Below are 51,958 nucleotides of genomic sequence, written 5' to 3'. Positions count from 1 at the left end.
CTGCTCCTCGTATTCCTTTGCCGGGATATCAACCTCAGCGACATAAAAAAGGCCGTCGCCGGTTCCCATGGTCAGGTCTCCGTCTGCGTCCATACAGATATCTTTGTGCACTGGCCAGTCTTTCTGGTACTTGTTGCACTTAATTGTCAGCATGTCGTCAAAACACAAATTGTAGCCTTTTTCTGTGTACGGGATTTTCTCCCCCGCGTTCTTTTCAATAACCTTTACACTCATGCGTACATACCTCCTCTAACTTTGTATTTAATCTTTACACTCTTAGCGCTTCCCTCGAATTTCAGTTTGAAGCCGTTCAGCTGCTTGTCATATACGATCACATCCCCAACCTGGCCACCTGTTACCTCTACGACCTCAATATCAAGGTCATAGTTCATGGTTTTGCGGACCGTCTTTAATGCAACCGTGCTGCCGCTGTTATTAAAGCCGAAAAATACCTTGTTGGTATTGTTCAGGGTAACGGTGCCGGTCTCTGCCGAAAACTCAGCGTCGTGGTGATCCAGCCGCTCGTCAACCTCCTTTTCTCGTGCCTCAACATAGTGCATTTGATACTGCATAAAAATTGCAGCGGCCACATGGGCGTCATGGATTCCGTTTTCCATATGGTTGAAATTGGTTGCGCTCTGCGGGGTTCCCTGCTGCATCACGGTACCTGGGGACGGCTCATGTTCTACTGTGCCGTCAGAGTTCTGCGTCTCTTTGTACCGGTATGGGTACTGGACAACCTCGTCTTTCCATGGTGTCATACCATACATAGGTCTTTGCCTCCTCTCTTATACCTCTGTAATTTCAATAGTAAAACGGTAAAACACACCCTCTTGCGTGCTCTTTCGAGTAATGTTCTCCGTTTTTGTCAGCCACAACTTGCCGCTGCGGTTGTACAGCTGCACCTCTGCGATTTTTACGGTGCCGCTCATGGTGGGATCTATTGTAAAATCAATAGCCACCTTGCCCGTGCTGTCCACGTAAATGTCTGTAATTTCCGCCCTGTAATAGCTGCTGTTAATCTTATACATGGCGTGGGAAACTGTCTTTTTCACATGGTCCTTAAAGCCGTTCATGGCGTCTGCTGTCAGCATGTGCTCCTCCTTTCTTAGAGCCGTGTAGCTCCGCAAATTTTATACACAATACCGGCGGATTCTCCGGTAATGCGAGCATTTACTCCTGGGGCGGTCATTTCTCCGATTGTGCTTACATCCGGATAGGTTCCTGCCCGTTTCTCTTCTCCTGGCGTCGGGTATGTGAACGCCTGGCCTGTTGCTTGTGGCGCAACGTCAACCTCTAAAGGCTGCAGTGCTCCTGGCCGGTTCACATCCGGCCGGGTTCCGGCTATAATGTGCCGGAAAGAAAAATTCATACCTGCGGGCCGCACTTGCAGGCGAACAGGTGTTTCAAAAACAATCCTCACATGCTTCTGGGACTGCTTAACCTTGTAAATTTCTTCTGCAACAGCGGCCAGGTCAACATTGCTGCTGCCTGGCCGGATAATAACTTCGTATGTGTGCGGTGCTACGTTTTCATAGATTTCAACCTCCCGCCCGGAAATTTCTGCAACCAGGGCTGCAATACGGTACGGATTCATAGGGCGTTTTGTGTTGCGCTTCTGCACAATCGGGCGCCGTCTTTCTTCTAGGCTCTTGCCCTCGTTTCCTGTGATTCCGTAACGTTCTTCCCACCAGGGGAGTGACCAGGTTGCTGTTTCCGGAAATGCCTGGTTTTTCATATCTTCCACTGTCTCGCGTGCAAGTTCCATGGATGCCGCCATGACCTGGAAAATCCATTTGCCAACATAGGAGCGGTCATAGATCGGGCTTATCATGCTCAGCATGTCTTTTGCAGTTTCCCTTGTAGGGAAGTTTTCCAGATCCATCACTCAGCCCCCTTTGCTTCAACATTTTCTGTATACGGATATTCGTCATTTTCAATGCGAATATTGTCCGTGCTGCCATTGATCAGCAGGTCTGTAAAGTCCTCGACGCCTGGCGTTTCGGTCAGCAATGCGTGCACTTTTATGTACTTCACTGCTCCATCATCCGCCACGGTTTTATAATAGCTTTCCAACTGCTTTTTAAATCCGGATATAACGGTGCTCAGTTCAAACCCATCTGCCACCGTAACCGTAAAGGAATACGATATGTTTACCAGGTCCGGCGCTGCTACCGTCAGGATTGTGTTTGGCGGCGCCAGTCGGTCTGCGGGGTTGTCTGGAGCCATAATATAATTGTAAACTGCATCCAGCAGGGTCTTGTTCGCACCCTCGCCGTTCTGGTCAAGGCATACAATTTTTACTGTTTCCGGCCCGTTCCATTCCGGGATAACAATCGCGTCCCCGATTCCGTCTACTGCCTTAGCCCACCGTTTATAATCGGCATTGTTGCCTATATAACTGGTTTCCTCCGAGGCGTCTGCTTCCAGGATTCTTTCTCTTAAATCGTCGTCACTTTCTTCCTCGGTTCCTCCGGTGGCTTTTTCTTTGTTCGTAACCGTCTGGATTCCCTCAACTGGTTCCGACATTAAAACAATAGCGCCGGCATTTACGTTTGACTGCTTTCCGTCAAGTAACGCACGCACCAGCACGGTACCTTTTCCCTCTTCGTTCAATATGCAGCTTTCAACTGCCGCAAATTCAATGGACGGCTGATCGTTCTTGGCTTCTGTCGCAAAAACAGTGCCGGCCGGTACTATGGTGCCCGGTTCGCCTGTCAGTGTCAGCACCGCTTCTGCATAAGTGGACGCTTTTCTCTTTGTCTGTGATCCAGCTGCCAGGTAGTCCAAAAAGCTGCCACTGCTCCACTGTGGGAACATCAGTTTTATTGCTTCCGGAATATAAAACTGCAATAGCTCTGCTGCGATCAGTGCTGTGGGCCTTGTAAAATCCCACGGGAAGCCGCCCTCAGTCTTGTCAATGTCATTCGGAAGCTCGTCCATCATTCTTGCGTGGATCGTGTCCGCGTCACAATCCTCCAAAAATTCAGGTACAATAAAATCACTTGCCAACTCTCTCACCTCCTTACAGCTGTATGCTCAGTGTTTCATCTTCCTCCCACGGGTACCCTTTTACTGTAAAACTGCAGTATGTTTCGTCTCCCTCATGGGTAAACTCAAAGTCTCGGACGTACTCGGTTGCCGGATGCACCAGCAGCGCCTCTGTGATCGTCCTTTCAATTTCGCTTTCACGGGATTCCCTGTCCGGTATCTCGGCCAGTTCGTCAAACTCCGTGCCTATATCGTCACTGTATGCCAGGCAGCTCAGCCGCTCCGTGCTGGCAACTTTCAGGCACCACTGCATATATGCCTCCCTGCCTGCGCTGGTGATCATCCTGCCTGCTCCATCCCGTAAAAAATCGCCCGTTTCAAAATCAAAATAAACGGACGGATAATATCTTTCATCATATTCCGGGTTGTCTGGTATCTCAGGCAAGTCAAACACCGGAAAAAGCTGATTTTCTGCCATATTTGCCTCCTAACTTACCACATCAATAACAACCGCCTCATTTTGCACCCAGGCAACCAGAACGCGGTCCCCCGGCTTGATCTGCGGTGGTTTGGCCGTATGCGTATGACTTCCGTTGCCTCCCTCATGTCCTCCATGGGAACCTCCGGAAATCGTGTACGCCAGGCCTCCCACAAGCCTGCACACATGGTATTCACTGCGCGGTATCGGTATGGGGAAAGTATTTGTTAAAAGGCTCATGTCCTTGTTAATGCTGCCAAAATCCAGCACCAGGTCACGCTCTGCCTTTCCGGCCACTTTCTCTGCTCGGTTTGATATCACGCGGGCCAGTTTGCTCAGGCCTGGACTGCCTTTATTCTCTGCCATATCTGTCTCCTATCAATCAAAGCTGCCATCATCAACCCAACCATAAACATGCGTTTCAGACCAATTCTCATATACCAGGTGCCACGGGTGCGCTTTTCCGCTGCCGTTTGCGATTGTAATCTTCGCGCGGCCTGCTGATACGTTGTAGCCCTTGGCTCCAGGATAAGAGCTAATATAGTGCTTGCCGCCGTGGAAGTTCACAACGTCGCCCACTTTATAGGTCTTTTTCTTCGTTTCCGTTTTCTTCTTGGCTGTCGTATCTGCTTTTTCTACCTGCATAGTCATTTTCCCGCTGTCAGCGTCGTGCTGCACGCTCTTGACAATGTAAAAGCCATTCAGCGCACCGACCGCCAGGTGTACCATGTCGCCCTTGCGTACCGGCGGGGTGTCGGGTGCTTGCACGGTTGCTGTTTCTTTCGGTTTCCCGTTTTCGTCCAGCATGTCCTGTGCCGTTTCCTGGGCTTCCGACAGGTTATCACTGCTGGCATGGTTTACAATTCGTTGGAAGATTCCGTACTCCGTTTTTCCGTTCTTGACTGCCTCAACCTTTGGCAATCCGTCTGTTTTTTCAGAGGATACAATCTTCACACGGGTAACAAGGTTTGCAATGCTTACTTTGTGCTTGCTGGACACGCTGTTGTTGCCCTCAAAGTGATAAATATCTTTGTTGCCTCCTACGGCCACAATAGAAACTTTGTTCTCTGTGCTCCGCACAATCGCCTTGCCTCCGCCTTTTTTCTTGGCTTCGTCCAGGATCCCGCGCACCACGTCACCCAGGTATGAATTTTTATACAAAATCTTTGAGTGACTTACATCCGGGCCGCTGTAGCTGCTCAGGGTAATGCCCCAGCTCTTGAAAACTTCTGTCAGTGCGCTCTTGGTGCCCTTTCCGGCAGCAAAATAAATGTTGTCCTGGGACCGCTGCATACTGTACAGGTTGTCATAAGCAACCACGTTGAAAACCTCGTCAGCTTTCGTTGTGCTGCGCTCACATTCTGTTACATTTCCCATGGCCACAATACCCTTGCCGCTGCCCCAGTACGCTTTTATTGCCACCACGCACCCGATCTTTATCAGGGAGGACAGTCTGGAGCCGTTATACTTGGCGTTGTATAACTCAAAGGTTATTTTCATGGCCAGTTCGTCCTCTTCCTCCTCCCATCCCAGGCCCTCAACCGCCTGGGTAATGTTCAGCTGCACTTTCTTTTCCGTGATCGCAATCACGTCATAGTGCACTTTGCTTACTTCGATCACTCAGCTGCACCTCCCTTACTTGGCCGGTATGGTCAGCTTTTGGCCTGGGTATATCAGATTCGGATTCTTTATCTTGTCCCTGTTCAGGTTGTAAATTTCCGTGTATCTGGAGCCTTTACCCAGCAGACGCTGTGCAATCCTCCATAAACAATCCCCGGATTTTACCGTGTAGGTGGTCGTCTTTTTGCCTGTTTTTGGCTGCGTCTTTTTGGGCGACGGTCTGGTTGGCGTCTTTATTTTCAACTCGCTGGTGGTATAGATATTTATCTCTCTGGCAATAATCAGCTTAATGTCATAGAAAAAATCTCCGGAACCACCTTTGTATTTCCCTTTAAAGCTGGAAACATAAACGCTGTAATTTATGCAGGTACCAGTGCACAAAAGCGTGCACTTTGTACCTTTGTCCCGGTACTTTTCCAGGTTCTTGATCAGTGTGTCGGGCTTGGTATACTTTCTTACCAGTCTGTTTTTCTTCCGCACTGCCCCTGGAAACATCCCGGACCATGAAATTTCTTTCGTTCCTTGTCCGCGGGGGAGCTTTACGTCCCCCAGCGAAATAATGCTGTACGTCATAAACTTGGCGTCAGCGCCCATTGTTATAGTCTCCGGCAGCATAGGAAACTGTATTCTGCTGCCGCCGGACGGTGTCAGGTAAATATCCATATCCCTATGCCTCCTGTACAAGCGGCATGTTTGCAAAAATCTTGCTCATGCGCTCTGCGATCTCGTCTCCCAGGTCGTCTGCCATTTCGCGGATCCGGTTCTTCATAACTTCAAAAACCTTTTCCTCGTCCATGTTTCCGCCCTCGATCTTAATAACCGGACTCATGTCCACGTTAATCTCAAAGTTGTTATTGCCCTGCTGTCCCTGCACTGCTGCATTGACAGAAACGGCTTTCTTGCCCTCGGATTCCTCTTCGCTACTATCCCCCGACATTTCCTGGCCGGTTACGCTCCACACGCTCTTGCTTTCGTCCTGCGGCTGTGCCTGCAACGGTAAAATGGTATTGCTGGCCAGTTCTTCGCCGCCAGGTCCTACAATTCCGCCGTTTGCGTGAGCTGCAATTTCTCCGTTGCTGTCCAGCACGCCCAGGTCCTCGCCTGCCCGCTGCCACAACGCAATGCCGCGGCCGCGTCTGCCCGGTACCGTCGGGATAACATACTCTTTGCCCTCTTCTCCTAACCAGGATAATTCTGCGCCATGCAGACCCACCTCTCCACCGTTCGCGTGTCCGGCAATGGATACGGAAACCGTTGATCCGCTGCTGTGCGTGCTCAGTGAAGCACTTGGGTTCGTGATATGGTAATCAACTGTTACATTTACAGAAGCCCTTGCAGAATAAGGGGAGTTAAAAGCTGCTTGCAGCTCACTTCCTACCTGGCTGTAAACTGCTGCTATATTGTCGCTGGCTTTCTCGATTGTCACATCCGTGCTGCCATTGGTCTGCATAGTGTTGGAAAATGTATTATCAAGTTCCGCCTGTGCAGATGTGGCTGCCGGCGTTGCATCCGTGCTGCCTGCTTCTACGGTTAAATTGGTGGTCATTGTGGTGTCTGTGGTGCTGGTTTCGCCGCTCAGGGCTGCCTGTGCAGCCTGTTCCACTGGCGTTGTGTCCGTGGATCCGGCTGTCGTGGTCACGTTTACCTGCTTCTCAACAGTCGTGTCCTCACTGCCGCTTGCCGCGCTCTGCTCCACTGCTGCCTCAATGCCACTTGTGTCTACCTGTACCAGATCGGACGGTATAGTTACCGTTGCCCCGGATTGTACCTGTATGCCGGCGCCGCTCAGGGTTCCGGTTTCCATTCCCAGGGCGGCCTCTATCTGCGCCATGGCTGTCTCAGAATCAACCTCAACGTTTGCCAGGTCCACCTTTACGCCGTCAGCAGTAACAGAAAACTCTGCGCCCTCTGCAGTCAGTGCGGACATAGCCTGGTCAATAGCTGTTTTGGCTGCGTCTCCGTCAACCTCTGCAGTCAGGTTATCCATGGAAATTTTCAGCTCGTCGCCTGCGTGGATAATATACGGGCTTTCAATGCCGTTTTCCTCAGCTATTGTCTGCCAGTCAATTCCCAGGGCGTTGCCGATTTCCCATAAGCAATCCCCAGCCTTTACCTTGATGGTTGCGCCCTCTGCGGTCACGTCCTCGGTTTCGGCCAGGTCGCCCAGCTTTTCGTTTAAACTGGAAACCCATGCGTCTTTGTCAATGTCCACGCCGTCAACTTCCGCTTTCAGATCTCCCAGTTCCACCGGTTCGTCTGTAACCGAAGCTGTTGCACGCTTCCAGGCTGCGGAAAATTCCTCGCCCAGCTGCCCGTTGGCATCCATCTGGCTTACTGCATCAATCAGGGCTTTGTCCCCGGAATCTGCAATGCTCTTGGCGTATACGTCCCAGGCTGCGCTTGTGTCGCCGGAAGCAGCACCGATGGCCATAGTCTCGTTAAACTTGTCCATGATCTGTTTTGGCACATCCTGGCCAACCTTTACATATTCGTCCACCAGGCTGCGCATGGAGTCTGCATCTGGTTTCATGGCTTCCCACACCTTTTCAAGTGCGTTCTGGTCGCCGCTCTGTAAGAATTTCCAACCGCCACCCTGCTGTGCGTAATCTGCACCGAACATGTTCAAGTGATCATACAGGCTCTGCATGTCTTGGTTGTTCAGGTAATTCTTTAAATAATCAACCTCATTTCCCATACTTTTCTTTGTCTTTCCCTGGTTTGTTGCGATCAGGTCGCCATAAGTGCCGCCCAGGGTGTTGTTTTCAAAGTCCAGACTAGTCATGAGGTCATTTGCCTTTTGGTTTCTAATTGCCTGGCTGGCCAGGTCTTTGTAATGCTCATTCTGCCGCTTTGTAATTCGTCCAGAAGCCTCCGCGGCATTTAAGTAGGAGTAAAACTCCGTTGCCAGCGCCTGGGTTTCCTCTGCTGCGGTTTCACGCTGATCAGACAAGGCCTCCACTACCGAAGTAAAGGAGTCAGCTGTCAACTCTTTGCCGCTCAGGCTGCCGTATTCCTGGTTGATCCAGTCAAGCTGCGCCTGCGCTTCCGCCTGCTTCCATTTGCTGGTTATGCTGTTCATTTTATCCTGTAAAGCTGCCACTGCCTGCGCTTCGTCAACGTCAATAATGCCGTCCTGCAGCGCTTCCTCCACGGCCGTTTTCAGGTCATTGGATAGGTTGGTCAGTTCCAGGTGGTCTGCTCGCGCCCATTCCTCAATACTGCTTGCCAGGCTTTCGCCCTCCTCAGTACCTCCCAGGAATGTCTGCACGCTTATATGGGCCGCAAATGTCCGGCTTTCAAGCTCGGAAATTTTGCTTTCCACAAAGGTTGTTACATTGTCCTTATAGGACTGCTGCTCGTCAGCGGTCAGCTCAATGCCGACGCTGCTTTTCCATGTCAGTGCCTGGTTTGCTTGCAGTGCTTCCTCTGCTTTCTTTCTCAGTTCGTCGGCGTTCTTAAATTCATTGATCGCCATCTCAACATTTACCAGGTACTTTGCATTTAAGATTCCGGAAGCTGCTTCCTCTGCCTGCTTCGCGCTCAGCTCAATACTGCCAAAATGGTTCGCCAGGCTGTTGCTGATCTGCTTCTCGTTATAGTTATCTATGGCTACACCGATAGCAACCACGGCTGCTGTAATTGCTGCCGCTGCAATACCGACCTTTCCAGCCATAGGAATCATGGACCCCAGGTCGCTCACAAAGGCGCCAACCGTCGGAGCCGTCTGTGCTGCCAAACCTATGTTTTTAATGGCTCCGCCAATAGGGGACAAGGCTTTCACTATACTGCCCGCTCCGCCAATCAGGGATGTTGCTCCCTTGGCGATCAGTCCAGCGCTCAGCCATGAAGTCAGACCGGCCTGTTCGCCGCCCGGCATAATCTTTGCAGCTTCTCCAAACAGGCTACTCAGCCCTTTTGACAACAGGTGCTTGCCCTTACTGCCGGCCCATTTTGTAAATGGCTCTGCGATCAGTGTGTCCCATGCAATATCAACCTTTCCAAACAGGTCTGCGTTCTGCCATTCCTGGGAGTTGGTCATACCGCTCACGGTTCTCTTGATTCCCTCAGCTTTGCCGTCAACAAAGTCCATCAAATTTGTAAGTGCTGCTGTTGCTGCCGGTGTTGCGTCTGTAATCGCGTCCACAACTCCACGGATGTACGGTGTCAGCCTCTTGCCGAAACTGTTCTGTACGCCCTCAACAGCGGACTGCATAAGTGTCATGGAACCCTCTAGGTTATCCAGCATAGTGTCTGACATGTCCTGCGCTGCTCCGTCCGCATTATAAATTGCGTTGCTCAGCTTGTTATAATCCTCCTCGGAAGCATTGATGATCGCCAACATGCCGGCCATGGCCTCTTTTCCGAAAATAGTGGAAGCTGCTGCTGTCTGTTCAGTCTCAGAAAGTCCTCCCAGGCTGCCGCGCAAGTTATCCATAACACCTTTCAGGGTTTTCATGTTTCCAGAGCTATCTGTTAGGCTTATACCATACTCTTTCATAGCCGTTGCCATGCTGTCAGTAGGTGCTGCCATATTTGCCAGGGAAGTCTTTAAGGCTGTACCGGCCATACTTCCCTTGATGGAACTATTGGCCATAAGTCCCAGTGCCAGGGATGTATCTTCAACGCTGTACTTCATTGCTCCCGCCACTGGCGCAACGTATTTGAACGATTCTCCCAACATACCAACGTTTGTGTTTGCGCTGGCGCTGGCTTTTGCCAGTACATCCGCAAAATGTCCGGAATCGCTTGCCTTTAGACCGAATGCCGTGAGCGCGTCGGTTACAATATCGGAAGTGGATCCCAGGTTCTCGCCGCTGGCTGCTGCCAGGTTCATAATACCGGAAATACCGGAGATCATCTGTTTCGGCTGCCAGCCCGCCATTGCCATGTAATTAAATGCCTCAGCTGCCTCTGTCGCTGTAAACTTGGTCGTTGCTCCCATTTCCTGGGCTTTTGCTGTCAGGTCCTCAAACGCCTGCCCTGTTGCTCCGGAAATAGCCCCGACCTGGCTCATCATGCTTTCAAAGTTTTTGTAAGTGTTTACCGTATCGCCCAGACCTACACTGATACCCAGTGCCGCGCCTGCCTGTGTCAGCGGGTTCTTTGCAGCGTTTATTATTGCCGTCAGAGGTGCCGTTGCTGCATCCACAACGCTCACTGTTGCTGTCCAGACGCTACCGTCCCAGGCTGCTGCTTTATCCCGCACGCTATCAATAACCGGGCTTGCGTTGTCGTCCGCTCCCAGCTGTGCGGATCCGGAACTTCCAGAAAAATTCTCAACAGCGTCCTCCGCTGCTCTTACGATCGGAGTGGCGTTATCATCCGCCCCCAGCTCCGCTGTGGCGCTCATGCCGTCCAGCATTTCCGTGGCATCCTCCGCCGCTCGTATTGCCTGGGTGGCGTTGTCGTCTGCTGTTAGCTCTACGGTTGCCACATCCCCATCCAGGGACGCCAGCGCGTCGCCCGCGTCCCTTATCTCCATGGTGGCGCTATCGTCCGCGCTTAGCCCCACAACCGCCTCATTGCCATTCAAGGCGGTCAGCGAGTCGCCCACGTCGTCAATAATTCCGGTTGCGTTATTGTCTGCTCCCACTTCAACGTCCGAGGCGGTGCCGTCCAGGGCTGCTGCCTGGTCTGTCACGTCGCTCAATGTCTCTGTGGCTGCATTATTCACTCCTACGTCAACGCTTGGGCTTACGCCGTCCAGGGATTCTGCCTGGTCAGATACCCGGCTCAGTCCCTGGCTTGCGTTGTCGTCTAGCTCAATGTCAATATTGTGTGCTCTTTCCAACCGATCAAGGCGGCGCTGTGTGCGGTCCCACGCACGTTCAAACGCCGTCAGGTTTCTTGTGGCCGACTGCACACCAGCACCGGTGCGGTCAACCGCTTCTATCGGAATTTCAATAGTTAATGTTTCGGCCACTTTTACTCACCGCCCTCCTCAGTGCCGTCTCTTGCTTTCTGCTCAGCTATCAGCTGTATTTTCATACTTTCCAGCATGAGCACCTGCGCCCAGTCTGGTTTGCTCAAAAACTCGTCAAACGGGATATGATGCCGTTGGAAAATAATGTGCATAAGCGTTGTTTTGCCGCCGGCTTCGATTAGTTTTTTGCTACATCCTCCATAGTCGGCTGATATCCGGAAATCTCGTCAAGTTTGGCCAGGATCTCGTCTTTCTCGCCGGATTTCAAAACCACCTCAACCAGGTCAATACCGTTCAGCACGTTCAGGTTCTTCCATGCGTCACGGTTATCCCAAATCTTGTCACGATCTTCCTCAACGGTTGCCTCATAGATCAGCTGTGCGCGGTATCTGGCAGCGTCAACACTCTCTGCCACTCTTGTACCCAGCTGCTTGTTGCGCTTGTAGTTTGTGTTATCTTTCTTGCACTGCACATATTCATTTTCACCCATCGGGCGGATACGGAAAGACAGCACAACAGCGCCGTTTCTCTTAATTTCAATCGGTACTGCTTCCTCTGCGTCTGTCTTGTATGCGGCGGCTGCCATAAGTCCGCCCAGGATGTCATTTTCGTACTTTCTCACTGTTGCTTTCTTCTCGTCCTCAGTCATTTCAACAGCTGCCTCATTTTCTAAATTCACATTCTTAGTTGCCATGTTCTCAAATCCTCCTGGTTTATTTTAAAAATGCCGCGAGGCTATTCCCCGCGGCTCTGTCTGTGTAGTTATATGGTTTTAGGCTCTCAGCTTGCCCTGCTGGTTTACTGCACCGTTTACGAACAGGCTCCACTGTCTCTTAATCAGATCGCCTACTGTTACGTTCTGCAGGTCAATATTTCCGGACGGTACACAATCGTTGTATACCAGTCTTTCCTCAGAACCGTTGCGGCCCTTGATAACGCCCTGGAAGTTCCAGGACGGCATTTCTCCGGACTTCATTCCGGCCAGCAGATCAGTTATAAACTCGCCGTCCTCTACCACGATTTCGGTAAAAGTAAGTGTCTGGCCATAGCTGGTAAAAATCTCATGTTCCTGCGGGTCGCCCAGCGGCTGGAACTTGGTATTTGTTACATTTACCTGTGCCTGGTATGTTTCCATAGTGGCCAGCAGTTTGCCCTTGGCGTTGTACAGTGCGCCGTTTTTTCCGGTCAGCACTTTCTTGGCGTTAGCAACCGCCTGTGTGTTAATAATACTCATTGTCCTTTATCTCCTTTCTTTACTCAGAATCTTCCTCAGCTGCAAAACGGAAGCGGAATGTCAGGTAAATAGTTTCAATGCTGTCAAGGTCGTCAACAGCAATAATGAACCATGCAGAGTCTCCCTGCGCCGGATTTCCCTCGTCCTCAATTACGGTACCGGATAACAGCTTCTTTTCTCCCACCATTGCGTCAATAACGCGCTGTGCGGCTGCAATAACAGCTGCGCGGCCGTCGGGATCGTTGTCCACCTGGCCGATCAGGACCTCTGTAGTCTGCTCAACACGGTCCATAAGTTCGAAACGCTCTTTCACGCGGCGGATTTTCTTCCAACCTGCATCCTGGTCTTTGCTCAGGGTTACAAGAGTGTTGATCGCCTTTTCAATCCATACCTGCTTGCTCTTGCTGGTGGACAGCACAAGGCAACCGGATTTCAGGGCTTTCTTAATGGTTCCGCTGTTCAGGGTTTCTTTCAGGCCTGCTGCTCCGCTGATCACGGTATGAGTCAGGGAAGCATTTGCAGCACCGGCGCAAATCAGACCGCCGATTCTTGCCGCCAGCATATAACCCTCATACTCAACGCCGTCTGTGCCGATGTACGGATTCAGTACATAGTGGATTTTTTCGTCATTGAATGCCGCTGCGTGCTGCATACGGGTTTCAATCTCCACGGAGCTAGGCTCTGCCACGGTCGCCATGGTATATGCTCCCTCCTGGAACACTCTGGCAACGTGAGTTGCAATCAGTGTGTGGACTGCTGCGTCGTTGGTGTCAACGATGATCATGTCTCTCACTTCTGCCTCGCTTGCGTTTGCAGCTTCTCCGTATGCTGCGGTGTTTACTGTCGGGTTTGTACCAACAGTAAAGGCTTTCTGTGTAACATCTGCCAGAGTGCCGTTTCCTGGAGCTTTCTTTGTAGCTTTCACGTACTTGCTGTTTGCAAATGCGGCCACAATTCCGTCAACCTCTGTTTTTCCGGCTGCAAAGGTTACTTTTTCAAGGGCTTTTGTTCCCTCATAGATGGTTGCCTCTTTTGCTGCTTCATCATCCAGGGAAGCCTTTACGGTAATGGTAAATGCTCTGTTTCCCGGATAAAGTGCTGTAAGCACAACAGCATCAACAGCAGCGCTGGTTGTGGTATCTTTCAGAGTAATTGTTGCCGGTGTTCCGCCAGTTCCAACACGTACCACAACGCACTCCTCCATGCCTCCGGCCATAAATGCTGTGATAGCATCATATCCGGAACCCGCACCGATAACGTTGGAAACATCAGTGCTCTGGTCAATCGTGACCGGTGTGTTTAATACTCCCCAGTTACCTGTTACAAGTGCGCAACCGACGCCGGATCTGGCTCCGGCTGCTTCTACTCCGCCCGCGTTCTCATAGCGCTTGTATACGCCAGGGCGTTCTTTCTTTTCTCCTACAACAAAAAATCCGCTCATTAGTTTTTAACCTCCTTGTTGGCAAATTTCTTTACAAGCTCCTCAGCTTCCGCTTTGGTCGCTTCTTTCTTTCCGGCTACTGCAAAAGCAGCGCGCACAATGTCCGGGCTGTATTTGCCCTCAAACACTTTTGCAGCTGCTCTGGCGTATTCCTCGGCAGTGTAGACCGGTGCTGTGAGCTTCTCAGCCGCCTCATTTTCGACTTTTACGGCCTCAGCCCTGGAATTGTCCGCCTGTGCCTGTTCAGCCGTTTCTGTGGCTTCTGTGGGCTTCTTGGTTGTTGCCATTTCTTCGTCCTCCTTATTTGTTGAAATAGGTTTCTTTCAGTGGGTGGGAATACCCACTGAAATTCTCAGTTGCGTACTGCCCTTTGATGGTTATCTGCCCCCTGGTCAGGTAGTCGGCGGCATTATCAACCGCCAATTCATCAAAAAGCAGCGGTGCACCGTCCAGGAGGATAATTTCTCCCAGTCTGGCCAGGGTGTCGTATAGATACCGTGTCCAGCTGTTCCTTGCCTCCGGCGTTGGTGCGATCACATGTATGGCCATGCTGCACTCCATCCATGTGAGTGCGCATGTCTGGCGTTTCTTTTTCGTCCCGGAAATGCGCACATAAATAGCCGGGTGGAAGTCACTCGGCTCATAAAAACTTTCAATATGGTCTTTGTTGATCACAAGGGCGTCTGTTTCCCAGCGTTTCAAAAATTCCTGCATTGCAAGTGCCGGATCCGGTGCCTGTGTGATCTGCTGTGGGAATGCAATCAGCAAAAATGTAAGCGAACACCCGTTTACTAGGGTGTTAGGGTTCTGGCTGTCATTCACTTCAAACAGCTCCGTTCTGGCCCAGGTAATACAATAGGCTCCATCATCCGCCTGCATTACCACGTCGCAAAGCGCTATACGCACCAGCGGCGCCAACTCCTCCGGTGGCTTGCCTGTGTCGTCACTGTATACGTTCACGCTTACCATGCCGCTGCTGTGCCGTTCCGGGTCTGCTGTCATGTCTACCAGGTAATCAGCGCGGGGGTACTGGCTCACTCCCCACCCCTGGGCTTTGTCGTCCGGTGCTTTCTGTAAAAACATCGCCGGAACGCCCTCATACTTTGCCAGGCTCTCTGCCAGTTCTTTCTCCTGGACAAGCCTGGTGTAGATCAGTTCTTCCAGGGTCATGCTGTCGCGCTGTCGCTTTCATTCTCTGCGGGTACAATGTTCTGTACGGCCTGCATGTCCTCCGTCCAGGTTCCCTGCCATTCCCCGCCGGCCACTTCACTTGCCAGTATTACAAAGTGGTTTGAAACATTCCCTATGCCAGTGTGGTAAAGCACAACGAGCTCATTGCTGGTTATCCCAACAACAAGCCCGTTTTTGTACTCGTCCCATGTTTTATGCTTTGCCCTTATCAGATCGCCCTTGTGCACCTGCTCACTGTCAAAAACAGGTGCCGCTCTGTCTTTTATCAATGCCATGTTGGCACCTCCTTACACGTTGTACGGTGCTCCGAAAATGCTTTTGATTTCGGGTTCCGCTTTCTGTTTAATCTTTTCCACGTATGGCCTTGCCGCCATTTTGCTTGTGCCATGTTCCAGGTACCCTGCATAATGGGTATCTGTCTCAATGGCCACTTTCACGGATAAAGCCCCGCCGGAGGATCCTGCCACCGGTCTGAAGCTGCTCCGCAACTTTCCACTGCGTACTGCTGGCGGTTCGCCTGGTGCAGACGCCGTGTAACTGCTCTTTTTAAATGATTTCTTGTAGCTCCTGCCGCCTCGCTGCCCTCTCAGCACTTGCAGCTCCGCATTTTTCAGCGCCCTGCTGCCTCTTGCGGCTCTGGATTTCATTTCCTGGCCGATAGCGGTCACTTTTTTTGCTACTTCAACGCTTATATCAGGCACGCTCATACGTCTGCCCTCTCTTCCACGTAATAGATGGTATACAGCCCCAGCTGCCCCGGTTCGTCAACGCCCTGCACATAAAACTTGCGGTTTCCGCATGTCAGCTGGTCCGTTTCCGCTGCTTTCGGGTGTCCCCGGTCCACAATCGTGTGTGTGATCGGGTGCTGTATCTGTTCCCATCTGGCTTTTTCCTGCGGTGTTGCCTGGGCCAGAACGGCATGTATCATGGCACTGTCGTTGCTTTCATATTTTTTTACAGGGCGGCCTTTCCCATCTATGCCGCTGGTGCATTTTGCGACAAGAAAATCCTTGTACAAATTACCTGGTCTTAAATAAAAGATCGCGCTCGCCCCCTCCTGTTTTTGCATACGCATTGTCGTGCATACCGCCATAAAAATAATGACCTCCGTCTGTTCCCGATTCCGGAGAAGCCTTTCCGGCCGTTGGTACCGTGTCAGCTCCGCACTCTTTTTTCAGCTGTTCGTACTGCTTCCGCCAAAATTCTGCGCGGCTCTGCATTTCCAACTTTAACGGTCCGACCGTCGTGTTCACTTCCATGCCGAACCGGCGCATTATGCTTTCCAGCACGGCCAGCTTGGCACGTTTCCACGTCTTTCTTGCCGCAATGATGGCCTCGTATTCTTCGTTGCACAAAGCGCTGGTTTCCTGCTCGCCCTCGACCATGGTGTCGCCTATTTCGAAGCGCATACGGTCAACGCCAGGCTCTCCTATCTTCTCCGGATTATAGGTATACGTCTTTTTCTTCATGCGGCTTTACCTTACCTTTCTGCAGGTTCCAGGGCCTCTGCCTGGCTCTTGGCAGCTTTCTTTACAGTGTTGCGGGAATCAGCAGCGTGTAACACAATCAAAACGTTTTCGTTTGTCACGTCCTTGACTGCCTTTGCCGCCTCTTCCGCGTTCATCTGCATAATAGAAAAAATATGCTGCACGTCTCCCTCTGTCAGCGGCACACCCATAACCTGGGCGGTGTCTCCGTCAGATTCCTGCACTACCGGGATGGAAAATGTAACCTCTTCCCCCGTTTCCACCTGCACCAGCTCAGCAACAGGAAGCTCAGTGCCTCCTGTTACCTCAGCAATGCAACCAGCGCGTACCAGTGCACGCTCTCTGGACGGGAGGATGTGTCCATCCTGGATCAGCTCTCCCGGCTTGTAATCGTTGCCGAGTAGTGTGATCGGCTTTACGCATACATAGCTCATAACATCCTCCTTTCAGGCATTACACACAATCAGTAAAGTATGTTGCCAGATCGTCGGCTGTCTTTCTCATGTCGGTGCTCATAAGTCCCTCAATGAACTCGCTGTGTGTTCCGTTCTCTCCCTCGTACTGATCCATAGCAGTATAGGAACCATTTCCCAGCATATCCCAGGTAAAAATATAGCCAGCGGACGGCTCGTCTACCTGCGGGGTGTTGGTTGCATAGCACATCAGGGCGGCGTTGCTGTCACAAATAAACTGCATGTTTGCCTCTTCTCCCTGTTTTGCCACGTTGTAGGTGGATTCCAGTACCTTAACCCGCTCAAATCCCAGTACCTGGGCCAGAACCTGCTGTGTTACGATAGCCGGGTTTGCAGTGGATCCGGTGTACTTCACACGCTCAACAATGTCCGGGTGCTCTTTCAGTGCCAGGTATGCGTCATAGCCCAGGGCTAAACGGTTAGGCTGGCGGCGGCCTCTGCGCTTAATATCGCGGCGGCGCTCGTCAAAGAAGTGTACCGGATCAAAGTTGGCATCATTAAATTTCAGGAACTTCTTACCAGTCGGGTTGCTGTCTGTTCCCTGCCATTCGTCTCCCCATACTCCACTGTGGAAAAATCCCTTTGCGAAAAGGATATCAAGGTGCAGGCTCATCTGCTCGTTAGCAAAACGAACCTTGGCGCGGCGTGGATCCTGTACGCCCGGCGCATGGCTGCGCTGGTAGTTCAGTGCTGCGATCTGGTCAATGCCGACAATAACCTGGTCAACCTTGCAGCCATACTGGTTTTCTCCTGTTCCCATGATGGCCGGATTAACTTTTCCGAATGCCGGTTTGCGGGCTACGTTGTCCCTCGCAAGATCTCCCTTGTCGAATGTGTAGTAAAATCCGGAGCTAGTAGCTACCGGGCAAATCGGGAAAATGGACGGTGCCACCCAGTCGCCAGGCTGTGCGAAATATGCCTGGGACATATTAGTCAGGTACTGGTTTGGCTTCCATCCTTTTGCAATTTCTGCCGCAATCCCTGCGTTAGTGCTCATTACATTTCTGCTCATAGTCTTTTATTCCTCCTGTTTATTATTCTGCTGGCTTGTAGCCTGCTTTTACGATCTGTACAGCAATGCGCTGGCCTGCTTTTGTTGCTTCTTCCAGCGCAATGCCAACGATAAAGGACTTTGCTGTTGCCTTTACTGCCTTGCCGCCTGCTCCGACTGCCAGCTCGTCGCCGTATGCTACGGCTGCGCCAGCTGTCCATGCGCCAATATCCTTGATCTGCACGTCCAGGTCGTCCCCTGCTGTTACTTTGTCGTCGCATCCAGGCAATACAATACCGATGGCGTTCTTGCCTGCTGTTGCCACTTTTCCGTCAGCGCCAACTGCTAAAAAAGCCGGTGCCGGAATCTCTTCCCCGGCCTTTACCACAATTACTGCACTGTCATTGATAACTGTTCCGTAATAGCTCATGATCTCTGCCTCCTTATCGTCTTGTTGCCTCATACTCATGTACAAGGTCAGGGTTCTGTACACATGCAGCGTCAATGGATTCTGCATAGCTCAGGGTGGCGTTGCTCTTGCGGATTTCCTCCGCTTTCTTTTCGATCTGGCTCCATGCGTCAGTGCCTCCTGTGGCTCCTACGCCTCTTTTGCCAACCTCTCCGAAGAGTCCAGATTTTTCTACCGCTGCCACTGCTCCGTCAAGTACGCCGATCATGTCGTCGTATGCAGTGCCGCCTGCTGCCTGCAGTGCCTTTAATGTCGGGACCAGTTCTTCCGGTTTCTTGCCGATGATCTCGTACTTCTTCGCAACGTTGTAAAGTTTTTCCTCCTGCGCTGCGTCTGCCTGCTTTCTCAGTGCGATCAGTTCAGCTGCCACTAACGGGTGCAGGCCCTTGTAAATATCTTCGCCAGCTGCCTGCTGTCCTGTTGCTCCCTGTGCGCCCTCAGCGGCCGCTCCTGGGGTTTCTACTACTCCGGTGCCCGCTGCCTTGCCTACGCCCTCCGGCGCTGCTCCTGCGCCTGCTCCTGCGCCCTCAGCTCCATCCTCAACACCATAGCGCTTTTTAAGTTCTTCAAACGCCATGCGGTCTGTTGCTGTCATGTTTGCCTCGTTGAATTTCATGTCAGTTTCTCCTCCTATAAATTTCTTTGTTTTGGTTTTTCCGTTATCTTCCGGCGGTGTCTCCCCGCCCTCCTGTTCAGGATCCTCTGTTTCCGGCGGCTGCGGTTTGCCTGTCGCCTTTTCAATCATCCCTCCCAGGCGGTCAACGGTTTCCTGCATGTGCTCTACGCTCACGGCACCAGCTGTTTTTACAATCTGTGCCGTTTTACCTGCGCCCCAGGAAGTAACCAGGCCCTTGATGGCCACGTCAAACTCGTCAATGCTCTGGTTCATCAGTGCGGCCTTGTCCGTTACTTCTTCGTCCCGGATAATGCTGCACAAGCTGTTTTCCAGTGCAAAACACACATCCCAAATTTCATCAGTAATGTGGCGGAGCTTGCGTTCTTCCATCTTGTCATTGAATGTATCTGCTTTTTCAATGTCGGCCACTGCGCTGTCAATGTCTGCCTGGTCCAGCTTCAACGCCTTGCCAATGGCAGAAAAGAACTTGTGCAGGCCGCTTTTTGCTGGTGCCTGTTCCGGATTCTGGCCCGTCGGCTGTTCTTCCGGTTTCCCGCCGTTTCTCTTATACAGGGCAACGTGCGCGTGCTGGTTTGCGCCAGCATCCACCAGGCTAACCTCTGTTACTTCCAGGTCTTTCAACTTTGTCTTTGCCACTTTGACCGTGTCCTCCTCTCTAAATTTTTATAAACAAAAAACGCCAGTTTCCCGGTGTTCCTGCTTATCACTCTGCTGCGGCTCCGTCGTCGTCCTCAACTTCTTCCCGGATCGCGGTGCCGCCAATGGAGAACATGCTGTATTCTCCACTTTTCACTTTCTCCCATACGTCATCATCAGTGACGCGGAAGCCAATCCACCAACCAACCGGCAAGGTACCGGCGGCCAGTCCCATTGCTGTCTGCTTTTCCTCAGTCAGCACAACGCTTTCCACCATGACTGCGGTGCCCGTTCTTTCGTGCATTTCCCCGCCGTCTCGATACAGCTCTGCAAATTTATAGGCTGCGGCTTCCAGGGTTTCCGGGTCGATCATGTCCTCCTGCAGGTCAACAACCTCATTGCCGCCCACATCCACGGACACGTTGGCCCACCCAAATACAAGCCGCTTGTCCTCGTCTACTTTCTGAACCTTAAAGCGCCCCTTTTTCTCAACCGGCTGCGCCCGGCTCTTAATAATGTCACTGAAAGTCTGCATTTTCTCCTCCTTTTAGGCATGAAAAAAGCGCCTGGGTTCTTCCAGACGCTCTGCGTTAAATGGCATTTCTGCACATTATTGTTGATTTTCTGCACGTTTTCCGCGTTTTTGTCACGCTTTACGCTCAAAAATGTACGTTTTTGATTTTAAGTGTCCGTGCGGTGTCCTTTTCGCCTGTTCTCTTCCATCTCCCAGGCTCCAATTTCTGCCACGCGGCTGTTTGGCCAGTTCTTCCGGTACCAGAAATGCAGATCTGCTGTATTCTGGCAGCACTCAGCAATGTCCTTGCCCTGCGCGATCCACTTCCAGGTTTCTTTCCGGAATGTCTTAATATCCAGTGCAGAAAATTTATAGGTGCCGCCTCTGGCACCCATTACACTGTCATTACATTCAAACTCAAAATAGTCCCCGGTGTCCTTGATCACTTTTCCGGTCAAGGCCCATATACCGGAATCAGGTACCGCAAAATGCAGGCGCCCGTCCCGTGGATCCACAATAGGCTGTACGGCCACATTAAACATGCCAGGCATGTGCGGCTGTTCAAACCAGTATGCTTTTCTATAATCCATTACAGTTCACTCCCTACGGTTATAAATTTTTCAATATCAATGCCGTTAATATCCATTATACCCCGTGCTCGAAGTTCACTCAACAGGTGCTGCCTTTCATATCTGCTATTGCACATGATTTCTGTAAAATATCGGCTATCTATTCCGTTTCGGAACATAATTTCATTACTTCCAGCAAAACTGCTTTCCATATTCTTGACAAACTGTTCAGGGCTTGCCCCGTATTTACTTATATCTGCAACTTTTCCAAACTTATCCCCGCCAAAAGAATAATAGTCTGTACGTTCCAGGACTGCGGTACTCATTTTTATCTGGTAGTCGCCCGCTACACTGGCGTTGGAAAATTTTCGCTTTGCTTTCTGCGCGCTCCCGGTCACAAGTCTGGTAAATGCGTTATCAGCTCCGCCGGTTCCCATATCAGAGTACATGCTGGCACCAGCTGGCTGCTGTATGCCCTGCTTGATTCTGCTCATGGTGGACGAAATTCCGCCGCTTTGCAAAATTTTTATAACGTCGCCCTCTCTGGAAACACTATGGTAAACATACTTTGCGCCGGCCTTTTCCAGGTCCTTTGCAAGTCCAGGAACCACATAGGTTATATAGCCGTTGTATTCGTTCTGGAGCTTCATGCTGACCAGCTGCACCACATTGATATTTTCCTGGGCGATTATCTCGTCCAGTTTGTTTACCAGCTTGCTACCTGCCAGGTCTTTCAGCTCGTCCACCCGGTTAGGTGCTTGTGACCACACAAGCCTTGCCTTTTTCAGGGTTTCCTCTGCGGCTGCTGTCGGCGTCCTGGCTACTTCATCCAGACCTACCTTTTTCAGCAGCTCCGTGGCTTTTTTGGCGTCCACTATACCATCCCCACTGCTTCGAACGCGGATTCTAAAATATCCGTCCCAGGAATGCAGGCTTTGGCCGCTGTATAGCTCAAAGGACGCATACTTTGGATCATAGGGATCCAGATAGGTAGCAACCCCGTATATGTTCGCCTGGGTTTCAACCAGTGTGTTGCTGGTCCATGCTCTTGCTGTCGGGGCCGTGGTTTCAAAGCTCATATTGATATGCTGCGCTGGGACCGTCGGGTTTGCCCCGTCCATCCTCTGCAGTACATCATCCCAGGCGCTGGACCTCAGCTTGCCGGTAATCTCATAGTGCACGTCTCCGTCTATAATCATACGGCGGGCGCTCAGGTTCATGCCCTCAACCTTGTCCGCGTCGCTCCATACCGCCTGCCCCTGCTTTGGCCCTGGGTGTATCTTGTCAAAATCTGTAAAAACATCCTCGGCCGTTTTGGTTCCTGGAGGCAAGTGCCCTGTATTGGTTGCTGCAGGTGCTTTCGGTGTTGTCTTGGCATTTCTGGCCGCCTGGTTGGCTGCCAGTCTGTCCCGTACATCCTTGCTGCACTGTTTTGCCTTTACCGGGTCGGACAAGCTGTCAATGAGCTGCTGTTTGTTCATGTTGTTGCAATAGGCAATGTTTTGTGCCTTGGCCATCTGCAGCAGATCTGCCTTTCCCATCTTTTTCAGTGCCGTCACGTCATGCGTGGCTGCCTGGATGGTCTTGGCCGTGTTCTGCGCTTCGTCCGCCCACACAAAAGCTGCCTGTTTTTTACCGGTCCGCTGGGTCAGTAGGTCCGTGTAAAATGTCCGGTACGTTTCCCGGAGGTTCTGCTTTCGCTCCACAATGGCATCCAGCAGCTGCTCTGCATCCTTTCCCTTGCCTTTCAGGCTTTCAGCATAGCCCCTGAATATCTCTCTGTATTCCTTGTCAGGTATTGCCTCAACCCGTTTTATATATGCCAGGGTGTCCTGCGGGTTTAGGTCCAGCTCATTGTTGGCATACTTCCGGAAAACAGTGTTGTACAGCGGTTCTGTTTCGCCATACTTGCTGTTGGGGTGGTATGCGTATGTCATTTTCTGGCTGGCCTTGTCGGTAATGTACCGGAAAGACTGTTCTTTGTCTACGCCGATCAGCCGTCCGCTGGTATCTGTTACAAAATTGCCGCCGTGGCTGTCATAGTTCCCCAGCAACCAGTCTGTAACATGTTCTCGCTGTATCTGCTGTACCTGGTCAGCTGTCAGACCTTTTGTGCCGTACTGCTGCCACGCCTTGAAGTCGAACCCGTTCGGGTCCACGTCAATTTTCTGCTGGTATGCACCAAACTGGCCGCCTATGTTTCCGGTGCCAACCTTGACGGCCGTGTCCGGATCCACAATGTCCTGCACCTTGTAGCCAGCTTCCTGCACATAGGCCCGGAACTCTTCCGGTGTGCCGCTTTTGGACTGCGCCGGTTTGAAAAGCCATTCCGTGCCGCTGCCGTCCTCGCACAAGTGCATTTCTCCGGTACCTCCCAGGTGCGCCAGACCTTTGTCTTTCATTCCCTGCGGCATTTGCAAGCTGCCAGGGACGGACGGTGTTGCCGGATCCGGTATACTTGGCCCCGGTGTCTGGCTCTGTGCCGGCTGTATTACCGGCGGGGAAATCTCCCTATACTCAACCGCACACCTGCACTGCGGATGTGCCGGTGGTGTCAGCCTTTGCCCTCCAAAAAGTAATTTATTCAGCTTAAAATTAAAATTGTCGTCTATGCCTATCGTCTGCCCCTCTAGCCCGTTGCAGATATCACAAACGCCGTCGTCATAAGATGTTGACCATACCTTTTCCACAACGCCCATAAGGCCCTGCGCCTGGGCCATCTTTACCGCTTCATACTCGCCATGCTGATATGCAAACGCCATTTCTGTCTCCGCTATCATGTTAGCACGGTACCGGTGCTGTTGCGCTGCGTACTTGGCCGCTGCTTCCTGGGCTTTCTTGGCCGCTATGGCCTCTTTCATGCCTGGATTATTCTTTAGCAAGGAGTCTTTCACATGATCGTAATAGTTCGCGTTTGCAATAGCCTGGCGCTGTGTCAGGCCTATGCACGGACGTATTGCCCTAGATAACTCCTCCGCACTCTCTCCCTTGCTGTATGCTCTGGCGATCAGAGCGCTCACTGCGTTCTTTTGCTCAGCGCTTATGTTCGTCACAAACTCCGCGCCGTGCTCTTGAACCCACTTCGTTACCCCTGGCCATGTGTGATCAAAGAAAAAACTGTCATGCTGTTCCTGCACGCCCAGGCTTGCCGTTTCCATAGCTTTAACCCATACAGGGGACAGCTTGTCGCTTACCATCTTGCTATAATCCTGCTGCCACTGTTGGAAAGTGCTTTCGCTCATGTGGCCGTTCATTATAGCCTCGCGGATTTCCTTGTAGGTAATCGCATTTTGCTGGTTGGTCCATGTGCTATGCAAAATATATGCCGGTTCAGCGGACGCCGCGTTCAGGAAGCTGTTCAGCTTGTTCAGCGCATTTTGTCCGCCCTGGCTTTTCTTCTTGCCAGCCGCTTTGCGGATCCGTATCTTTTTAAATTGCATTATGGGTCCCTCCCCAGTCTCTTCCTTGCCTCCTCAACGGCCTGCATATCTTCCTCGGTCACTCCGTCAGGATCTTCCTCTCCTCCTCCGGGGTCAACCGTGCTGCTACGCTGCTGTTGCGGCTTTGCCTGCTGCCTTTGCCGCGCATTTACTGGCTTTTCTCCTCCTGAATCCGGCACTGCCGGTATATCATCTTCCAGGCGTTCAGGCAGGTGCGCTGCTTCTCTTACATAGTCCTCTAACTGGCTGTCTGGTGTTAAAATGCCGACGCCGGTCATTTCCTTTATGTAGTTGGCCAGCTTCTCAATGTCCTCGTCCTCAATGTCTCCGTGCTCCATTCGCGGATAATCTGTAATGCCGTTGAAGTGGTCGCCGTTCAGGTTGATCAGGCGGGGGATTGCCTGGTTATTAAAAACCTCACAAATAATATCAAGGTACGCGCCTATTGCCATGGAAAACAGTTCTGTCTTGTCGCTGCTTAGTGCAAAGCTGCCGACGCTCTGGTGTCCCAGGAAAATAAAATCTGCCAGCACTGTCATTGCCATGCGGGTGTCATATCTCTCAATGATCGCGTTGGTATCAAACTGGCGGCGGCCTCCTGTGCTCAACAGCTGGAACTGCCAGCCGTTCGGAAGCGCCAGCCCCTCGGTACTGTCTCGACGCACATTTTTAACAATGGCCTCCATACCTGCACGGATGGCTACCATGTCCGGATCATCCGTGTCCCATATGTTCATGCCCTCCGGTGCCGTCAACACCGGGAAGCCTGCCAGATCTCTCTCTATACCGATTCCCTCAATCTCCTGTATGCGGCGCTTGAAGTACCATGACCGGTATGCGTTCCTTAGTACGCTGCGCCCCTCCGGGTTGTTCTTCCGGCTCTTTGTCCGGAACAACAGGGCTTTATCTATCGGTATCGTGTACAGGCCGAAGTTTGGCGGCGGCATCTGTGTCATACCGGTCAGGTTGTCATTGTCGTCATACTCCCACTGATAAAGGGTTTCTTGTGCTCTAATAGGCAGCTTAGCCCATCCGATCAGCCCGTCGTCATACTTGCTATTTAAGCGGCTGTCCCGGTTTTTGCCGCAACGCCGCTTGTACACAATTTCGTGGTAGCTCCACCCGTATGTTAAAAACGACAAGATTTCCGAAATGGTATCTGTCCAGGTGTCCTGCATGTCGTCCATGCAGCTCTCAATAAACTCTGCCGCCTCTTCGTCTGCGTTCTCCGGTCCTCCTGGCTGTATGGTCCAGTTCGTCTGCCGGATCAGCATCTCAATAGCAAACAGTATGGCGCCGATCACGTCGTCATTGTCCGCCATTTCTCTGTATGTCTCCACGCCTTTACGGCCCTGGAGCTCTTTCAAAAATTCCTCGTAAAAAAAGCCGCCATAGCGCTTTTGCCCTATGCGGCCGATTTCTCCTGCTGTGGTTGCCACTATGACAGCCCTCCTTTCCGTCCACAAATCTTATACAGCAGCTTCTGTGCTGTCTGTTGTACCTTAACCTGCACGGAGGCGTTTCTGTCCATGTTCTTGCCGTCTCCCTTGCCGGTCTTATTGTTCCGGTTGATCCGGTTCATCAGCGACAGGCTCATTATTCCCCACCTGCCTCTGCTACCTGGCCATATCCATAGTACATAATGCCTGTACCGCTCAAAATCGTCACGCTGGCCGCTTTCAGGTACAAACAGTTGCCTGCTGTCAGAACCAGGCCGTCAACTGCTGCTGGTGCGTCCCAGGCAGCTCCCACTGTTCTGATTGTTGTATCAGTCAGTGCCTGCACCGCAACAATGTGGCGGTTCTCTGCCTCCGGTTCGTACTTAGTAGCCGCTCCGGTTGCATTATAAAGCATACACCCAAAACCGCCCATGCCAGCGATCATGCTTCCGTTTGCAGCGTTTCTGTTTCCCATTCCCATAGCCTTGCACCTCACTTTCTTCTCCAATAACTGCTCATGCCGCCCGCTACTGTCTCAGCCGGCGGTCCTGTCTGTGATGGCTTATCCATCAAATACAAAATTCCCTGCACCAGGGCGTCAACGGTATCTTTATACACGCCCTTTGGGAACATCAGTAAATCTTTCTGTAAATCAGTAACCCATGACGCCGTGTTTGGATCCGGAAAAAATACGTTCCCAGCCTCAAAATATGGTGTCACTGAAATAGCTCTCTCTTCCTTACTGCCGCGTGGGTTGAACGGTACCAGGCCAGAGACTTCTTTTCCCAGCACATCCATAACCGCCGGGCCGTTTGCCTTGTCCTCAACAACCTTTGCCCTGGCTTTTGGCCACTTGGCTGTCATATCCCGAACCGCTTTCACAGACTGGGTAAAACTCATTTTCTCGTTTACCAGGTCAAATACATAAACGTTGGGTCCGCTCCGGCCCATCACGTAACCAGCAACCTTAGCGCTGCCGTCGCTGTCTTTAAATGCCATGTCCCAGCTCTGTATGATCATATTGCAGTGTGGGGCTTGATTGTAATAATGCTGTAGCCCTGCCTTTTTGAAAATATTACCGTCTGCCGGTGCCGGTCGCTGCTGCATCTGTCCGGAATACTGCAATGAGCCCATGCTCTTTTTCAGTCCGGCCAGGGATTCCTTGTCATATCGCTGGGGGTTCAGGATGTCCCCCTCTTCCCTTATGAGCTGCTTGCCGCTTTTCGGGAATGTTATTATTGTCTTTTTCTCTGCCTCAGCTGGTAAACACAAATGTTCGTACCCCAGGTTTTCTGCCAGCACGTAACCGGTCAGGTCCATCTCATGCAAGCGCTGCATAACGATAATGATCGCGCCGTTCTTCGGGTCGTTCAATCGTGTCTGCAGTGTGTTCTTAAAAAAATCTATAGTGTTTTGCCGCTCAGTCTCACTGTTGGCCTGCGCTGGGTTCTGCGGGTCGTCAACTATAATTATGTCACCGCCCTCGCCAGTCAGTGCACCACCGACAGAGGTCGAAAACATCATACCTTGGTGGGTGTTCTTAAATTCGTTCTGCCGGTTTACGTCGTCTTTCAATTTTACAATGTCGCCCCAGTTCTCAGTGTACCAGGGAGACTGTATAATATCACGGCTCAGTACGTTGTGCTTACGGCTCAGGGAATCACTGTACGAAACCTTAATAAATCTTTTCTCAGGTGCCTGGGTCCAGGCCCAGCAGGGGAAGCACACCGTTACATTTATGCTTTTCATGTGTCGGGGCGGGATATTTATCACAAGCCGCTTTATTTCCCCGTCCCTAACAGCGTGCAGGTACTCACATATCAGATCAATGTGCCAGTTCGGTATATACGTGGTACCCGGCTCAATAATCGGCCAGGACTGCTGTATAAACTCCGATAGGGACCGCTCTGCCCGTTCCCTGCGAATCCCTTTTAACAGGGTTCCTGGGTCAAACTGGCTGCTATTTATGTAGCTTTCCCAGTATTTGCTCAAGGTTTTCCAGCTCCTCGTCTGATAGGTCGGACATGTCCGGAATGCTGCCGCTCAGTTCCAGGCCGCCGCTGTGCTCAACGGTTGCCTTTGCGCTCACGGCTATGCTCTCCGCACTGTCGCCGCGGCTCATTCTTTCTATCTTCACGCCGACGTCTGCCAGTCGGGCAATGTCCTGTGCAGACAATTCATTATCCGGGAGGGCTATCAGGCCACGGGTGGCTTTATTCAAAAGCTGTACGCCCAGTTTTGCGTGTAGATCGTGCATTTTCTTGATTTCCTGCTCATTCTTGAAGCGTTCCAGCTCGGTCATGTAAACATCATAGGCCGCTGCACGTTCTACCCAGTTCCACTGCGTACTCAGCTTTTCAATGCTGCTTTTGCTTTTCATTCCCATAGCATCTGCCAGGCGTCGAATGCTTCTTTTCTCCGGTTCCCGTCCCTGGGTTCCGTATGGCATATCTCTGTACTGGCAAAACTTTTGGTAATGCTGCGACTTCTCGCCCTCCTGCTGCTCCCATAGTTCAGGCGCGTCTCTCTTTGCTGCCATGTGCTGCTCCCTCCTTTCTCCAAAACATAAAAAGAACGGCCATGGTGGCCGCCCTCTCAGGTGTTACTCTTTGCCAGGGACATTGATGTCCTCAGCAGCTTCCGGCGTTTCTTCCGGATCCGGCATATTTGCCTTTATATTTTCATCATTCAGCTGCACGTATGCGTATTCTTTGCCGTCCCTGGTGCATGTAACACCAGCATTGCCGGTATAGCTTACATACCGCCGAATAATTCCATCACAATAGGTTGGGCTTAACTCTACCAGCCTGGCCTGTCTCTCGGTCATTTCTGCGCCGATCAGCGTGAAGCCAGAACCGCCGAACAGGTCCAGGATAATGTCTCCCGGATCCGAGCTGTTCAGTATCGCCCTTGTGGCCAGCTCCACCGGTTTCTGTGTCGGGTGGAACGTCGCCGTATCTCTTGCCACTTCCCAAACGGCTCCCTGCTTATCTTCCGGGTATAAGAAAACGCTTTTATCTTCCTGCAGTCTCAGGTACCGGATTTTCTTTCCCTTTGGTACCTTGTCAGAAATAAAAGCCTTGCCTCCTGCTCCGTCAGTCACAACAATGCCACCGCTCAGGGTGGTCGCCATGCCTGCATCATCCCGGAGGGTTATCTTCCAGCAGGTGTTGTTGCTGCGATCTCCGCACCACTTGGCCGTATGTCCTGCTTTCTCTGCATAAAACATAGGCTCGAAGTCTCTCAGGTAATCGGTACCGCTCAGGTTGTGGTTGTTCTTCAACCATATCAAGTATTGCTTTTCCAGCAGGCCTGCGGCTGTCATAGCGTCCTCAAAGTCCCTGCGGGTATCGGTCGCATGGTAAATGTAAAATGCAGCATCTGGCTTGCTGTACTTCACGGCGTTCTTAAATGCCGGAATCAGTAATTTACCGAGGAGGTCGTCGTCGGTCAGCTCGTCGTTGGCGATCATGCCGTTGTTTTCGATCTGCTGTTTCTGTCTCTTCCCGTTTCCTCCGCCACCATCCAGGCTTATGCCATACGGTGGATCAGTGTTCACGCACTGCGCCAGTTCATCCCCCAACAGCTTCTGCAGGGTTTCTGGCTTGGTGCTGTCTCCACAAATCAGGCGGTGCTGCCCCAGGTGCCAAATATCTCCGGCATGGGTCATGGGAATGTTTTTCGATGGCGGTACGGTGTCCTCTCCGTTGTTCTCCGTATCGTCCACACCTCCCAGGGCGTTGAGTAGATCTTCCAGGTCCTCCTCTGTGTATCCACTCATTTCCAGCGGTATCTCTCCGGTGTCCATCTGCTGCAGCATGTCTGCCAGTGCCGAGGTGTTCATTTCACTCAGCTCCGCCAGGCGGTTGTCTGCCATCAGATCAGCATACTCCTCTGCCTCCGAGGCATATTCCTGGTATTCAACAGGCACAACACTGGCCTGCATGGACTGTGCAGCTTCCAGGCGTCCGTGACCGGTCACAACAAAGCCGCTGCGTTTGCTCACTGTAATAGGTTTCCTCCATCCCTGCCCCTTGATAATGGCAGCCAGCAGTGCGACCTGCTTAGGTGGATGGGTGTTTGGGTTTCCAGGGTTCGGAACCACTTTGCCAATAGGTACCAGCTCGTCAAAAGCACAAAAGACCTTTACACCCTCCGGCGTAACGGCCCTTGCTTCCGCTTCGGTCTGGTAGTTGGCCACGTTGTTGAAATAGTTCTCAGCCTCGTCTTTTTTCTTCTTTCTTGCCATTTCTCCAATTCCTCCACTCTATCATTTTAACATCTATGTAGTGCATTGAAAATGTCTACTTTTTGCACCGTGCAGGCACTATGCAAGTCTTATGCCATCAATGCCGAAAATCAGTGCAGACAGCGGCTTTACAGCCTTTCCCAGGTCACTGTAATAGGTGCGCTTTTCTACACAATTTTCGCGTGCAATTTCTTCTGCACTCTTCTTTTCCGGCGCGATATATGCAGCGTGCAAAATCCGGTACCGGCGCATTTCCTCTGCCTTGCCGCTCTGCTCGCATGATATCCGGTACAATTTCAGCATTTCGTCAATGTGTGTCAGTATGATCAATGTGCGCTGCTGACTCTGCTTAATGCTGCCAATATAATAATTGTCCTCGTACTCGAAGCTGTCCAGGCCGTCCAGAATGTCCAGGGCACTCTCTTTTGCCTTGCGGCCATTAAATACTGCACCACTCACATGCTCTTTCAGATTCCGATAATTTGCCAGCAACAGGCGTGTGTTGTGCAGTCTCCGGGTATATCTTCCCTTTGTCTGCTCCTTTTTGCCCTCTTCCAGGCGTCTCTCCGCCGCTGCCGTGCCTGCTTCTACGCCTATGCGGATAGCTTCATCAATAGCCCGCTGGCTCAGCACCTCGTACACCCCTGCCAGTGCGCCAGGCTCTCTGCTGGTTCCTTTTACCTCTTCTTTCTCTTCCACGCTCTGCTCCATTACTCTCTCCATTCTGGACCAGCCTCCTCTCCTAACCATTCATCAATACGTTTTTCCTGTGCCTCCCTCAATAAAGGGCTTAAATACATTGTCGTTTTCCAGCACATCCGTTTCAGTGCTTTCCTCAGCTGCTCACTGTCCGCCAGTTTCAACATATCCTCATTTGTCTTGACCTTTTTCAGTTTTTCCTCATACATGGTATTTGCTGCGCACAACGCCCATGTGATCAAGCTCCCGGCTCCCAGCAATGCGCCGGCCACAAATGCTGCTATAATTTCCATGTCGGCCTCCTCTCCGATATGTTCCCGACATTTATGTCGGGATCAATCTATGTCCCAGTTTCTGTTGTCCCATATCTTTATGCCGCGTACCATTCTCCTGACGGTATAGCACACGCCCCAGCATTTCAATTTCTTAAAATACGCCTTTTCTCTCCATGTTAGCGGCCAGATTCTTCCTTTCAGCAGCGTAACCTCAACGGTACCACGATTGTTATCAACCATAACCCGCACCCGTTTAAATCCCAGCGCCTCAAAGAAATCCGTCATATACATGGCTTCCATAGCGCAATCCATTTTTCCCATAATTCTCATGCTCTCCTGCCTGTCCGGGCGGCGTGTTTCCACGCTCGCCCATAATATTTATTGACTTATCCACACTATCCCAAATTCTTAGGGGGATAACTAAATGGGAAATCCTGCACCAGTTCCCCGGTAAAATAAGGGGCCAGGTTATTTTTCAAAAATACCTTGCTACCGTGTGCCTGGGAAAATTCAAGGATATGCTGCACCCATTCTGCCTGTGGTATCGTTTTATTTTTCTGCTGGCCAGTCTCAGCTCCGACAATGATCCAGGGCGGCGCATAAGTTCCTTTTGTTTCACTGCGTATAACCCACGATGCATCAAAAGTAAAATCCTCCTGTATAGGCTCAATGCTTAAAAACCAGTTATACGTGCCAGGCTCAAACCAGGCATACTGCTGATCTGGTCTTGTTACTGTCGTGCCATACCAGAAATTTCCCTGCTGCGGCAGCTTTCCTGCTTCTGCCAGCTGTATGTATCTCTGTGGGTTCTTTGTCAGAAACAAATACGTGTGCCACGGCGCGGCTTGCGCCGCCCCGAAAACTCTCCGGATCCATTCATCCGGTACCCACTCCCCGAATAGGTCGCCCATGCTTACCACAAATATAACCGCCGGTTTCTTTTTCTGTGCCGGCATAGGCAGGCAATACTCCCGAAACATAGGTTCGAACTTTACCGGGAACGGCGTCACTTTCCCGATCTCGTTTTTAAAAGGCTTTTCTAGCACCCAGCGGGTTCCTCTTTCGTCCCACTCTTTTCTCAGCTGCTCAGATGTTTTGTTGATCAGCACATTACCAGAAAATCTGTTCGCCTGCTTAGCTGCGTAACAATACAGGCAGCCATGCTGACATCCTGTCACGGGATTCCATGTGAAATCACACCATTCAATCAGGCTTTTGTTCATCACGCGTGTTTCCCTCCTCTCTATCTGCAAACATAAATGTTATTTCCGCTCTTTTGCTTTCATAAAGTGGACGGATTGTAATGTTGTACGCGCACCGCGAATTGTCTCTTGTAAACTCAAATGTTTCCGCCAGCGTATTCCCGAAATAAATGCCATACTCCGTGCACTCGTCCAATTTTAAAATAAAAGGCAGATACTGGACCACTTCTTCTGCATGTTTAAATACGTTTTTATTTATGCGAATGTTTCCACGGTAATCTTTATAGATGTACCGGTACAGCTGTGGGAATCCATTTTGCAAACCCTCTTGCACAAAATTCTCAAAGTTTTCCATTGTATTGCAAATTGTTCCCCTTGCTATATATTCAATAGTCTTTTTCAGGTCAATCCAGCCGCTTTCATAAATTTTCATTGTCTTGCCCTCCTCACTTGCATTTTACCTTTTCCAGGATCCGCTGCCTCAGTGATTCATTGCTTTCAAACAGTCGTGGCTTTACCCCAAAAATGTACGCATGTTTTTTTAAGATTCTTCTCTGCAGGCGCCAGGCTGTCCACTTGCTGGGTTTCTTAAAGATTATTATCTCTTTTTCATCCATTGTCTTGCCCTCCATATCCCAGGTTTCCGGCTATCTTGTCCACGTCGTCGCGGGCTTTCTGGCTTTTCTCATAGTCCTCAAATCTTTCCAGGTCCATTTCCTGCCGCTCCGGATTGAAAGTTATATGTAAAAATGTTTTGCAGCCCAGGCAGGCACCGTGGCCGGTATTGATTCCCATCTCCATTGCAATGCTCTTGCAGATCCAGTTTTCTTTCCCACACACCGGGCACACGCCTTTGTATCTCTTGCGGGCGTCCTCATATTCCTTGCTCTGCGTGTCCTGCGCTATATGATCAATAATTTCTCCCATACTCAACTGCTGCTCCTTTCCCAGGCAGCTTGCGCTGCCTGTGTCTTATTGTGTGATATATTTTGGATTTTAGAATAGCACCCTACTTGTATTCTTTGCCGGTTCCTTTGTCTCTCAATGTGATCCGGCCTACAACCTCAAAACCAGCAAGCTCAGCTGTCTGCTTCATTACCGGGATGAGATTGCTTATCATTGCCAGGCGTTCCGTTTCTTTCTGTTTTTCCTCCCGGCGTATATTTCCCCAGGCCCCTCCGAATGTTGGATCCGGATAACCTTCCCCGTTTTTATTTACTCTATCTGTACCCACGTTTCTCCGCCTCCTCTGCTATCGGACAACCTGTGCAGGTTCCCCTTTCCGCTACAAAAATACAATTTTCATCTGTCAGCGCACAAATTGGCTGCTTTTCCTCGGTTTCTTCCTTCTCTTTCTTTTTCTCCCGGTGTGCGTCCATGGTAATGATCACAATTACCCACGCAATGCTCAACACGGTCAGCGCTCCGATTCCGGCCAAAATATTGATAATTATCTGCATTACTCTTTTACCTCCGCCAGGTTTATCTTTGTTTCTTCCACCAGCTTGTCCCGGAGGCTCTTAATCGTGTGCTTGCCGTCCTCAAATTCTTTCAACAAGTCCATGCAGCCATCATAATAATTTTCCAGTCGCTGCTTTCCCCAGCCTTTCTGCTCATGCAGATATGTCATGCCGAACAGGAGAAGCATGTCCAGAGCAGTCTCCGCTCGCTGCTTTTCCTTGCCTTTCTCAATCTCCTGCACTCTCCGGACGGCTTCGTTGGCTGTTTTCTGTTTCAGTTCATAAATACGATCCGGCGTCATGCGGATACTTTCTTTTCTCTCTTGCCGTTCCTTGGCTCTGCGTTCTTTTCTTCCCATAGCCGCCTCCTACTCTACCAGGTGGCTTACATCCTCAATATTCAGGATGTTTGCGTCGTGTAATACCAGGCTGTTGCCAATTCTCTCCGGAGTGCCGTAATACTCAACAATTTCTTTGCGGCTCCGATCATAGACCAGCACGTTTTTTGGTAATCTGCTCAGCTCCTCTACCTGCTTTTGCAGGCTCAGGCACATCAGGCCTGCGCTGATCAGTGCAACGCTGATCACAATCGTCCAGACTGCTTTTAATATTCCCGCTGCCTTTTTTCTCATGCTCGCTGCTCCTTTCTGTTAGAGCCAGGCTTCCACAATTTGCAGGCTGTCCTGTTCTATCCGATTTACGATCCGCATCCGCTCCGGCTTTGCCTCTCTTATGTCCTCTAATGTGTCCGCCAGGGCTATCAGGTGCGTACTTTTCCGGCCATCAAACAGGCGTGCCACAAAAAGACCCGGATAGTCTTTCGGATCCTCATACACGACTATCATAGGCGCCCCCTGTGGCATCACTGCCCGGATTAATCTCATGTTAAATTGTGTTATTACCTGGTCCTCTGTTCTCATTTTTCGTTTCTCCTCCTGCTATTTTGTCAATTATTTGCAGGTACTGGAGGCCATAAAAACCGCCTGTATCAACTTCCCAGTCTGGAAGCAAATCTTCTGCCTTTGCGCTGGCTGTTCCCGGTGTCTCCCAGGTCCACCCATACTGCTGCACAATGGCAATTTCTTTTTGCTTTGTTTTCTTGTGTCTCTCCCAACAATCGCGAGCTGCTTTCCAGAAGCTCCACGGTACCATAAAAAACCGATTCATGCCAAAACTTACGGCCACAAAAGCAAGTTGCCTGCCCTCTCCCTCCATCCATGCGTCTAAATACTCCGCCTGGTGGTCCTGGACGGCCGAGAAATCAATTCTAGCTCCCTGGGTGTGCTTTGCCTCGACCGCCACTGGGATGTCCCGGAAACGGCCCAAATAATCCACACAACTCTTGCGTTCTACCTTGCAGTTTGCAACTTGGCCATACGCCCCGCGGAGCGGTATAAACTCCGTGGGGACCTTGTGCATGACTGCTATGCCTTTGGCCTGGTATTTCTCGTTTGCAAAATTGATAAAATCCTCAAATGGTTTGCCGCGGTTCGCCTTGCTGGCGTCCCTCCTGTATGTACCAGAATCCCATGCCATGGATCACGCCTCCTTTTCTGCGAAATCGTCCGGCATTGTGTCCAGGATTCTCTTTAATTTAAAAATTGTACCGTTGCCGATTCCATTGCCGGATCCGGTCTTTTTTTCAGCTCCTGGAGGAATCGCTCAACCGCTGCTTTTCCTCCGGTGCTTTTGCCCTTAATGGCCTTTACTGCATTTTCTGCATTTTTTCTGGCCTCTGCTTCCGCTTTGTTGGCTTTTGCTTTGTACTTAGCGACCTCCGCCTCCAACTCTTCGATTTCTGCCTTATGTACGGCCTCCTGGTCTTTAGCTGGCCCCGCCTGTTCTTTCTGGCTATTCACATAATCAACCAGCTGCTGGTCTGTCATTTTACGGAGCTTAGTGGCTTCCCTGTGCGTTTCTCGCTCCTGCTGTGTCATTCTACAACTCTGTTTTTTCATGTTCTTTCTCCCTCTGACTTTTTTCATAACATTTATCACACGCGAACCGGTTTCCTTTTCCGGATACGCTGATCACAATCGGTATTCTGTTCATGGCCAAATGCCGGCCACAAATAAAACAGGTCTTAAATCCCTGTGTTGGAACTCCCAGGCGTTCCCGCTGCTGTATAAATTCGCCCACCGTGCAGTCAAATACGCCTGGGTAAAATTCTACGTTGTACGTTCTTTTGACCGTTACTGTCTTTGTATACTCCATAGCTCAGTCCTCCCTCTTTCCTTTCGGGTGCTTCCGGCCAGTCTGCCCTTTTGGTCGCCTCTTGCTTCTGCCTGGGTGCTTTGTTATCCGCTGCGGTTGCTGCGGCTCTGGTTTGTGTTCTGGCTGCTTTTTCTTGCTTCCTGCATCCAGGAGTAGCAACGCCCCGCATATGATCAGGACAGCCAGGGCGACCAACTCTAAAACAAAAATTATTGTTGTCAATGGTTCTTCCTCCTCAATGTCCGCTCCGCAACATGCAAAATAACAATTCTGTCATGGAGCGTTTTCTCGGTCCATAGCGGCACGGTAATATGACCGCCAGTTTCCACTGTCTTACCTCTGCGTCTAACGGTGTGGGTTTCTCAAATTCGTCTGTCGCCTCCGCCCAGTCCGGTATTGCAACCATTACGCCGAAGTAGTTGGAGGATTCTGGAAACTGTTCACGCATGTGTTTGGAAAATTTCCCGCTGCGTAAATCCGGTAAAATATCCTTGTAGCACTCCATTGTGGTTACAATATAGTTTTTCTCTCCCAGGAAGTTTAGGCCGTTCCCACTGTAAACATCTTCTTTGCAGCTCTTTATCTCGTAACAGGTAAATATGCCCTTTTCTATCCCGGATATGGAGCACTGATCAGCTGGGGAAAATTGCATGTAATCAACTCTTTTTGCTTCTCGTCCCCATGGGTCAATGCTTACCTCACTGGCCCAGTGCTTCCCAGCTCCTCCAAAACGTGTGTTTATAAGTAACTGGCCGAGGAACTTTGTTGTTTCCTTTCTGTCCATCTTCACACCACCCTCATAAATCTCTCGCGGATCCGGTCAGCCCAGGTACTGTTGCGAATTGTAGTTCCTGCCACGCGGTACCTGCTGCAGGTTTCGACGGCCATGCCGCCGTATTCACATTCTGGAAACGCCGTCACAAAGCCGGGGAGGTTTGGGTCTACTGGTATGCAATATTCACATGTGCAACACCATTTCCCTGCCAGCGCTTTCTCATGCAGCTGTCTGGCTTGCTCCTCCATCTTCTTGTTGTATTCCGGATCCAGACCAAAAATCTGTTGTATCTTGTTCAAAACAATCTCCTTTTCTTTTTCTTGCCGCCGTTCCTGGCCATGATCCCGCCGTGCATTTTTAACCAGTTGTTTGTAATTCTCATGCCGTACATAAGACTTAACACATCCAGGTGGCCGATCTGCAGCTTGCCCTCAATAGTTCCGGTTGTGTTCCTGGTGACCGTTGCCACCGATTTTGTCGGGACTTCCGCTGTTACCTGTACGCCCCACTCAACAATGCCGCTGTCAATGTCGGCAAGTTTACGGCCATCCTTGGTATATAAGGCTCCGCTTTTAAAGTTCATGCTCGCTTTTCTCACGCTTCCGCCTCCCGTCTCACGCCTCGGATACCCAGGCTTCCGTTGTACCCTGCTGTTTTCAGGTCTTTTTTCATGGCCTTGTATTCTCTATCCAGTGCCGCGCCGGTTGCTCTACTTCTCAACATTACGACGCCATCTTCCAGCGTCGCGTCTTTACCCTGTTCGATCAGGTGTTTCACTGCCTCATACTTGTCCATTTTCCTGCGCCTCCAATATCTTCCGGGATTCTGCCACCGCCTGGCGATCCACATCATTGTTGTGCTGGTTCTTATCGTGTCCCTTTACCCATATAAACCGGATACTGGTAAATTTCTGCCGTTCCCTCATAAGTTTCCGCCAGAGGTCCCGGTTCTTTTTCATAGCAAAATGGCCGTTCATGGTTTCCACCACATAGTTGCTGTCTGAATACACTTCAACCGGTATCGTTTTATCAGTTATACTTTTCATAGCTTCCAAAACCGCCTGCATTTCCATACGGTTGTTAGTTTCTCCTATCGCTCCGCCGGACTTCATGCGAGCCTGGCCTTTATACATCAGCTTGCAGGCCCAACCGCACCCGGAACCAGGGCGACCGTTGCTCAGGGCGGAACCGTCGGTGTAAACGGTTATTTTATCCATTGTCCTGTCCCTCTCCAGCTCCGTTTGCGTACTGTTCGAGCTTGTCTCTCATTCCCAGGCGCTGCACTGCGGCCACCAGGCCGTATGCCAGGCGTACCAGGTCAAACGGTTTCACGTTCAGCATTTCAACCGATAAATCGTCGCTGCCCTTTTCCAGGTCCACACAACACCCGCTTTGAATTTCCTTTGTGCTGCCGTCACTGTATCTCACTGTAATGCCGGCAATATCACGGCTCTTTTCTTCTCCCATGACTCTCATTCCTCCGTTTCTTTTAACTGTCTAATTTTCGCTTCCAGCGGTATTGCAGCATATTTATTTTTGGGGTATCTCTGATACTCAGCTCTAACCGCTTCGCGATTGTAAAGGTTGTCGTATTTCATTGCTAATCGAAGCGAAATGTCAGAACCTTTTCCCGTTAATGTAATTTTGGACTTGTCCATATATTCAAAAAATATTTTCCACATGCTGCTCAATCCTTTCTTTTGCAATCTGGTAATATTCCGGATCCAGCTCTATCCCTACAAATTCCCGTCCGGTATTCAGGCAGGCAACGCCGGTGCTCCCAGCTCCCATGCAGTTGTCCAGGACTGTCTCTCCTGGGTTCGTGTAGGTCTTGACCAGGTATTCCAGCAGGTCCACGGGCTTCTGCGTCGGGTGTAGGCGCTTGGACTTGTCCCCGGTGCTGTATTGCAGCACATCCACCGGATACCGGTCCGTGGAGTCATATGTATAGTTTCTTTCCTCCCGGCCATAGCAGCTGCTGCCGTCCGATTCCCTGGTTCCGTATGCCGTCGCTGTCTTTCTCTGGTGCCCGTGCGTCATTTGCGGGTTATAGGTCGGCGGCTTCCGGTAAAATATTTCTATGTTTTCGTGGGTCCTCAGTGGCATTTTCTTGGCGTTCATAAATCCGCTGGGCTGTGTTTTTCTCCATATCCATTCATAGCGGTACATGGCTTTGTTGCTGCTGATCAGCTCTGTGGTAAAAGGTTGTGCGCTAAAAAGTGCAATGGCGCCGTTTTCCTTTACCACTCGCCGGTACTGTTCCCACAACTCCTGCAAGTTGATCGGAGCGTCCCACCGGCAGCGTGTTGTGCCATATGGCAGGTCACTCAGTACCATGTCAATGCTGCTGTCCGGGATCCGGTTCATAAGTTCCAGGCAGTCGCCTTGTAATAGTGTTGCTTCGCTCATTAACAAGTCCCTCCCTCTGCTCCATGGAATGCTCCGGCCGGATACATCCACGGGCCATCAACAAAAATGTCTGCTGTTTCAAATTCTCCGCTTACCAGGCTATGCAGTGCCTTGGCGTCTCCGTGGTATACGCAAGACTCCGCGTCTCCCACAAAGCTATCCAGGTCCTTTTTATTGTCCAGGGTAAAGCCGAGGATTTCTTCATCTTTCTTTAAAAGCTCGTATTCCTCCGGCATTATTTCCCGAATTCCTGCAAACAATGGCGGCGTTGAGAATATGCACATTGCACAACTGCACCGGTTCCAACCGGCTCTATAACACGGGTGTGGGTTTACCTTGTGGCGTTTCAATACTTCCCACACGTCTTTTTCCGAGTAATCAATAACCGGGCGCCACTGGTGTACCAACCTGTGGGCTTTGGTTGTGGCATTGGTTCTGTGTATTTCCATTTCATTGTACTTGGAGCGCCCTGCTGATTCTCCGCGGCGTTCTCCGGAAACAACCAGTATTTTTACATTCTTGCTGGTCTTATCCAGGTTTGCTGTAACACTGTCCTACACGGCGGCTTTCAAGTTTCCACTGCACCAGCGGCCTTGATGGGTTCCGCCCTTGGCCGGGAACTTCTGGCGTTTCCCGCCTATTTCTTCAAGCTCTCCCAACTGGCTCAGGTTGCTCATAACAGAATCTGCAACCATAATTTTCAGATATGCACTGCACCAGCGGCGGCTTAAATCTCCCGTTTTCGCTGGGAACTTCATTCTGTAACCGTATTCTTTGAGCTTCTCCTCCATTTCCTCGGTGGCGCTCTTTTTCAGTTCCCGGCACTGTATGTATTTCCTGGATAACTTGCACCGGCATATCTCCCCGGTGTCCGGGTCCATCCACTCGACCGGTTCGCTTGCGCCGATCCTGTAAAGCTCTCCAAAAAATCCATTTACCCGCCACGATAACCTCAGCGGTACCTGCTCAGCTTCTGCAAATGCTTTTACATAATTTTGTGTACAGCGCCAGTCCATTCTCCGGGATGGGTGCCCGCCGTCTATGTCGTGGTGCCATAGCTCAATTTTTTCTTTCGGCACGCCCAACTCAATGAGTTTGTAATAACATGCTATGCTGTCTTTTCCACCGGATAATAAAACCGCGATCATGTCGTACTCTTCCAGGGGGAGAAGTTCTTCCAGGTATATTTTTTTCATGTGTTCGGAGTCCTGTCGGCCTGGCACTCTCGGCTTTATCCGTATGCCCTGCCCGTATATCGGCGCATCTTCATGGCCGTATATAACAGGAGTGTCCTTTGTACAATCCAGGTCTTTTATATATCCTGTGTTCTCCATCAGCGCGCCCTCCAACTCTCCCACGTCATATCAATCCCGACGCATGTCTCTTTCAGGCGGTCCAGGGTTTTCTCTGCGTTCCTGCTGTCTCCGCTCTCCGGAGTCATACGCTGCACCAGCTCCGGGCCGCTGTAATTTGTTGTGATGATCGTCGGCATATATCCCTCATACCTGGCGTTTATAATGGCAAATATCTTGCTCACGCCCCACTCCGTCGGCTGCTCGCTGCCTATGTCGTCAATGATCAGGAGCGGCACATCCTCGTACTGGCTCAGGATGTATGCTTCGTCTACGTCACTGCCAGCTGCCTTGTATGTTTCCCGGATCCTGTCCAGCAGGTCAATCATGGTCATGCAGATGCAGGCCGTTCCCTCACTGATCAGCTGGTTTGCAATGGCCGCTGCCAGGTGGGTCTTTCCGGTACCATACCCGCCTGCCATAAACAGGCCGTTGCGCTCAATCTCCGGCGGCGTTACGTGGTTGCGGTCGTTCTTGACTGGGCGCATACGCTGGAAGTTGTCGGCGTACTTCTTTGCCTGGGTGTATGCCTGGCGGCGTCCCTGGGTGTCCTGGACAAAATTCTCAAAACGTCTGTTCTGGAATCTTGCTTTCATGCCGCTGCGCTCCATCATGCTACGGAACCGCTGCATTTCTTCCTCCCTGGCTTTCTGTTCTGCCTCAGCTGCCTTGCGGGCCTCTTCCTTTGCATCCCAGTCTTTCCAGAAGTCCTGCGCCTTGCTGCATGTGCAGCGCTCCGGGCGACTCTTCCATATGATCACATGTCGCGGCGCTACCGGGCTAACCAGGCCGTAATATTCCAGCTTTCTGCCACAATACTTGCAGCTTACTGTTTCCGGTACCGGCTCCGGCACGCTGTACCCCTCTCTCAGAGCTTCCGCGGTGCTTATGCTGTACTTGTCCGGCTTAGTAGTCTCCGGCTGTGTGGAACCCTGCTGTATGGCTTCCTGCGGCATTGCTGCCATTGTTGCTGTGCTCATTTACGCTTACCTCCTCGCTTATATCCTCCCAGCGTCCTTGATTCAACCAGGTCAACGGCATAGGCACATACCCGCGTTTCCAGTCGCTGCTCTGCTTGCTTACCTCAATGGCGTGGAGTATATGCTCAGTCATTTCCTCGTCTGGCTTGATCAGCTTCCACTTCTTCCAGCACGCCGGTTTTGCTCTCTTCCGCACTGCCGGAAAGGCGTCCCAAAATCTGCAAAAGCTCTTTTCCAGCGGCGTCTTGGCTGTTTTCCAGTCAGGACTCTGCTGTCTTTTACCTGGCTTTGCCTCTTCCTCGTTGTCAAGCTCCTCCGGTTCCGGGGCGGTCTGTTGCTCGGCAACGACCGTATGTTTTTTAGTATCAGGTATCAGAGAATCCGGTATCAGAGAATCAGCAGGGCTTTTCTTGTGCTGTTCTTGTGCTTGCACTGTACTTGCACCGTGCGCGTATTGTGTTTTTGTGTTTTCCTGCTCTTTTTCGGTCTGATAAGTCCGGAGGTCTTGGCTGTTTTCAGCTGTTCCCGTGCGCCCTTTTACGTGGATTCCTGCCACAACGCCTAGGCCCATATCCTCGCCGGGTGCAGGTATTACACTGGCCTGCTCTTTACAGTGCGGATTCTGGTGTTTCAAGAAGTTTATTACCTGTATGTATTTCTCTCCTGCGATCTCGTATCGCTGTATAAATCCGTTGTCATTCAGCTGCTGCAGCATGGTGTCAACATCATCTGCAGTCACATCATCATAGCCCAGCAGCTCCTTTTTTATCCGCTTGGGGCGGTCCTGTAAACGCCCCTCACGGTCCGCCAGGCACCACAACCCTATAAATAACAACCGGGTTAATGCTGGCAGTTCTCCCAGGATTTCATTGTCGAAAAATCCGGGTTTTATGTTCCTTGCTCTTGCCATTTGTTCAGACCTCCTTTAGCACAAGTACACTTCTTTGCCTGTCAGGGCCTGCACGCGCCGCTTGAAATCTGCGGCCTGGCTGTTGTCATTGCTCAGGTGTAACAGGTAAACCTGCTGCAGCCTGCTTAAATCAAACGATTCCAGCGTTTTTATAACTGTTTCAATGCTCATGTGCGAGCCTATGGTTCTTTTGGCTCTGGCAGCATGTATGCGGCCCTCTTTTACGTTCTGCTCCATTGTCTCAGGGTCGTAATTGGCTTCCATCATTATGTGAGTCAAGCCTATAAAGGTATATTTGATGTAAACCGTATCAGTAAAGTAAAGTACCTTTTCCCCGGTCACTGTGCTCCGGATCAGGAAGCCCAGCGGCTCCGGTACGTCGTGCTCAACATCAAAGGGAAGTACCTCAAATGTGCCTGCATGGAAGCTTTCCAGTGCTCGCACCGTGCAAATTCGGTGCCCGGTTAGGTTTGCCATGTCTGCTGTTCCCTGGCTGGTGTAAATATTCACGCCCATGCGAGCCAGGGCCTTTGCAGCTTTCACATGATCCCCGTGGCCATGTGTCACAAGACAGCCACTCAACTGTGACACCTTATAACCACATCCGGCTTGTATCTGTGCCAGTGGGATCCCCGCATCCAACAACAAACTGCTTTGCCCGTCGCTTATGTAATAGGCGTTGCCGCTGCTGCCGGATGCAATAGGGTTAATCAGCATTAAAACGTCGGTCCTGCTGCGCGGGTTGCTGTGCTACGCGCTGCCGTGGTGTTACGTGCAGGCTGTGGCTGCGCCTGCGGCTTTGCTGGGCTTCCCAGGTCAAGAGCCTGCTGCCCTCCGTCGTCGGTCAAAAAGGCCGGCTGTGCGGGCTTCTGCGGTGTCTCCTGGGCTTCCGTGTCAATTACAACCTGGTTTGCTTCTGCGTCGATCACTTCCTGGGTTTCCATCTGTGCCAGTCTGATCTCCTGCATACGCATGTACTCATAGGCGTCGTCAATCTTTTTCGGGTCCCTTGGCATGTTCTTGGCACTGTAAACCTCACGCTTTACGGTCTTGAGACACATTTCTTCAAACCAGCCCTCTGTTTCAACTTCCACTTTCTGGCCTTTCTCCCAGGCTGTTTTCTTACCTCCCCAAAATTCTCCGGAAGCCTTGTCCGGCTTACGTTTTAAAATATCTTTTATGGTCATGATGATCAGCTTGTTCTTGGTCGGCTCCGTATACTCAATATAGCCAAATCCTCCAACGATCTCCCCGCGGTCAAATGCGTTGTTAATCTCAAAATCATAGCTTTCAACGCGGTTTTCTCTGTTCTTTTTCAGTGGCTTAAAGGTGTCTGTGCTGTAAACCAGCTCTACGGTAACGGATACCGGCTTTTCCAGCGCGTACTTTTCAGCAATATACTGGATTCCGTTATATCCAGGCATCAGGTTGACCACGTACATCTTTGTGCCGGTTCTGGATAAGCGATTGTTATCTTTAAACGGGATAGCGCTCAGGTGATTGTCCTGCATCATGTCCAGGCCCATACGAGCATAGTGCACAACATCCAATGCCAGGGCGTTCAGGTCTACCGTGTTCCAGTTGATCGGATCCAGATTGTCCCACTTATGATCCTTGTTGTTTTCATTCTTGCTTACGCGCTTCTCCTCGGCCATCTTTAATGCTCTGTCAGTTGCGATAAAATATCCCTGGATCAGCTGTCTCTGGTAATCAGTTACCTGAATGTTTCCGGCCACATTGCTACCGAACTCCTTTAAAACCTTGTTTGTAAATGCCTCGCTGTTGCTCAGGCTCTCCGTTTTCTGTACTGTCATTTCGTTTGCCATGTTCTACTCCTCCATATTCTTAAATAAATCGTCAAAGGTCATTTGTCCGGGTATCGGTTTCTTTTCATCTTCCTCAGCTTGTGCCTTTGCAGCGCACTGGCAACCATACCCTTTTTCTACTGCTTCCGCGCTGGTCAGGAGTCTGCCGCACCGCTTACACCTGCGGGCACGGATTGTAAAAATTTCGCCGTCCATTAGTTGCCTTTCGGTACTTTCGTTATAAACACAATGCTTTTCGTGTTCTTGCGGAAAGTATCTGCAATATTTCCTGCGCCAGGTACCGTTTTCTTGTAGGTGCTCGCCAGTTCTTCCAGTGCGGCAATGATCAGCGGCGCCTCGTCCGGATCCAGTGCTCCAACCTCTGTATTAAACAGGTTTGTCCAGTAATTCATGCCGTTAGTTAATTCCTTGTTAAACTCTCCAAAATTCTGCTTTTCTACGGCTTTCTTAAAACCATTCATTAAAAACTGCGGGTGTACTCTTGTCATGCTCACTTGTCTCCTCTCTCAAATCTCAGGGTCTTGTCTGGTTCGGATACCACCAGGCGGATAACCTGTGTCTGTGTCTGTGTCAGCTTTGTAACAGACTCTGCATTGTCCACAAAGACCGGAAGCTCTACGCCGTAATACTCGGCCAACGTGTCAATCAGTTCCAGGCCTGCATTGATACGTGCTGCGTTGTTCGCGCTCTTAAATGGCACTAGGCCAGTTTTACAAGGTACCAGGGCCTCACAATCGTCTGCAATGCCGCCGTTCTGCTGTTCGATAAACAACCGGAAACGCAAGGTTTTAAAGCGGCTGTTGATTTTCTCGTCCAGGAGCTTTGTTTTCGCTTTTACAAACTGCTCGCAAAGGTAAATGCCTTTCTGAAGCTGCTCATATTTCGCTGCCAGCTCCTCCTCTTTCTTTTCCAGCTGGGTGATTCTCCCGTCCTGTTTCTTAACCATTGCCAGCTGTGCCTTTTTGCTCTGTTCAGCTTCCAGGCGAGCGTCCAGTTCTTTCAGCTGTCCGCTCAGCACATTGTCTGCCTCAGCAGCTGCCGCTCTGGCATCTTTCAGTTTTTCCTGCAGGCTCTCAATCTGCTCTGTAAACTGCCTGTACTCGGCTGTGTCCTTATAGTCCGTTGTTGCAAGTACCGCTTTTTCAGCTGTTGCCAGGTTCTGCGCTGTTTCTGCTTTCTTCTCTTTCAGTTCCACCAGGCGAGCGTCCAGGGCTTCAATTTCGTCCTGCTCTTTCTTAATCATGCCGCTGCTGCACTCTGTCATGCCGCGCTTGTTGATTGTTTCCAGGTTCTGTGCCTTGGCTGTATTGAAGTTTTCCTTTGCTTCCTCAATTTGCTCTGCCGGAAGCTGCTGGCCGCATGTCGGGCAAATCTCCGATCCGGTCCATTCCTTTTCATTTTCCTCATTCCACTCCGCCAGGAGCTGCTCTCTTCTGCGGTTCAGGCGCTGGATTTCGTTTTCATGCTCGCGCTTGTCCTGCTCGGTGTGCATGATATCCGTTTCAATGGTACTTGCCATATAGCGGAGGTTGCTGATCCGCTCGTAGGCTCCTTTGTTTGCCTCGGCTTCTGCTCTCACATGTTTGGCCTCTCCGGCAGCTCTCTGGCTTTCCAGTTCTGCGATCTGCTGTCGGATGGTTGTTGTCGCTCCGGATTCTCTGGCAGCCCTCTGGCTTTCCAGTTCCCGGCGCTTCTCTTTAATCTCTGCCATGGTGTTGTCAATGGTCTGTGCATCCAGGCCCGTAACGTCCGGCTTTGCTTTCTCTGCCTCGTCAATACGCTGCGGGATGTCGTCCAGTTCTTTGTCTGTCAGGTTCTTCTCCTTTGCGGCAATGGCTCTGTATTCGTCCACGGTATAATAATTTTCTGCCTTTCCAGGCTTGCGGAGCATTTCCGGAAGTTCTCTCAACAGGTCGCCCTGGCTCTCAATAACCTCATTAAAATCCGCATCCCCGCACACCTGTAACAGGATTTTGCGGCGGTCTGCTACTTTCATGTTTTCCAAAAAGTAGTTGTAAGAGGTCAGCATCTTTGCCAGTTCTTCATCATGGTAAATTTCCAGCAGATTCTTTTTAAACTGGGTTTCGCTTACCGGTACCCCGTCCATGCTGTAATCTGTTGTGTGTCCGGATAACACTGGCTGCGGGTTTCCTTTAATGGTCTTGTAAACTTCGTGGTAATCTTTTTTCAGTACCATTTCTGAACCGTCTGCCAGTTCCACGGTCATTTCCACGCTATGGTGCAGGTTATGGCTGCCGGTGGTTTTTGGTGTGTAGTTCTTTTCTGTGGTGCTCGGCTTGCCGTACATCAGCCAGGTAAAGGCATTGTATACGGTGCTCTTGCCGGTTCCGTTATCGCCATAGATCGCGCTGCTTTCGCCCTGCGGGTCAATTTCCAGTTCTTTCACGCCCTGGAAGTTTTCCAACTTCATTTTTAAGATTTTCATACTCCTAACGCCTCCTTGTGTGCTTTCATGGCCATTGCCATATTTCTCAGCTGCTTGTGCAGTGTTTCAAAAGTCTCCGGCTCAATGCCTGTAAACTCAACACCGTCTCCAATATAGGCATTGCCTACAAAAAGGATGTTTCCCATGATCGGGGAGCGGTGCTTGTCGGTTTCGTACAGGTAACAACCGATCAGATTCGGCTGCAAACCGTTTCTAAATAAAAATTCTTCATCCACCAACATACTCACGCACTTGCTGTTTTCTCTCAGTACCGTGGTTGTGTGTCCCAGCTCTCTGTAAAGTCTTTTCGGCATAACATTTTCGACCATGTCGCACCCGTCGCCGATCAGCTCACATAATTGTCTGTTCTGCGTTTCCAACATGCCCTCCGGATAGTCGTGCACTGTAACTTCCAAATCCGTGCTAACCTTAATAATTTTGCTCATTTACGATTCCTTTCTCTCATGCTATAATAAGCACAAGCGGTTATTTTTTAACTGCTGCTGTTATGCCTCGGACGCTTTGGTCGGTGTCACCGGGGCATTTTCTTTGCACAATTCCATAAAAGCAAGGCTAAAAACTTCCCAGCTCAACGCTGCCTTTGCTTCCTGGATCAGCTGCTCTCTGTAATATGGTTTGCGGCGTTCTCCGTTCGCATCCCCGTATCTGCCTATTATGTACTGCAGCTTTCTGTCTGCGCGTTCCTGCGCTTTCTGCTCAATACTCTCCTCCATTGTCCTCAATAGCTTCTGCCTCCTGTCTTGCTTCTCTCAGGCCAATTTCACGGCCCCATAAAAACATCATTGCCAGTGCCGGAAATACTAAAACCTCGCCGCCCAGGCCTCCGGTTCTGCTGTCCATCACTGCAAACACCATAAGCCCGATCTTTACCAGCGCGCCCCCGGTCAGGATCATTGCTCCCAGGTTAATGCCTGCCGCAATACATCTTTCCAGCTTTACGCGGCGCTTGATGGCTTCCTTTCTCGGTGCCAGCCTTTCCTCAACCACAAAGACCTCTGTTTCTCTGTGCATTACTGTTTTTCTTACCATGTTGCCCTCCTTATACATCCAGCAGCGTTTTCTGTTCCGGCTTCCCCGGTTCTGCTTTCTGTGCAGCCTTTCCGATGATCGTCTTTGCTCTGTCCTTAAATGCCTCAATTTCTGTCAGCGGTACGTTTACGGCTGTGACCACTCCCTGGCTGGCGTTGTCCTGGCTTACCACTGCAATGTCTACCAGGTCGCCAACTTCTACCGGTTCCGGTGTAAAAAACGTGTACTCTCTGCCGCTTGGCTGTCCTGCTCTTAAATATTTGAGCTTAATTACATTTGTTTTCTCCATTTTCCTTGCCTCCTGCTTTTCTATACTCCATAAATGCCTGCCAGTCGTCACTTAATACCAGTGCGGCTGCCTCGCAAATAATGGTAAACTTGACCATTTCCAGGCTGTCCAGCTGTGCGTTTTCAGCTCCGGCAAATCCCTTTTTCTTTGTGTACCCGATCAAGGTATCAACTGCCTGCTTCAATGCTTCCGGGTTGCTTTCCTGGTGTTCTAAAAACTTCCATGTGTTGTCTGCCATCAATACATCCTTTCTTCCAGGTACCTCCTGGATACTCGGCCGGCTGTTACAATCTTGCCTTTTGCTTCCAACTCTTTGTTTAGCTGTCGCATAATCTTGTATGCGTGGCTTTCTGATATATCCAGCATGGCTGCCACGTCTGCCACTCTCAAAAACTTAGGTGGTTCTTTTGTAGCTGCTGCCGTTCTTCCCATGCTCCTGCACCTCTTTTCTCAATCCGGGTACCCTTTGCGGGCTTCAATCTTTTCTATGGCGGCCAGCATTTCGTCAACCTTTTGCCGGGCCTCTGTAAACCGTCTTTTTATTTCCGGTACCATTTCAAGCTCCTCCGGTGTTATTACCCCATCCTCAACAATCTCTGCAAATTCTGTGAGGGCGTCTTGCATGTCGTCCATGTGTCTCCTCATTCGGATCACGCATCTTTCTGGCGGCATGTCGCTGATCTCTGCGATTCTGTCTTTTCCTAACGGGCACTCATTAGCACAATACCAGGCTCTCAATTCCGGCTCCGCGTATGCGTCAGCCATAAGTGCCACAACCGTGTTTGGGGTTTTTGTTATGTCCAGCTCGTACTTTTTCAGGCTGTCCTCTGTAACCCCTGGCAAGTAGTCAACAGCTCCGGCTCTCGTCAAGAGCTTTTCGTTGTACTTGGCCGCTTTCAGTCGTGCCTGGCAGTACCTGTTGCCCGCCGCTTTTGTTACTCGGCTTTGCATTTATTTTTTCCTCCATGTGGCAAAATATAATTGTAAAATAACCTATCTTTCCATTTTGGAAGATTTTTCTTTAAAAAAAAGCACTTCGACCGGCAGTTTAAAAAAATCTGCCAGCGCCTTTGCTTCCTCTAAGGAAAATTTAAGGTCGCCGAGTTCCTTTTTACAGTAGCAAGCCTCCTGAACGCCTATAACGTCAGCACATTCCTTTAAACGGATACCGCGTTCGGTTCGTATCTTGCGTAAATCTTCGTACATCTGTTTCACTCCTTTCTTCCATTTTGGAAACTTTATGGTTATAATATATCTTCTGTTTTGGAAAATGTCAATAGATAATTTTCTATTTTAGAAAAAAATGTTAATGTGGTTACTTTCCACGGTGGAAAGTGATATAATCCAACCAGAAAGGAGGGGTCTACTATCAATAACATCAAAGTATTACGACAAGAGCGCGGTTGGACTCAGGCTGAATTAGGTCAGCGCCTTAAAGTAAAAGATTCAGCAATTTCCAAATATGAAAACGGCTCCTTGCAGCTATCCGGCGATCTACTTGTTCAGCTGGCGGATATCTTTGGGGTTTCTACTGACTACATCTTAGGTCGCACAAAATACCGCACTTACGAGGGCACTTCCTTTGAGGTTCCAAAAATAATCGATCTGCTCAGTCGCGGGGATATGGAAATGATATCCAACTGGGCGGAACTCTCTCCGGAAAATCAGGCTCGTATTGCGGACTATGCCAAAATTCTGCAAAAGGCAGAAGCGGCAGACAAAAATAAAAATAGGAGGTTTTTATGAAAAACAAACATTTGTTTACCCCCCCCATAAAATAACAGCACTTTTTCTGTCTGGTGTCCTTGTTCTCTCATGTTCTAGCTGCTCTGGCGTGCAATCTAGTTTAGCATCAGAAGCGCAACAGCAAACAGAAGTTCCTCATTCCTCCGCCGGTTCACAAGAAGATCTATCTGCAACAGAGCAAAATCTAGTATCTATTTCCTCTGGTTCTGTTTATGACTCTGTCACATCACTGGATCAGGATCTTACCTTGCAGGAATCTGATAGCTGCTTATATGTCACACGGGATATAGCTTCCAGCGAAAGCAATGCCGATATTCGTCGCTTTTTCTGGGACTTGCTGCATGTAGTTCAAATTTCTGACATATGGGATTCATATTCAAGCATGTCATTTACTTTTATGTCTGGCGACAATCTTGCAAACATTGGCATTTCTGGATTTTCTGGCTTAACCTCATTTAACGCCACCCATATAAATGTTATTCAGGATCAGGAGCTTTCTAAATTATTCGAACAGTTTTATACGGATATCCTTGGTGCTCGTGATTTATCAATAGTGCAAGAAAAAAAGCTGTACGAAATGGCTCAGGAATATGGTACACCCGGCTACACACTGCCTACTGAATACCGTGCCGGTTACTTGTGGACTATAGGTTGTTTTCCGTATGGCACTGGTTACACCGTGAACGACAGCGCAATATCTGTGCAAGTTCCTACGCAAGATACGCAAAAATGTGGGGCTTCTGCTGTTCAGGAATTAAACTCAGCATTGGACGTTTTTAATCAGCTATGCAATAACGATCCTTTGGCTATGCCATACGAAAAAGTTTCTGTTCAATACCTGGATTCTCAAAGTTCTACCACTTTATGGGACTGGTGCTCAGAAAAATCTGGTACTTCTTGGCAAACTACAAAAAATAGCTGCGGTAGCCCATCTTTTTACGGCGGGCTTAAATCATCTTCAAAATAACGGGGGTACAAATCAAAAAACGGAATTGCTTACGGCCACCGGTCTGTTGCTCAGCAACGACCATATATGTTTTAGAATCAGGAATATGGAATCAGGATTCAGGATTCAGCCGGGCTTTTCTTGTACTTGCACAGTGCTTGCACTGTGTTTTAATTTCATTCATGGGAGGTTTGTATGGAAAATTTAGAAATGCTTACGGGCACCTTTCCGGTTGCTCCGGATCAGCTGGCGCACGATCTGGCCGTCGCAAAGCTCATTAAAAGCGGCGCGGTTCCTGCTTCTGCTTCCGGCTATACTTACTATGGTGCCTATATCAAATATTTACGGGAATTTGAAACGGTCATAGCCAACCGCCTCCCGGAGGAGTCTGAAAATGTCGGTGGCTAAAGATCCAAAAACCGGCAAGTGGTACAGCAAATTCAGGTATACTGACTGGACCGGTAAAAGGGTGCAAAAGAAAAAAACGGGTTTCCCAACAAAACGGGAGGCCCAGGAATGGGAGCGCGAATTTCTCACAAAGGCTGCTGCCTCATGTGATATGTCGTTCGCGTCCCTGGTAGAGTTGTATATGGCGGATTGTAAAACCAGGCTGCGCGCCACCACCTGGGAAAATAAGCAGCACCTTATTACAAAAAAACTGCTGCCCTATTTCGGCAGCACGCCAATAAACCAGATCACGCCGCTCATGATCCGCAACTGGCAAAACACGCTCATGGAGCTGCGGCAGCCAAATGGCAAACCGTACTCAAAAACATACCTCAAAACTATCAACAACCAGGTTGCTGCCATTCTTAACTATGCCGTCAAATACTACGGCCTCCCAGGCAGCCCGGCGGCGGTTGCTGGCAGCATGGGGAAATCAAAAGCGGATACTATGCTGTTCTGGACCGAGGAAGAATTTAAAACCTTTATCCAGGCAGCAAACAAACCCACGCCCTACTGCGTTTTTAACATCCTGTTTTATACCGGAATCCGGGAAGGGGAATTGCTGGCGCTCAGCCTGTCGGATTTTGACTTCACAAACAAGGTGCTGCATATTACCAAAAACTTTGCAGTGGCCAATGGCCAGGAAGTCATTTACGAGCCAAAAACGCCCAAAAGCAAGCGTGATATTACTCTGCCGGATTTCCTCTGTGCTATTGTTCAGGACTATGCTGGCAGGCTCCTGGACTACGACCCAGCAGATCGGCTGTTTCCGTTTACAAAAAGCTGGGTAAACTCTCAGCTGCGTGCAGGCTGCAAAAAATCCGGCGTCAAGAAAATTCGTGTGCATGATTTCCGCCACTCTCACGCCAGCCTGCTCATTCACATGGGCTTTCCTATCCTGGCCGTGTCGGAGCGCCTGGGGCACGAAAAGGTACAAACCACCCTGGAGCTATATGGCCATCTGTACCCGGATGTGCATGGTAATGTGGCCCAGCAGCTTCAGGACAGTGCCGCCGCCGATCTGTCTCCGGCAGCATGGCAAAATGCACAAAAAAGCCTATAATTTTGGAATGTGGTACACTTCTGGTACACTTGGACAAAACAAAAGCCCGGAAACCCTTATTTTTCAATGGTTTCCAGGCTTTTTGCAA

At 50.4% G+C, this 51,958-nt stretch carries 78 protein-coding genes (1 of these 78 only partly in view); 4 read left to right on the top strand and 74 right to left on the bottom strand.

The genetic code is table 11. The annotated features are described in order from the left end of the window. From CK1_RS06435 to CK1_RS06065, 74 genes are all read right to left on the bottom strand, one after another. Window positions 1–234, bottom strand: partial view of a hypothetical protein gene (locus CK1_RS06435; RefSeq protein ID WP_015525461.1) — the 5' portion only. It extends 132 nt beyond the left edge of the window; only the first 234 of its 366 coding nucleotides appear in the window; its start codon is at window positions 232–234; its stop codon lies off the left edge, out of view. Beyond that, window positions 231–770, bottom strand: coding sequence for a hypothetical protein (locus tag CK1_RS06430; RefSeq protein WP_015525460.1), 540 nt, complete (start codon window positions 768–770; stop codon window positions 231–233). Before CK1_RS06430 ends, CK1_RS06435 begins: the two co-directional genes overlap by 4 nt. 18 nt (window positions 771–788) lie before the next feature. After that, window positions 789–1,094 carry a hypothetical protein gene (locus CK1_RS06425; protein ID WP_015525459.1) on the bottom strand — a complete coding sequence of 102 codons (306 nt, stop codon included), beginning with the start codon at window positions 1,092–1,094 and terminating at the stop codon, window positions 789–791. Window positions 1,095–1,108: 14 nt separating this feature from the next. Beyond that, window positions 1,109–1,885, bottom strand: coding sequence for a putative phage tail protein (locus CK1_RS06420; protein WP_015525458.1), 777 nt, complete (start codon window positions 1,883–1,885; stop codon window positions 1,109–1,111). Beyond that, window positions 1,885–3,012 (bottom strand): baseplate J/gp47 family protein, encoded by a 1,128-nt coding sequence (locus CK1_RS06415; RefSeq protein WP_306288812.1) that lies wholly within the window; start codon window positions 3,010–3,012, stop codon window positions 1,885–1,887. Before CK1_RS06415 ends, CK1_RS06420 begins: the two co-directional genes overlap by 1 nt. Window positions 3,013–3,025: 13 nt before the next feature. Then, window positions 3,026–3,469, bottom strand: coding sequence for a DUF2634 domain-containing protein (locus CK1_RS06410; RefSeq protein ID WP_015525457.1), 444 nt, complete (start codon window positions 3,467–3,469; stop codon window positions 3,026–3,028). A 9-nt stretch (window positions 3,470–3,478) separates the two neighbouring features. Then, window positions 3,479–3,790: a hypothetical protein gene (locus tag CK1_RS06405; protein WP_306288811.1), complete on the bottom strand. Its 312-nt coding sequence runs from the start codon at window positions 3,788–3,790 to the stop codon at window positions 3,479–3,481. Window positions 3,791–3,847: 57 nt separating this feature from the next. Next, complete coding sequence (locus tag CK1_RS06400) at window positions 3,848–5,089, bottom strand: XkdQ/YqbQ family protein (RefSeq protein ID WP_306288810.1); 1,242 nt, start codon at window positions 5,087–5,089, stop codon at window positions 3,848–3,850. Window positions 5,090–5,104: 15 nt separating this feature from the next. Then, window positions 5,105–5,704 carry a LysM peptidoglycan-binding domain-containing protein gene (locus CK1_RS06395; protein ID WP_306288809.1) on the bottom strand — a complete coding sequence of 200 codons (600 nt, stop codon included), beginning with the start codon at window positions 5,702–5,704 and terminating at the stop codon, window positions 5,105–5,107. A gap of 52 nt (window positions 5,705–5,756) precedes the next feature. Further along, window positions 5,757–11,012, bottom strand: a complete 5,256-nt coding sequence (locus CK1_RS06390) for a phage tail tape measure protein (protein WP_306288808.1) — start codon at window positions 11,010–11,012, stop codon at window positions 5,757–5,759. A gap of 2 nt (window positions 11,013–11,014) precedes the next feature. After that, window positions 11,015–11,164 carry a hypothetical protein gene (locus CK1_RS06385; RefSeq protein WP_015525454.1) on the bottom strand — a complete coding sequence of 50 codons (150 nt, stop codon included), beginning with the start codon at window positions 11,162–11,164 and terminating at the stop codon, window positions 11,015–11,017. 26 nt (window positions 11,165–11,190) lie between these two features. Continuing rightward, complete coding sequence (locus CK1_RS06380; RefSeq protein ID WP_015525453.1) at window positions 11,191–11,706, bottom strand: phage tail assembly chaperone; 516 nt, start codon at window positions 11,704–11,706, stop codon at window positions 11,191–11,193. A gap of 78 nt (window positions 11,707–11,784) precedes the next feature. Then, window positions 11,785–12,246: a phage tail tube protein gene (locus CK1_RS06375; protein WP_015525452.1), complete on the bottom strand. Its 462-nt coding sequence runs from the start codon at window positions 12,244–12,246 to the stop codon at window positions 11,785–11,787. 19 nt (window positions 12,247–12,265) lie between these two features. After that, window positions 12,266–13,687: a phage tail sheath subtilisin-like domain-containing protein gene (locus CK1_RS06370; protein ID WP_015525451.1), complete on the bottom strand. Its 1,422-nt coding sequence runs from the start codon at window positions 13,685–13,687 to the stop codon at window positions 12,266–12,268. Continuing rightward, on the bottom strand, window positions 13,687–13,974 hold the full coding sequence (locus tag CK1_RS06365; RefSeq protein ID WP_015525450.1) for a YqzN/YkzM domain-containing protein: 288 nt from the start codon (window positions 13,972–13,974) through the stop codon (window positions 13,687–13,689). The genes CK1_RS06370 and CK1_RS06365 overlap by 1 nt, the downstream gene beginning before the upstream one ends. Before the next feature lie 13 nt (window positions 13,975–13,987). Next, window positions 13,988–14,857, bottom strand: coding sequence for a hypothetical protein (locus tag CK1_RS06360; RefSeq protein ID WP_015525449.1), 870 nt, complete (start codon window positions 14,855–14,857; stop codon window positions 13,988–13,990). After that, window positions 14,854–15,153 carry a DUF5026 domain-containing protein gene (locus CK1_RS06355; protein ID WP_015525448.1) on the bottom strand — a complete coding sequence of 100 codons (300 nt, stop codon included), beginning with the start codon at window positions 15,151–15,153 and terminating at the stop codon, window positions 14,854–14,856. Before CK1_RS06355 ends, CK1_RS06360 begins: the two co-directional genes overlap by 4 nt. A 12-nt stretch (window positions 15,154–15,165) precedes the next feature. Then, complete coding sequence (locus CK1_RS06350; RefSeq protein ID WP_015525447.1) at window positions 15,166–15,585, bottom strand: HK97-gp10 family putative phage morphogenesis protein; 420 nt, start codon at window positions 15,583–15,585, stop codon at window positions 15,166–15,168. Next, window positions 15,582–15,896, bottom strand: coding sequence for a hypothetical protein (locus CK1_RS06345; protein ID WP_306288807.1), 315 nt, complete (start codon window positions 15,894–15,896; stop codon window positions 15,582–15,584). Before CK1_RS06345 ends, CK1_RS06350 begins: the two co-directional genes overlap by 4 nt. 1 nt (window position 15,897) lies before the next feature. Beyond that, the gene (locus CK1_RS06340; protein ID WP_015525446.1) at window positions 15,898–16,347 is read right to left on the bottom strand and encodes a hypothetical protein; all 450 of its coding nucleotides are present in this window, start codon (window positions 16,345–16,347) and stop codon (window positions 15,898–15,900) included. Window positions 16,348–16,358: 11 nt separating this feature from the next. After that, complete coding sequence (locus tag CK1_RS06335; protein WP_015525445.1) at window positions 16,359–16,799, bottom strand: hypothetical protein; 441 nt, start codon at window positions 16,797–16,799, stop codon at window positions 16,359–16,361. 19 nt (window positions 16,800–16,818) lie between these two features. Next, window positions 16,819–17,850, bottom strand: coding sequence for a hypothetical protein (locus CK1_RS06330; RefSeq protein WP_015525444.1), 1,032 nt, complete (start codon window positions 17,848–17,850; stop codon window positions 16,819–16,821). A 22-nt stretch (window positions 17,851–17,872) separates the two neighbouring features. Continuing rightward, window positions 17,873–18,259, bottom strand: a complete 387-nt coding sequence (locus tag CK1_RS06325) for a capsid cement protein (RefSeq protein WP_015525443.1) — start codon at window positions 18,257–18,259, stop codon at window positions 17,873–17,875. Between the two features lie 13 nt (window positions 18,260–18,272). Next, on the bottom strand, window positions 18,273–19,571 hold the full coding sequence (locus CK1_RS06320) for a hypothetical protein (protein WP_306288806.1): 1,299 nt from the start codon (window positions 19,569–19,571) through the stop codon (window positions 18,273–18,275). Window positions 19,572–19,638: 67 nt separating this feature from the next. Further along, on the bottom strand, window positions 19,639–20,106 hold the full coding sequence (locus CK1_RS06315; protein ID WP_015525442.1) for an XkdF-like putative serine protease domain-containing protein: 468 nt from the start codon (window positions 20,104–20,106) through the stop codon (window positions 19,639–19,641). A 146-nt stretch (window positions 20,107–20,252) separates the two neighbouring features. After that, window positions 20,253–20,675 (bottom strand): hypothetical protein, encoded by a 423-nt coding sequence (locus CK1_RS06310; protein ID WP_015525441.1) that lies wholly within the window; start codon window positions 20,673–20,675, stop codon window positions 20,253–20,255. Then, window positions 20,675–24,094, bottom strand: a complete 3,420-nt coding sequence (locus CK1_RS06305) for a phage minor head protein (protein ID WP_015525440.1) — start codon at window positions 24,092–24,094, stop codon at window positions 20,675–20,677. The genes CK1_RS06310 and CK1_RS06305 overlap by 1 nt, the downstream gene beginning before the upstream one ends. Then, entirely contained in the window at window positions 24,094–25,533 is a 1,440-nt protein-coding gene (locus CK1_RS06300; protein WP_306288805.1) for a phage portal protein family protein, read from the bottom strand. The genes CK1_RS06305 and CK1_RS06300 overlap by 1 nt, the downstream gene beginning before the upstream one ends. Next, window positions 25,533–25,691, bottom strand: coding sequence for a hypothetical protein (locus CK1_RS06295; RefSeq protein ID WP_015525439.1), 159 nt, complete (start codon window positions 25,689–25,691; stop codon window positions 25,533–25,535). Before CK1_RS06295 ends, CK1_RS06300 begins: the two co-directional genes overlap by 1 nt. Further along, window positions 25,691–26,014 (bottom strand): hypothetical protein, encoded by a 324-nt coding sequence (locus CK1_RS06290; RefSeq protein WP_015525438.1) that lies wholly within the window; start codon window positions 26,012–26,014, stop codon window positions 25,691–25,693. The genes CK1_RS06295 and CK1_RS06290 overlap by 1 nt, the downstream gene beginning before the upstream one ends. Window positions 26,015–26,025: 11 nt before the next feature. Then, window positions 26,026–27,525 carry a phage terminase large subunit gene (gene terL / locus CK1_RS06285; RefSeq protein WP_306288804.1) on the bottom strand — a complete coding sequence of 500 codons (1,500 nt, stop codon included), beginning with the start codon at window positions 27,523–27,525 and terminating at the stop codon, window positions 26,026–26,028. Beyond that, entirely contained in the window at window positions 27,494–28,072 is a 579-nt protein-coding gene (locus tag CK1_RS06280; RefSeq protein ID WP_015525437.1) for a hypothetical protein, read from the bottom strand. The genes terL and CK1_RS06280 overlap by 32 nt, the downstream gene beginning before the upstream one ends. A gap of 63 nt (window positions 28,073–28,135) precedes the next feature. Further along, window positions 28,136–29,782, bottom strand: coding sequence for a site-specific DNA-methyltransferase (locus CK1_RS06275; protein WP_015525436.1), 1,647 nt, complete (start codon window positions 29,780–29,782; stop codon window positions 28,136–28,138). A gap of 78 nt (window positions 29,783–29,860) precedes the next feature. Continuing rightward, a complete protein-coding gene (locus tag CK1_RS06270) occupies window positions 29,861–30,505 on the bottom strand; it encodes a hypothetical protein (RefSeq protein WP_015525435.1) in 645 nt (214 codons plus the stop codon). Further along, window positions 30,493–30,774, bottom strand: a complete 282-nt coding sequence (locus CK1_RS06265; protein WP_015525434.1) for a hypothetical protein — start codon at window positions 30,772–30,774, stop codon at window positions 30,493–30,495. The genes CK1_RS06270 and CK1_RS06265 overlap by 13 nt, the downstream gene beginning before the upstream one ends. A gap of 42 nt (window positions 30,775–30,816) precedes the next feature. Beyond that, on the bottom strand, window positions 30,817–31,077 hold the full coding sequence (locus tag CK1_RS06260; RefSeq protein WP_015525433.1) for a hypothetical protein: 261 nt from the start codon (window positions 31,075–31,077) through the stop codon (window positions 30,817–30,819). Window positions 31,078–31,151: 74 nt separating this feature from the next. Next, window positions 31,152–31,979, bottom strand: a complete 828-nt coding sequence (locus CK1_RS06255) for a DUF5131 family protein (RefSeq protein ID WP_015525432.1) — start codon at window positions 31,977–31,979, stop codon at window positions 31,152–31,154. Continuing rightward, window positions 31,960–32,391, bottom strand: coding sequence for a hypothetical protein (locus CK1_RS06250; protein ID WP_015525431.1), 432 nt, complete (start codon window positions 32,389–32,391; stop codon window positions 31,960–31,962). The genes CK1_RS06255 and CK1_RS06250 overlap by 20 nt, the downstream gene beginning before the upstream one ends. A gap of 13 nt (window positions 32,392–32,404) precedes the next feature. After that, window positions 32,405–32,575 (bottom strand): hypothetical protein, encoded by a 171-nt coding sequence (locus CK1_RS06245; protein ID WP_015525430.1) that lies wholly within the window; start codon window positions 32,573–32,575, stop codon window positions 32,405–32,407. Next, complete coding sequence (locus CK1_RS06240; RefSeq protein ID WP_015525429.1) at window positions 32,568–32,885, bottom strand: hypothetical protein; 318 nt, start codon at window positions 32,883–32,885, stop codon at window positions 32,568–32,570. The genes CK1_RS06245 and CK1_RS06240 overlap by 8 nt, the downstream gene beginning before the upstream one ends. A gap of 82 nt (window positions 32,886–32,967) precedes the next feature. Continuing rightward, the gene (locus tag CK1_RS06235; RefSeq protein ID WP_306288803.1) at window positions 32,968–33,192 is read right to left on the bottom strand and encodes a hypothetical protein; all 225 of its coding nucleotides are present in this window, start codon (window positions 33,190–33,192) and stop codon (window positions 32,968–32,970) included. Beyond that, window positions 33,179–33,418: a hypothetical protein gene (locus CK1_RS06230; protein ID WP_015525428.1), complete on the bottom strand. Its 240-nt coding sequence runs from the start codon at window positions 33,416–33,418 to the stop codon at window positions 33,179–33,181. The genes CK1_RS06235 and CK1_RS06230 overlap by 14 nt, the downstream gene beginning before the upstream one ends. Next, a complete protein-coding gene (locus CK1_RS06225; RefSeq protein WP_015525427.1) occupies window positions 33,418–33,777 on the bottom strand; it encodes a hypothetical protein in 360 nt (119 codons plus the stop codon). Before CK1_RS06225 ends, CK1_RS06230 begins: the two co-directional genes overlap by 1 nt. 9 nt (window positions 33,778–33,786) lie before the next feature. Further along, a complete protein-coding gene (locus tag CK1_RS06220) occupies window positions 33,787–34,050 on the bottom strand; it encodes a hypothetical protein (RefSeq protein WP_015525426.1) in 264 nt (87 codons plus the stop codon). Between the two features lie 18 nt (window positions 34,051–34,068). Beyond that, window positions 34,069–34,263: a hypothetical protein gene (locus CK1_RS06215; RefSeq protein ID WP_147238618.1), complete on the bottom strand. Its 195-nt coding sequence runs from the start codon at window positions 34,261–34,263 to the stop codon at window positions 34,069–34,071. A 40-nt stretch (window positions 34,264–34,303) separates the two neighbouring features. Next, entirely contained in the window at window positions 34,304–34,954 is a 651-nt protein-coding gene (locus CK1_RS06210) for a Holliday junction resolvase RecU (RefSeq protein WP_015525424.1), read from the bottom strand. Window positions 34,955–35,007: 53 nt separating this feature from the next. Next, complete coding sequence (locus CK1_RS06205) at window positions 35,008–35,376, bottom strand: hypothetical protein (protein ID WP_306288802.1); 369 nt, start codon at window positions 35,374–35,376, stop codon at window positions 35,008–35,010. Next, window positions 35,357–35,632: a hypothetical protein gene (locus tag CK1_RS06200; RefSeq protein WP_015525422.1), complete on the bottom strand. Its 276-nt coding sequence runs from the start codon at window positions 35,630–35,632 to the stop codon at window positions 35,357–35,359. The genes CK1_RS06205 and CK1_RS06200 overlap by 20 nt, the downstream gene beginning before the upstream one ends. Before the next feature lie 3 nt (window positions 35,633–35,635). Further along, window positions 35,636–35,854 (bottom strand): flagellar basal body-associated FliL family protein, encoded by a 219-nt coding sequence (locus tag CK1_RS06195; protein ID WP_262579555.1) that lies wholly within the window; start codon window positions 35,852–35,854, stop codon window positions 35,636–35,638. Window positions 35,855–35,867: 13 nt separating this feature from the next. Continuing rightward, on the bottom strand, window positions 35,868–36,416 hold the full coding sequence (locus CK1_RS06190) for a hypothetical protein (RefSeq protein WP_015525421.1): 549 nt from the start codon (window positions 36,414–36,416) through the stop codon (window positions 35,868–35,870). 2 nt (window positions 36,417–36,418) lie between these two features. Further along, window positions 36,419–36,706, bottom strand: coding sequence for a hypothetical protein (locus tag CK1_RS06185; RefSeq protein ID WP_262579553.1), 288 nt, complete (start codon window positions 36,704–36,706; stop codon window positions 36,419–36,421). Further along, the gene (locus CK1_RS06180) at window positions 36,703–37,005 is read right to left on the bottom strand and encodes a hypothetical protein (RefSeq protein ID WP_262579551.1); all 303 of its coding nucleotides are present in this window, start codon (window positions 37,003–37,005) and stop codon (window positions 36,703–36,705) included. The genes CK1_RS06185 and CK1_RS06180 overlap by 4 nt, the downstream gene beginning before the upstream one ends. Continuing rightward, window positions 37,002–37,202 (bottom strand): hypothetical protein, encoded by a 201-nt coding sequence (locus CK1_RS06175; RefSeq protein ID WP_015525420.1) that lies wholly within the window; start codon window positions 37,200–37,202, stop codon window positions 37,002–37,004. The genes CK1_RS06180 and CK1_RS06175 overlap by 4 nt, the downstream gene beginning before the upstream one ends. After that, window positions 37,189–37,623: a ribonuclease H family protein gene (locus CK1_RS06170; protein ID WP_015525419.1), complete on the bottom strand. Its 435-nt coding sequence runs from the start codon at window positions 37,621–37,623 to the stop codon at window positions 37,189–37,191. The genes CK1_RS06175 and CK1_RS06170 overlap by 14 nt, the downstream gene beginning before the upstream one ends. After that, a complete protein-coding gene (locus CK1_RS06165) occupies window positions 37,616–37,873 on the bottom strand; it encodes a hypothetical protein (RefSeq protein ID WP_015525418.1) in 258 nt (85 codons plus the stop codon). The genes CK1_RS06170 and CK1_RS06165 overlap by 8 nt, the downstream gene beginning before the upstream one ends. 5 nt (window positions 37,874–37,878) lie before the next feature. Beyond that, entirely contained in the window at window positions 37,879–38,088 is a 210-nt protein-coding gene (locus tag CK1_RS06160) for a hypothetical protein (protein ID WP_015525417.1), read from the bottom strand. Beyond that, window positions 38,069–38,815, bottom strand: a complete 747-nt coding sequence (locus CK1_RS06155; protein WP_015525416.1) for a DNA-methyltransferase — start codon at window positions 38,813–38,815, stop codon at window positions 38,069–38,071. Before CK1_RS06155 ends, CK1_RS06160 begins: the two co-directional genes overlap by 20 nt. Next, a complete protein-coding gene (locus CK1_RS18790; RefSeq protein WP_502685124.1) occupies window positions 38,815–39,324 on the bottom strand; it encodes a phosphoadenosine phosphosulfate reductase domain-containing protein in 510 nt (169 codons plus the stop codon). Before CK1_RS18790 ends, CK1_RS06155 begins: the two co-directional genes overlap by 1 nt. 45 nt (window positions 39,325–39,369) lie before the next feature. Then, window positions 39,370–40,149, bottom strand: coding sequence for a tRNA lysidine(34) synthetase (locus tag CK1_RS06140; protein WP_015525414.1), 780 nt, complete (start codon window positions 40,147–40,149; stop codon window positions 39,370–39,372). Next, a complete protein-coding gene (locus CK1_RS06135; protein ID WP_015525413.1) occupies window positions 40,149–41,147 on the bottom strand; it encodes an ATP-binding protein in 999 nt (332 codons plus the stop codon). The genes CK1_RS06140 and CK1_RS06135 overlap by 1 nt, the downstream gene beginning before the upstream one ends. Beyond that, on the bottom strand, window positions 41,074–42,057 hold the full coding sequence (locus CK1_RS06130) for an LvrA C-terminal domain-related protein (RefSeq protein WP_015525412.1): 984 nt from the start codon (window positions 42,055–42,057) through the stop codon (window positions 41,074–41,076). Before CK1_RS06130 ends, CK1_RS06135 begins: the two co-directional genes overlap by 74 nt. Before the next feature lie 15 nt (window positions 42,058–42,072). Beyond that, window positions 42,073–42,774 (bottom strand): MBL fold metallo-hydrolase, encoded by a 702-nt coding sequence (locus CK1_RS06125; RefSeq protein WP_015525411.1) that lies wholly within the window; start codon window positions 42,772–42,774, stop codon window positions 42,073–42,075. After that, window positions 42,774–43,883, bottom strand: coding sequence for a recombinase RecT (locus tag CK1_RS06120; RefSeq protein ID WP_015525410.1), 1,110 nt, complete (start codon window positions 43,881–43,883; stop codon window positions 42,774–42,776). The genes CK1_RS06125 and CK1_RS06120 overlap by 1 nt, the downstream gene beginning before the upstream one ends. Window positions 43,884–43,886: 3 nt before the next feature. Next, a complete protein-coding gene (locus CK1_RS06115) occupies window positions 43,887–44,078 on the bottom strand; it encodes a DUF6011 domain-containing protein (protein ID WP_015525409.1) in 192 nt (63 codons plus the stop codon). Then, on the bottom strand, window positions 44,078–44,371 hold the full coding sequence (locus tag CK1_RS06110) for a hypothetical protein (protein WP_015525408.1): 294 nt from the start codon (window positions 44,369–44,371) through the stop codon (window positions 44,078–44,080). The genes CK1_RS06115 and CK1_RS06110 overlap by 1 nt, the downstream gene beginning before the upstream one ends. A gap of 2 nt (window positions 44,372–44,373) precedes the next feature. Further along, window positions 44,374–46,329 carry an ATP-binding protein gene (locus tag CK1_RS06105; RefSeq protein WP_015525407.1) on the bottom strand — a complete coding sequence of 652 codons (1,956 nt, stop codon included), beginning with the start codon at window positions 46,327–46,329 and terminating at the stop codon, window positions 44,374–44,376. Then, a complete protein-coding gene (locus CK1_RS06100; protein ID WP_306288801.1) occupies window positions 46,326–46,775 on the bottom strand; it encodes a hypothetical protein in 450 nt (149 codons plus the stop codon). The genes CK1_RS06105 and CK1_RS06100 overlap by 4 nt, the downstream gene beginning before the upstream one ends. A 60-nt stretch (window positions 46,776–46,835) precedes the next feature. Continuing rightward, complete coding sequence (locus tag CK1_RS06095; RefSeq protein WP_147413323.1) at window positions 46,836–47,072, bottom strand: hypothetical protein; 237 nt, start codon at window positions 47,070–47,072, stop codon at window positions 46,836–46,838. Further along, window positions 47,047–47,379 carry a hypothetical protein gene (locus tag CK1_RS06090; protein WP_015525404.1) on the bottom strand — a complete coding sequence of 111 codons (333 nt, stop codon included), beginning with the start codon at window positions 47,377–47,379 and terminating at the stop codon, window positions 47,047–47,049. The genes CK1_RS06095 and CK1_RS06090 overlap by 26 nt, the downstream gene beginning before the upstream one ends. Before the next feature lie 10 nt (window positions 47,380–47,389). Continuing rightward, on the bottom strand, window positions 47,390–47,668 hold the full coding sequence (locus CK1_RS06085) for a hypothetical protein (RefSeq protein WP_015525403.1): 279 nt from the start codon (window positions 47,666–47,668) through the stop codon (window positions 47,390–47,392). Continuing rightward, the gene (locus CK1_RS06080) at window positions 47,646–47,906 is read right to left on the bottom strand and encodes a hypothetical protein (RefSeq protein WP_270492080.1); all 261 of its coding nucleotides are present in this window, start codon (window positions 47,904–47,906) and stop codon (window positions 47,646–47,648) included. The genes CK1_RS06085 and CK1_RS06080 overlap by 23 nt, the downstream gene beginning before the upstream one ends. Further along, window positions 47,906–48,100, bottom strand: a complete 195-nt coding sequence (locus tag CK1_RS06075; RefSeq protein WP_015525402.1) for a helix-turn-helix domain-containing protein — start codon at window positions 48,098–48,100, stop codon at window positions 47,906–47,908. Before CK1_RS06075 ends, CK1_RS06080 begins: the two co-directional genes overlap by 1 nt. Window positions 48,101–48,118: 18 nt before the next feature. Next, window positions 48,119–48,619, bottom strand: coding sequence for a hypothetical protein (locus tag CK1_RS06070; RefSeq protein ID WP_015525401.1), 501 nt, complete (start codon window positions 48,617–48,619; stop codon window positions 48,119–48,121). A 42-nt stretch (window positions 48,620–48,661) separates the two neighbouring features. Next, window positions 48,662–48,874, bottom strand: a complete 213-nt coding sequence (locus tag CK1_RS06065) for a helix-turn-helix transcriptional regulator (protein WP_015525400.1) — start codon at window positions 48,872–48,874, stop codon at window positions 48,662–48,664. Between the two features lie 162 nt (window positions 48,875–49,036). On the opposite strand from CK1_RS06065, the gene CK1_RS18065 reads away from it, so the two are divergent. From CK1_RS18065 to CK1_RS06050, 4 genes are all read left to right on the top strand, one after another. Continuing rightward, window positions 49,037–49,414, top strand: coding sequence for a helix-turn-helix domain-containing protein (locus CK1_RS18065; RefSeq protein ID WP_353611221.1), 378 nt, complete (start codon window positions 49,037–49,039; stop codon window positions 49,412–49,414). Beyond that, a complete protein-coding gene (locus tag CK1_RS06060; protein ID WP_306288800.1) occupies window positions 49,353–50,381 on the top strand; it encodes a hypothetical protein in 1,029 nt (342 codons plus the stop codon). Before CK1_RS18065 ends, CK1_RS06060 begins: the two co-directional genes overlap by 62 nt. A gap of 174 nt (window positions 50,382–50,555) precedes the next feature. Next, on the top strand, window positions 50,556–50,768 hold the full coding sequence (locus tag CK1_RS06055) for a hypothetical protein (protein WP_015525398.1): 213 nt from the start codon (window positions 50,556–50,558) through the stop codon (window positions 50,766–50,768). Continuing rightward, window positions 50,755–51,870 carry a site-specific integrase gene (locus CK1_RS06050; RefSeq protein ID WP_306288799.1) on the top strand — a complete coding sequence of 372 codons (1,116 nt, stop codon included), beginning with the start codon at window positions 50,755–50,757 and terminating at the stop codon, window positions 51,868–51,870. The genes CK1_RS06055 and CK1_RS06050 overlap by 14 nt, the downstream gene beginning before the upstream one ends. Window positions 51,871–51,958 lie beyond the last annotated feature (88 nt).

The organism is Ruminococcus sp. SR1/5 (assembly GCF_000209835.1).
GTDB lineage: Bacteria > Bacillota > Clostridia > Lachnospirales > Lachnospiraceae > Blautia_A > Blautia_A fusiformis.
The sequence above is the reverse complement of the archived record's forward strand: the minus strand, read 5'-3'. Positions and strand labels throughout refer to the sequence as shown.

What these genes read in the sequence shown, in the direction of transcription:
- CK1_RS06350 (WP_015525447.1), bottom strand. Translation starts at nt 15,585, where the DNA reads ATGAGCGTGCCTGATATAAGCGTTGAAGTAGCAAAAAAAGTGACCGCT.
- CK1_RS06050 (WP_306288799.1), top strand. Translation starts at nt 50,755, where the DNA reads ATGTCGGTGGCTAAAGATCCAAAAACCGGCAAGTGGTACAGCAAATTC.
- CK1_RS06055 (WP_015525398.1), top strand. Translation starts at nt 50,556, where the DNA reads ATGGAAAATTTAGAAATGCTTACGGGCACCTTTCCGGTTGCTCCGGAT.
- CK1_RS06190 (WP_015525421.1), bottom strand. Translation starts at nt 36,416, where the DNA reads ATGGACAGAAAGGAAACAACAAAGTTCCTCGGCCAGTTACTTATAAAC.
- CK1_RS06370 (WP_015525451.1), bottom strand. Translation starts at nt 13,687, where the DNA reads ATGAGCGGATTTTTTGTTGTAGGAGAAAAGAAAGAACGCCCTGGCGTA.
- CK1_RS06325 (WP_015525443.1), bottom strand. Translation starts at nt 18,259, where the DNA reads ATGAGCTATTACGGAACAGTTATCAATGACAGTGCAGTAATTGTGGTA.
- CK1_RS06305 (WP_015525440.1), bottom strand. Translation starts at nt 24,094, where the DNA reads ATGCAATTTAAAAAGATACGGATCCGCAAAGCGGCTGGCAAGAAGAAA.
- CK1_RS06065 (WP_015525400.1), bottom strand. Translation starts at nt 48,874, where the DNA reads ATGTACGAAGATTTACGCAAGATACGAACCGAACGCGGTATCCGTTTA.
- CK1_RS06240 (WP_015525429.1), bottom strand. Translation starts at nt 32,885, where the DNA reads ATGGGAGAAATTATTGATCATATAGCGCAGGACACGCAGAGCAAGGAA.
- CK1_RS06330 (WP_015525444.1), bottom strand. Translation starts at nt 17,850, where the DNA reads ATGAGCAGAAATGTAATGAGCACTAACGCAGGGATTGCGGCAGAAATT.
- CK1_RS06110 (WP_015525408.1), bottom strand. Translation starts at nt 44,371, where the DNA reads ATGACAAGAGTACACCCGCAGTTTTTAATGAATGGTTTTAAGAAAGCC.
- CK1_RS06385 (WP_015525454.1), bottom strand. Translation starts at nt 11,164, where the DNA reads ATGCACATTATTTTCCAACGGCATCATATCCCGTTTGACGAGTTTTTG.
- CK1_RS06090 (WP_015525404.1), bottom strand. Translation starts at nt 47,379, where the DNA reads ATGGTAAGAAAAACAGTAATGCACAGAGAAACAGAGGTCTTTGTGGTT.
- CK1_RS06215 (WP_147238618.1), bottom strand. Translation starts at nt 34,263, where the DNA reads ATGATAGTCGTGTATGAGGATCCGAAAGACTATCCGGGTCTTTTTGTG.
- CK1_RS06220 (WP_015525426.1), bottom strand. Translation starts at nt 34,050, where the DNA reads ATGAGAAAAAAGGCAGCGGGAATATTAAAAGCAGTCTGGACGATTGTG.
- CK1_RS06375 (WP_015525452.1), bottom strand. Translation starts at nt 12,246, where the DNA reads ATGAGTATTATTAACACACAGGCGGTTGCTAACGCCAAGAAAGTGCTG.
- CK1_RS06265 (WP_015525434.1), bottom strand. Translation starts at nt 30,774, where the DNA reads ATGGAAATTATAGCAGCATTTGTGGCCGGCGCATTGCTGGGAGCCGGG.
- CK1_RS06420 (WP_015525458.1), bottom strand. Translation starts at nt 1,885, where the DNA reads ATGGATCTGGAAAACTTCCCTACAAGGGAAACTGCAAAAGACATGCTG.
- CK1_RS06255 (WP_015525432.1), bottom strand. Translation starts at nt 31,979, where the DNA reads ATGAACAAAAGCCTGATTGAATGGTGTGATTTCACATGGAATCCCGTG.
- CK1_RS06125 (WP_015525411.1), bottom strand. Translation starts at nt 42,774, where the DNA reads ATGCTGATTAACCCTATTGCATCCGGCAGCAGCGGCAACGCCTATTAC.
- CK1_RS06290 (WP_015525438.1), bottom strand. Translation starts at nt 26,014, where the DNA reads ATGGGAATGGGAAACAGAAACGCTGCAAACGGAAGCATGATCGCTGGC.
- CK1_RS06260 (WP_015525433.1), bottom strand. Translation starts at nt 31,077, where the DNA reads ATGGGAAAAATGGATTGCGCTATGGAAGCCATGTATATGACGGATTTC.
- CK1_RS06130 (WP_015525412.1), bottom strand. Translation starts at nt 42,057, where the DNA reads ATGGCAAGAGCAAGGAACATAAAACCCGGATTTTTCGACAATGAAATC.
- CK1_RS06360 (WP_015525449.1), bottom strand. Translation starts at nt 14,857, where the DNA reads ATGACCCTGGAAGAACTGATCTACACCAGGCTTGTCCAGGAGAAAGAA.
- CK1_RS06165 (WP_015525418.1), bottom strand. Translation starts at nt 37,873, where the DNA reads ATGGGAGAAGAAAAGAGCCGTGATATTGCCGGCATTACAGTGAGATAC.
- CK1_RS06225 (WP_015525427.1), bottom strand. Translation starts at nt 33,777, where the DNA reads ATGGGAAGAAAAGAACGCAGAGCCAAGGAACGGCAAGAGAGAAAAGAA.
- CK1_RS06270 (WP_015525435.1), bottom strand. Translation starts at nt 30,505, where the DNA reads ATGGAGAGAGTAATGGAGCAGAGCGTGGAAGAGAAAGAAGAGGTAAAA.
- CK1_RS06085 (WP_015525403.1), bottom strand. Translation starts at nt 47,668, where the DNA reads ATGGAGAAAACAAATGTAATTAAGCTCAAATATTTAAGAGCAGGACAG.
- CK1_RS06170 (WP_015525419.1), bottom strand. Translation starts at nt 37,623, where the DNA reads ATGGATAAAATAACCGTTTACACCGACGGTTCCGCCCTGAGCAACGGT.
- CK1_RS06200 (WP_015525422.1), bottom strand. Translation starts at nt 35,632, where the DNA reads ATGGAGTATACAAAGACAGTAACGGTCAAAAGAACGTACAACGTAGAA.
- CK1_RS06140 (WP_015525414.1), bottom strand. Translation starts at nt 40,149, where the DNA reads ATGGAGAACACAGGATATATAAAAGACCTGGATTGTACAAAGGACACT.
- CK1_RS06105 (WP_015525407.1), bottom strand. Translation starts at nt 46,329, where the DNA reads ATGAAAATCTTAAAAATGAAGTTGGAAAACTTCCAGGGCGTGAAAGAA.
- CK1_RS06100 (WP_306288801.1), bottom strand. Translation starts at nt 46,775, where the DNA reads ATGAGCAAAATTATTAAGGTTAGCACGGATTTGGAAGTTACAGTGCAC.
- CK1_RS06410 (WP_015525457.1), bottom strand. Translation starts at nt 3,469, where the DNA reads ATGGCAGAAAATCAGCTTTTTCCGGTGTTTGACTTGCCTGAGATACCA.
- CK1_RS06175 (WP_015525420.1), bottom strand. Translation starts at nt 37,202, where the DNA reads ATGGACAAGTATGAGGCAGTGAAACACCTGATCGAACAGGGTAAAGAC.
- CK1_RS06250 (WP_015525431.1), bottom strand. Translation starts at nt 32,391, where the DNA reads ATGAAAATTTATGAAAGCGGCTGGATTGACCTGAAAAAGACTATTGAA.
- CK1_RS06295 (WP_015525439.1), bottom strand. Translation starts at nt 25,691, where the DNA reads ATGAGCCTGTCGCTGATGAACCGGATCAACCGGAACAATAAGACCGGC.
- CK1_RS06060 (WP_306288800.1), top strand. Translation starts at nt 49,353, where the DNA reads ATGCCAAAATTCTGCAAAAGGCAGAAGCGGCAGACAAAAATAAAAATA.
- CK1_RS06275 (WP_015525436.1), bottom strand. Translation starts at nt 29,782, where the DNA reads ATGGCAAGAAAGAAGAAAAAAGACGAGGCTGAGAACTATTTCAACAAC.
- CK1_RS06230 (WP_015525428.1), bottom strand. Translation starts at nt 33,418, where the DNA reads ATGCAGATAATTATCAATATTTTGGCCGGAATCGGAGCGCTGACCGTG.
- CK1_RS06075 (WP_015525402.1), bottom strand. Translation starts at nt 48,100, where the DNA reads ATGGGAAGAACGGCAGCAGCTACAAAAGAACCACCTAAGTTTTTGAGA.
- CK1_RS06070 (WP_015525401.1), bottom strand. Translation starts at nt 48,619, where the DNA reads ATGCAAAGCCGAGTAACAAAAGCGGCGGGCAACAGGTACTGCCAGGCA.
- CK1_RS06430 (WP_015525460.1), bottom strand. Translation starts at nt 770, where the DNA reads ATGTATGGTATGACACCATGGAAAGACGAGGTTGTCCAGTACCCATAC.
- CK1_RS06335 (WP_015525445.1), bottom strand. Translation starts at nt 16,799, where the DNA reads ATGAGCTATGTATGCGTAAAGCCGATCACACTACTCGGCAACGATTAC.
- CK1_RS06340 (WP_015525446.1), bottom strand. Translation starts at nt 16,347, where the DNA reads ATGAAGAAAAAGACGTATACCTATAATCCGGAGAAGATAGGAGAGCCT.
- CK1_RS06365 (WP_015525450.1), bottom strand. Translation starts at nt 13,974, where the DNA reads ATGGCAACAACCAAGAAGCCCACAGAAGCCACAGAAACGGCTGAACAG.
- CK1_RS06395 (WP_306288809.1), bottom strand. Translation starts at nt 5,704, where the DNA reads ATGCTGCCGGAGACTATAACAATGGGCGCTGACGCCAAGTTTATGACG.
- CK1_RS06310 (WP_015525441.1), bottom strand. Translation starts at nt 20,675, where the DNA reads ATGGATTATAGAAAAGCATACTGGTTTGAACAGCCGCACATGCCTGGC.
- CK1_RS06380 (WP_015525453.1), bottom strand. Translation starts at nt 11,706, where the DNA reads ATGGCAACTAAGAATGTGAATTTAGAAAATGAGGCAGCTGTTGAAATG.
- CK1_RS06355 (WP_015525448.1), bottom strand. Translation starts at nt 15,153, where the DNA reads ATGGCATTGATAAAAGACAGAGCGGCACCTGTTTTTGACAGTGAGCAG.
- CK1_RS06135 (WP_015525413.1), bottom strand. Translation starts at nt 41,147, where the DNA reads ATGAGCACAGCAACAATGGCAGCAATGCCGCAGGAAGCCATACAGCAG.
- CK1_RS06080 (WP_270492080.1), bottom strand. Translation starts at nt 47,906, where the DNA reads ATGGCAGACAACACATGGAAGTTTTTAGAACACCAGGAAAGCAACCCG.
- CK1_RS06155 (WP_015525416.1), bottom strand. Translation starts at nt 38,815, where the DNA reads ATGAGCGAAGCAACACTATTACAAGGCGACTGCCTGGAACTTATGAAC.
- CK1_RS06205 (WP_306288802.1), bottom strand. Translation starts at nt 35,376, where the DNA reads ATGAAAAAACAGAGTTGTAGAATGACACAGCAGGAGCGAGAAACGCAC.
- CK1_RS06315 (WP_015525442.1), bottom strand. Translation starts at nt 20,106, where the DNA reads ATGCAGACTTTCAGTGACATTATTAAGAGCCGGGCGCAGCCGGTTGAG.
- CK1_RS06120 (WP_015525410.1), bottom strand. Translation starts at nt 43,883, where the DNA reads ATGGCAAACGAAATGACAGTACAGAAAACGGAGAGCCTGAGCAACAGC.
- CK1_RS06210 (WP_015525424.1), bottom strand. Translation starts at nt 34,954, where the DNA reads ATGGCATGGGATTCTGGTACATACAGGAGGGACGCCAGCAAGGCGAAC.
- CK1_RS06280 (WP_015525437.1), bottom strand. Translation starts at nt 28,072, where the DNA reads ATGGCAGCAAAGAGAGACGCGCCTGAACTATGGGAGCAGCAGGAGGGC.
- CK1_RS06160 (WP_015525417.1), bottom strand. Translation starts at nt 38,088, where the DNA reads ATGTGGAAAATATTTTTTGAATATATGGACAAGTCCAAAATTACATTA.
- CK1_RS06245 (WP_015525430.1), bottom strand. Translation starts at nt 32,575, where the DNA reads ATGGATGAAAAAGAGATAATAATCTTTAAGAAACCCAGCAAGTGGACA.
- CK1_RS06115 (WP_015525409.1), bottom strand. Translation starts at nt 44,078, where the DNA reads ATGGACGGCGAAATTTTTACAATCCGTGCCCGCAGGTGTAAGCGGTGC.
- CK1_RS06425 (WP_015525459.1), bottom strand. Translation starts at nt 1,094, where the DNA reads ATGCTGACAGCAGACGCCATGAACGGCTTTAAGGACCATGTGAAAAAG.